The sequence below is a fragment of the Methylobacterium sp. WL69 genome (assembly GCF_008039485.1).
In the GTDB taxonomy this organism is placed as follows: domain Bacteria; phylum Pseudomonadota; class Alphaproteobacteria; order Rhizobiales; family Beijerinckiaceae; genus Methylobacterium.
This window is the reverse complement of sequence record NZ_VRUZ01000032.1, coordinates 1-43,639: the sequence shown is the minus strand read 5'-3', so window position 1 is coordinate 43,639 and position 43,639 is coordinate 1. Positions and strand designations below refer to the sequence as shown.

The 43,639-nt window shown below is 70.5% G+C and carries 38 protein-coding genes and 1 tRNA gene; 24 read left to right on the top strand and 15 right to left on the bottom strand.

The features are described 5' to 3' along the window. The 3 genes from FV218_RS11285 to FV218_RS11275 all read right to left on the bottom strand — a co-directional run. The coding region (locus FV218_RS11285) for a sugar phosphate nucleotidyltransferase (protein ID WP_246685077.1) at positions 1–290 on the bottom strand (290 nt) is incomplete at its 3' end. Positions 291–347: 57 nt separating this feature from the next. Next, a complete protein-coding gene (scpA, locus tag FV218_RS11280; protein WP_056086986.1) occupies positions 348–2,513 on the bottom strand; it encodes a methylmalonyl-CoA mutase in 2,166 nt (721 codons plus the stop codon). A gap of 179 nt (positions 2,514–2,692) precedes the next feature. Beyond that, on the bottom strand, positions 2,693–3,601 hold the full coding sequence (locus tag FV218_RS11275) for an N-formylglutamate amidohydrolase (protein WP_147709777.1): 909 nt from the start codon (positions 3,599–3,601) through the stop codon (positions 2,693–2,695). Between the two features lie 229 nt (positions 3,602–3,830). On the opposite strand from FV218_RS11275, the gene FV218_RS11270 reads away from it, so the two are divergent. The 4 genes from FV218_RS11270 to FV218_RS11255 all read left to right on the top strand — a co-directional run bounded on the left by FV218_RS11270 (position 3,831) and on the right by FV218_RS11255 (position 5,875). Then, complete coding sequence (locus FV218_RS11270; RefSeq protein ID WP_003603128.1) at positions 3,831–4,187, top strand: response regulator; 357 nt, start codon at positions 3,831–3,833, stop codon at positions 4,185–4,187. 92 nt (positions 4,188–4,279) lie between these two features. Then, positions 4,280–4,540: a glutaredoxin 3 gene (grxC, locus tag FV218_RS11265; RefSeq protein ID WP_056086981.1), complete on the top strand. Its 261-nt coding sequence runs from the start codon at positions 4,280–4,282 to the stop codon at positions 4,538–4,540. Further along, positions 4,537–5,385, top strand: coding sequence for a carbon-nitrogen hydrolase family protein (locus FV218_RS11260; RefSeq protein WP_281407813.1), 849 nt, complete (start codon positions 4,537–4,539; stop codon positions 5,383–5,385). The genes grxC and FV218_RS11260 overlap by 4 nt, the downstream gene beginning before the upstream one ends. Positions 5,386–5,404: 19 nt before the next feature. Then, positions 5,405–5,875, top strand: a complete 471-nt coding sequence (locus FV218_RS11255; protein ID WP_056086978.1) for a DUF1178 family protein — start codon at positions 5,405–5,407, stop codon at positions 5,873–5,875. A 5-nt stretch (positions 5,876–5,880) separates the two neighbouring features. Here FV218_RS11255 and FV218_RS11250 read toward each other — a convergent pair whose 3' ends face one another. Further along, on the bottom strand, positions 5,881–6,369 hold the full coding sequence (locus tag FV218_RS11250; RefSeq protein ID WP_056086975.1) for a disulfide bond formation protein B: 489 nt from the start codon (positions 6,367–6,369) through the stop codon (positions 5,881–5,883). Next, entirely contained in the window at positions 6,370–6,951 is a 582-nt protein-coding gene (locus tag FV218_RS11245) for a YqaA family protein (RefSeq protein WP_147709776.1), read from the bottom strand. Between the two features lie 138 nt (positions 6,952–7,089). Here FV218_RS11245 and FV218_RS11240 point away from each other — a divergent pair. Next, positions 7,090–7,174: transfer RNA gene (locus tag FV218_RS11240), tRNA-Leu, on the top strand. A 3-nt stretch (positions 7,175–7,177) separates the two neighbouring features. On the opposite strand, the gene FV218_RS11235 is transcribed toward FV218_RS11240, so the two are convergent. Both FV218_RS11235 and FV218_RS11230 read right to left on the bottom strand, forming a co-directional pair. Further along, positions 7,178–7,879 carry a glutamine amidotransferase gene (locus FV218_RS11235; protein WP_056086969.1) on the bottom strand — a complete coding sequence of 234 codons (702 nt, stop codon included), beginning with the start codon at positions 7,877–7,879 and terminating at the stop codon, positions 7,178–7,180. A gap of 38 nt (positions 7,880–7,917) precedes the next feature. Next, positions 7,918–9,078: a ceramide glucosyltransferase gene (locus FV218_RS11230; RefSeq protein ID WP_147709775.1), complete on the bottom strand. Its 1,161-nt coding sequence runs from the start codon at positions 9,076–9,078 to the stop codon at positions 7,918–7,920. 201 nt (positions 9,079–9,279) lie between these two features. Here FV218_RS11230 and FV218_RS11225 point away from each other — a divergent pair, with 201 nt between their 5' ends. Beyond that, the gene (locus FV218_RS11225; RefSeq protein ID WP_246685076.1) at positions 9,280–10,185 is read left to right on the top strand and encodes a histone deacetylase; all 906 of its coding nucleotides are present in this window, start codon (positions 9,280–9,282) and stop codon (positions 10,183–10,185) included. A 3-nt stretch (positions 10,186–10,188) separates the two neighbouring features. On the opposite strand, the gene FV218_RS11220 is transcribed toward FV218_RS11225, so the two are convergent. After that, complete coding sequence (locus FV218_RS11220; RefSeq protein ID WP_147709773.1) at positions 10,189–10,767, bottom strand: TetR/AcrR family transcriptional regulator; 579 nt, start codon at positions 10,765–10,767, stop codon at positions 10,189–10,191. A gap of 91 nt (positions 10,768–10,858) precedes the next feature. On the opposite strand from FV218_RS11220, the gene FV218_RS11215 reads away from it, so the two are divergent. From FV218_RS11215 to FV218_RS11205, 3 genes are read left to right on the top strand one after another with little or no spacing between them, the layout of a single operon-like run. Continuing rightward, positions 10,859–11,983, top strand: a complete 1,125-nt coding sequence (locus FV218_RS11215; RefSeq protein WP_147709772.1) for an efflux RND transporter periplasmic adaptor subunit — start codon at positions 10,859–10,861, stop codon at positions 11,981–11,983. Continuing rightward, positions 11,980–13,053, top strand: coding sequence for an efflux RND transporter periplasmic adaptor subunit (locus FV218_RS11210; RefSeq protein ID WP_147709771.1), 1,074 nt, complete (start codon positions 11,980–11,982; stop codon positions 13,051–13,053). The genes FV218_RS11215 and FV218_RS11210 overlap by 4 nt, the downstream gene beginning before the upstream one ends. Positions 13,054–13,078: 25 nt before the next feature. Next, positions 13,079–16,171, top strand: a complete 3,093-nt coding sequence (locus FV218_RS11205) for an efflux RND transporter permease subunit (RefSeq protein WP_147709770.1) — start codon at positions 13,079–13,081, stop codon at positions 16,169–16,171. A 13-nt stretch (positions 16,172–16,184) separates the two neighbouring features. Here FV218_RS11205 and tsaA read toward each other — a convergent pair whose 3' ends face one another. Next, positions 16,185–16,676, bottom strand: a complete 492-nt coding sequence (tsaA, locus tag FV218_RS11200) for a tRNA (N6-threonylcarbamoyladenosine(37)-N6)-methyltransferase TrmO (RefSeq protein WP_147709769.1) — start codon at positions 16,674–16,676, stop codon at positions 16,185–16,187. Positions 16,677–16,824: 148 nt separating this feature from the next. On the opposite strand from tsaA, the gene FV218_RS11195 reads away from it, so the two are divergent. Continuing rightward, positions 16,825–18,294, top strand: a complete 1,470-nt coding sequence (locus FV218_RS11195) for an AMP nucleosidase (RefSeq protein WP_210246116.1) — start codon at positions 16,825–16,827, stop codon at positions 18,292–18,294. 28 nt (positions 18,295–18,322) lie between these two features. Here the strand turns inward: FV218_RS11195 and FV218_RS11190 are convergent, their stop codons facing one another. Together FV218_RS11190 and FV218_RS11185 are read right to left on the bottom strand one after the other, a co-directional pair. Next, positions 18,323–20,854, bottom strand: a complete 2,532-nt coding sequence (locus FV218_RS11190; protein ID WP_147709767.1) for a PBP1A family penicillin-binding protein — start codon at positions 20,852–20,854, stop codon at positions 18,323–18,325. Between the two features lie 96 nt (positions 20,855–20,950). Then, complete coding sequence (locus FV218_RS11185; protein ID WP_187273027.1) at positions 20,951–22,114, bottom strand: lytic transglycosylase domain-containing protein; 1,164 nt, start codon at positions 22,112–22,114, stop codon at positions 20,951–20,953. 318 nt (positions 22,115–22,432) lie between these two features. Here FV218_RS11185 and FV218_RS11180 point away from each other — a divergent pair, with 318 nt between their 5' ends. The 14 genes from FV218_RS11180 to FV218_RS11115 all read left to right on the top strand — a co-directional run bounded on the left by FV218_RS11180 (position 22,433) and on the right by FV218_RS11115 (position 38,592). Next, complete coding sequence (locus FV218_RS11180; RefSeq protein ID WP_056086943.1) at positions 22,433–23,623, top strand: inositol-3-phosphate synthase; 1,191 nt, start codon at positions 22,433–22,435, stop codon at positions 23,621–23,623. Further along, positions 23,623–24,543 (top strand): hypothetical protein, encoded by a 921-nt coding sequence (locus FV218_RS11175; protein ID WP_147709766.1) that lies wholly within the window; start codon positions 23,623–23,625, stop codon positions 24,541–24,543. Before FV218_RS11180 ends, FV218_RS11175 begins: the two co-directional genes overlap by 1 nt. A 31-nt stretch (positions 24,544–24,574) precedes the next feature. Continuing rightward, positions 24,575–25,759, top strand: a complete 1,185-nt coding sequence (locus FV218_RS11170) for a class I SAM-dependent methyltransferase (RefSeq protein ID WP_147709765.1) — start codon at positions 24,575–24,577, stop codon at positions 25,757–25,759. Then, positions 25,759–26,760 (top strand): Gfo/Idh/MocA family oxidoreductase, encoded by a 1,002-nt coding sequence (locus FV218_RS11165; RefSeq protein ID WP_147709764.1) that lies wholly within the window; start codon positions 25,759–25,761, stop codon positions 26,758–26,760. The genes FV218_RS11170 and FV218_RS11165 overlap by 1 nt, the downstream gene beginning before the upstream one ends. 14 nt (positions 26,761–26,774) lie before the next feature. Beyond that, complete coding sequence (locus tag FV218_RS11160; protein ID WP_147709763.1) at positions 26,775–28,364, top strand: YcaO-like family protein; 1,590 nt, start codon at positions 26,775–26,777, stop codon at positions 28,362–28,364. Beyond that, a complete protein-coding gene (locus FV218_RS11155; RefSeq protein ID WP_147709762.1) occupies positions 28,361–29,206 on the top strand; it encodes a sugar phosphate isomerase/epimerase family protein in 846 nt (281 codons plus the stop codon). Before FV218_RS11160 ends, FV218_RS11155 begins: the two co-directional genes overlap by 4 nt. Continuing rightward, on the top strand, positions 29,203–30,426 hold the full coding sequence (locus tag FV218_RS11150) for a glycosyltransferase family 4 protein (RefSeq protein ID WP_147709761.1): 1,224 nt from the start codon (positions 29,203–29,205) through the stop codon (positions 30,424–30,426). Before FV218_RS11155 ends, FV218_RS11150 begins: the two co-directional genes overlap by 4 nt. Further along, a complete protein-coding gene (locus FV218_RS11145) occupies positions 30,426–31,190 on the top strand; it encodes a PIG-L family deacetylase (protein WP_187273026.1) in 765 nt (254 codons plus the stop codon). Before FV218_RS11150 ends, FV218_RS11145 begins: the two co-directional genes overlap by 1 nt. Continuing rightward, positions 31,180–31,782 (top strand): uracil-DNA glycosylase, encoded by a 603-nt coding sequence (locus FV218_RS11140; RefSeq protein WP_147709760.1) that lies wholly within the window; start codon positions 31,180–31,182, stop codon positions 31,780–31,782. The genes FV218_RS11145 and FV218_RS11140 overlap by 11 nt, the downstream gene beginning before the upstream one ends. Before the next feature lie 170 nt (positions 31,783–31,952). Further along, positions 31,953–33,005, top strand: coding sequence for a lysylphosphatidylglycerol synthase domain-containing protein (locus tag FV218_RS11135; protein ID WP_147709779.1), 1,053 nt, complete (start codon positions 31,953–31,955; stop codon positions 33,003–33,005). 31 nt (positions 33,006–33,036) lie between these two features. Beyond that, the gene (locus FV218_RS11130; protein WP_147709759.1) at positions 33,037–34,314 is read left to right on the top strand and encodes an ATP-binding protein; all 1,278 of its coding nucleotides are present in this window, start codon (positions 33,037–33,039) and stop codon (positions 34,312–34,314) included. 105 nt (positions 34,315–34,419) lie between these two features. After that, positions 34,420–36,888, top strand: a complete 2,469-nt coding sequence (locus tag FV218_RS11125) for a heavy metal translocating P-type ATPase (RefSeq protein WP_147709758.1) — start codon at positions 34,420–34,422, stop codon at positions 36,886–36,888. Beyond that, positions 36,885–37,340: a Cu(I)-responsive transcriptional regulator gene (cueR, locus tag FV218_RS11120; protein WP_147709757.1), complete on the top strand. Its 456-nt coding sequence runs from the start codon at positions 36,885–36,887 to the stop codon at positions 37,338–37,340. Before FV218_RS11125 ends, cueR begins: the two co-directional genes overlap by 4 nt. An 82-nt stretch (positions 37,341–37,422) precedes the next feature. Further along, the gene (locus FV218_RS11115; protein WP_147709756.1) at positions 37,423–38,592 is read left to right on the top strand and encodes a M20 aminoacylase family protein; all 1,170 of its coding nucleotides are present in this window, start codon (positions 37,423–37,425) and stop codon (positions 38,590–38,592) included. Between the two features lie 20 nt (positions 38,593–38,612). On the opposite strand, the gene truB is transcribed toward FV218_RS11115, so the two are convergent. The 4 genes from truB to infB all read right to left on the bottom strand — a co-directional run. After that, positions 38,613–39,656 carry a tRNA pseudouridine(55) synthase TruB gene (truB, locus tag FV218_RS11110; RefSeq protein WP_246685075.1) on the bottom strand — a complete coding sequence of 348 codons (1,044 nt, stop codon included), beginning with the start codon at positions 39,654–39,656 and terminating at the stop codon, positions 38,613–38,615. Between the two features lie 136 nt (positions 39,657–39,792). Next, positions 39,793–40,221, bottom strand: coding sequence for a 30S ribosome-binding factor RbfA (gene rbfA, locus FV218_RS11105; protein WP_056086901.1), 429 nt, complete (start codon positions 40,219–40,221; stop codon positions 39,793–39,795). Positions 40,222–40,402: 181 nt separating this feature from the next. After that, entirely contained in the window at positions 40,403–41,278 is an 876-nt protein-coding gene (locus FV218_RS11100) for a hypothetical protein (protein WP_147709755.1), read from the bottom strand. A 186-nt stretch (positions 41,279–41,464) separates the two neighbouring features. Continuing rightward, a partial coding sequence (infB, locus tag FV218_RS11095; RefSeq protein WP_147709754.1) for a translation initiation factor IF-2 occupies positions 41,465–43,639 on the bottom strand: 2,175 nt, incomplete at its 5' end.

Sequence of the window (43,639 nt, the reverse complement as noted above, 5' to 3'; positions counted from 1 at the left end):
GCGGCCGAATCCCGCCGCTCGGGTTCGAGCACGATGTCGGCGCCGACCCCGGCCTGGAGCAGCTGCTCGGCGACGATGAAGCGGGCCTCGCTGTTGCTGATGACCGTCGGGCGGCCGAACACCGCCGAATCGAGCACCCGGCGCGCCGTATCCTGAAAGGTGGAGGATTCGGCGTTCACCAGGGGGGTGAACTGCTTCGGCATGCTCTCGCGTGAGGCCGGCCAGAGGCGGGTTCCCGATCCGCCGCACAGGATCACGGGGTGGATCAGTTCAGGATGGGCCTGTGCCATGGTCGATCACTCACGCGAGGGGAGGGCCGTGGTCCAGCAGGGTCCGGGCCGCGTGGGTTACTCCGCCGCCTGGCGCGCGGCGTAGCCGAGGCGGTCGTTCAGCTCCTCGATGAGCTTGACCGCCGCCTCCGCGATCACCGTGCCGGGCGGGAAGATCGCCGAGGCGCCCGCCGCGTACAGGGCCGGGTAGTCGCCGGGCGGGATCACGCCGCCGATGACGATCATCACGTCTCCTCGCCCCTGCGCGGTGAGGGCGGCCTTGAGCTCCGGCACCAGGGTGAGGTGGCCGGCGGCCAGCGACGACACGCCGACGATGTGGACGTCGTTCTCCACCGCTTGGCGGGCGGCCTCGTCGGGCGTGGCGAAGAGCGGTCCGATATCCACGTCGAAGCCGAGGTCGGCGAAGGCCGAGGCGATAACCTTCTGCCCGCGGTCGTGCCCGTCCTGTCCCATCTTGGCGACCAGGATGCGCGGGCGGCGCCCGTCGTTTTCCTCGAAGGCTTCCACGAGCTGACGGACCGTCTCGACTGCCGGCGACATGCCACCCACCTCCCGCTTGTAGACGCCCGAGATCGAGCGGATTTCGGCCCGATGCCGGCCCCAGGCCTTCTCCAGGGCGTCGGAGATCTCGCCGACCGTGGCCTTGGCCCGCGCCGCCTCGATGCCCAGGGCCAGGAGGTTGCCCTCCCCCTGCGCCGCCTTGGTGAGCGCGTCGAGGGCCGCATCGACGTCGGCCTGGTTGCGCTCGGCCCGCAGGCGCTTGAGCTTGTCGATCTGGAGCATGCGCACGTTGCCGTTGTCGACGCGCATGAGTTCGATGGCGCGGTCGTCGTCCGGCTTGAACTTGTTGACGCCGACGATGGTCTGGCGGCCGGAATCGATCCGGGCCTGGGCGCGCGCCGCCGCTTCCTCGATGCGCAGCTTCGGGATGCCGGCCTCGATGGCCTTCGCCATGCCGCCGAGCTCGTCGACTTCGCGCAGGTGTTCCCAGGCGCGGGCGACGATGTCCTGCGTCAGCTTCTCGACGTAGTACGAGCCGCCCCACGGATCGACCACGCGGGTGGTGCCGCTCTCCTGTTGGAGGAAGAGCTGGGTGTTGCGGGCGATGCGGGCCGAGAAGTCGGTGGGAAGCGCCAGGGCCTCGTCGAGGGCATTGGTGTGCAGCGACTGCGTGCCGCCCTGCGTCGCCGCCATCGCCTCGATGCAGGTGCGGGTGACGTTGTTGAACACGTCCTGGGCGGTCAGCGACCAGCCCGAGGTCTGGCTGTGGGTGCGCAGGGGCAGGGACTTGTCGCTCTTCGGCTCGAACTCCTTGACGAGCTTGGCCCAGATCAGGCGCGCGGCCCGCATCTTGGCGATCTCCATGAAGAAGTTCGTCGAGATTGCCCAGAAGAACGACAGGCGCGGGGCGAACTGGTCGATGGTCAGGCCGGCGGCGAGGCCCGCCTTGATGTACTCGACGCCGTCGGCGAGCGTGTAGGCGAGTTCCAGGTCGTTCGTCGCCCCGGCCTCCTGCATGTGGTAGCCGGAGATCGAGATCGAGTTGAACTTCGGCATGTTCTTCGAGGTGTAGGCGAAGATGTCACCGATGATCCGCATCGAACCCGCCGGGGGATAGATGTAGGTGTTGCGGACCATGAACTCCTTGAGGATGTCGTTCTGGATCGTGCCGGCCAGCTTCTCCGGCGGCACGCCCTGCTCCTCGGCCGCCACGATGTAGAGCGCCAAGATCGGCAGCACCGCGCCGTTCATGGTCATCGATACCGTCATCTCGTCGAGGGGGATGCCGGAGAACAGGGTCCGCATGTCGTAGATCGAGTCGATGGCGACGCCGGCCATGCCGACATCCCCCGACACGCGCGGGTGGTCGGAATCGTAGCCGCGGTGGGTGGCGAGGTCGAAGGCCACCGACAGGCCCTTCTGTCCGGCGGCGAGGTTGCGCCGGTAGAACGCGTTCGAATCCTCGGCCGTGGAGAACCCGGCATATTGGCGGATGGTCCAGGGCTGGGTGACGTACATGGTCGGGTACGGCCCGCGCAGGAACGGCGCCACGCCCGGGTAGGTGTTCAAGAACTCGATGCCCTCGCGGTCCTCGGGTCCGTAGACGCCTTTCACCGGAATGCCCTCGGGGGTCATCCAGGGCTCGCCCGCCGGCGGCACCGGGGCGGTGATGGCGTCGGCCGCGTAGGCGACGGTGGTGAAGTCGGGGATGCGGGAGGGCATGGATGCGTGCTCGTGCGACGGCCTGTTGGCCGGCATTATAGGTAAGCGCGTGGGCCGGGCTACTCCTAACCGCCGCCGGCGCCCGCCGGCATCACGAAAATTTCGTGCCGACCGGTCCAGCCTCAAAAATAGTTGACGGCCACCTCAGGCAATTTTGCCGCTCGGCCCACCGGCCGGCCTCATTCCGCCGCCATCCGGCACGGCGTCCAGTCCTCGATCTCGGCGGCCACCGCCGCCACCACGCCGCGCAGGTGCCAGACCAGCTCGGAAAAGCCGGGCCCGAGGGCGAGGCTCGACTCGTTCATGTAGAGGGCGCGGTTGATCTCGACCTGAAGGGCGTGGCGGCCGAGATTGGGCTCGCCGTAATGCTCGGTGATGAAGCCGCCCGCATAGGGTTTGTTGCGCAGGGTACGAAAGCCGCGTGCCCGCAGATGGTGTTCGAACGCTGCGATGAGCTCGGGCGCGCAGGCGGTGCCGAAGCGGTCGCCAAGGATGAAATCGGCGCGCGCGGCCTCGTCGCGTCCGAGGCTGGAGGACGGCATCGAGTGGCAATCGATGAGGATGGCGTGACCGAAATCGCGGGCCGTGCGCTGGATCAGGCCGCGCAGGGTGCGGTGATACGGCTTGTACAGGGTCTCGATGCGGGTGACCGCCTCCTCCACGGGCAGGCGCCCGCGATAGATCTCCTGCCCGTCCGCGACCACGCGCGGCACGGTACCGAGGCCGCCGGCCACCCGCATGGAGCGGGTGTTGGCGAAAGCCGGCAGGCGCCCGTCGAACATGCGCGGGTCGAGTTCGTAGGGCTCCCGGTTCACGTCGAGATAGGCGCGCGGGAAATGCGCGCACATCAGGGGGGCGCCGAGATCCACCACCGGCGCGAACAGCCGGTCGACATGGGCGTCCTCCGAGCGGCGCAGGGCCAGGGCGTCGAGGCGTGACGCCTCCACGAAGGCGCGCGGATAGACGGCGCCCGAATGGGGCGCATTGAAGACAAAGGGGAGGGTGTGCGCGTCCGGCTCGTCCACGCGGAAGGGCGGGTCGAACCAGGGCTGTCCCGGCGCATCCGGAGGGGCGGTCGACTCTGTCATCGCGGCGCGGGCGCCTCGGTCCGGGCGGGAAAACGCATGGGCCCACTGTGCGGTCCGGCGCGGGCCCTGTCTACCATGACGGTCGCCGTCACGGACCCGTCACGGTGCCGTCGCGCACGGCACAGCCGCCTCGGCCCGACCCCACCCTCCGCCGTTGGCAACGTTCTGTTTACCAAGCTGGTGCTTTGTGGAAAGAACACAGCGACTCAAGGGCACAAGGCAACGTTCGATGAAGATCCTCCTCGCGGAAGACGACAACGACATGCGCCGGTTCCTGGCCAAGGCGTTGCAGAACGCCGGCTACGACGTGCTCTCGTTCGACAACGGTCTCTCGGCCTACAACCGTCTGCGCGAGGAGCCGTTCGAACTCCTCCTGACCGATATCGTGATGCCCGAGATGGACGGCATCGAACTGGCGCGGCGTGCCACCGAACTCGATCCCGACATCAAGGTGATGTTCATCACGGGCTTCGCCGCCGTGGCCCTCAATCCGGATTCGAAGGCCCCGAAGGACGCCAAGGTCCTGTCGAAGCCGTTCCACCTGCGCGACCTCGTCAACGAGGTGGAGAAGCTGCTCGCGGCCTGAAAATCGCACCGTCCCCCGTGCCGAACGCCGCAGTAGGAAGAGTCTCCGAGCTCGCCTATAAGCGGCGTGGATTGCCTTGGGGCCTTTTCGACATGAAGCCGGTCACGATCTACACAACCGCCTGGTGCCCGTACTGCTCGGCGGCGAAAAGCCTCCTGCACGAGAAGGGCATCGCGTTCACGGAGATCGACGTCGAGAAGACGGCCGGCTCGCGGGCCGCCATGGTCCAACGGGCCGGCGGCCGCACCAGCGTGCCGCAGATCTTCGTCGGCGAAACCCATGTCGGCGGCTGTGACGACCTCTACGCCCTCAACGGCGCCGGCAAGCTCGAGCCGATGGTGGCCGCGTCGTGACGGAGGCCCCGCGCTTCGTCGCCGCCTGCGTGCAGATGCGCTCGGGCCGCGATCCCCTCGCCAACCGTGACGCCGCCGTTGCCCTCGTGCGCGAGGCGGCGGATGCCGGTGCGGATTACGTGCAGACCCCGGAGATGACCTCCCTGGTCGAGCGCGAGAAGGCGCGGCTCTTCGCCAACGTCACCGTACCGGACGAAGACCCGACCCTCGCGGCCCTGCGCGAGGTGGCGCGCGAGCGCGGTATCGTCGTCCAGATCGGGTCGCTCGCCGTGCGCAACGGCGACAAGATCGCCAACCGCGCCTTCCTCATCGATGCCGCGGGCGCCATCACGGCGTCCTACGACAAGGTCCATCTCTACGACGTCGACCTACCCAACGGCGAGCGCTGGCGTGAATCCGCCACCTATACGGGCGGCGCCTGCGCCGTGGTGGCGGACACGCCGTGGGCCCCCATCGGCGTGACCATCTGCTACGACATCCGCTTCCCGGCCCTGTTCCGGGCCCTGGCGGAGGCCGGTGCCACGGTCATCACCGCGCCAGCCTGCTTCACCCGGCAGACCGGCGAGGCGCATTGGCACGTGCTGCACCGGGCCCGCGCCATCGAGACCGGCTCGTTCATGATCTCGGCGGCGCAAGGGGGGCAGCACGAGGACGGGCGCGAGACCTACGGACACTCCCTGATCGTCGATCCGTGGGGCAAGGTTCTGGCCGATGCCGGCGGGAACCAGCCCGGAATCATCCTGGCCGAGATCGATCTCGCCCGCGTCACCGAGGCCCGCGCGCGGATTCCCGCGCTCCTGCACGCCCGGCCGTTCACCGTGGAGCGGATCGGGCGCCCGGCCTGATCACGCCCCGAGTGTCCGCATGATCCGCTACACCCTGGTCTGCGACGGCGGCCACGATTTCGAGAGCTGGTTTCCTTCGAGCGGATCCTACGACGACCAGGTGGCGCGCGGGCTCGTCGCCTGCCCGCTATGCGGATCCGCGCGGGTCGCCAAGGGCATGATGTCCCCCGCGGTGGCGCGCACCGACCGGGCGGCCCGCCTGCCCGTGACCGACGCGCCCGAGGCCGTGGCGCCGGCGCCCGCACCGGTGCCCCTGCTCTCGGAGCCCGAGCAGCGCGTGCGCGCTCTCATGCGCGCGGTCCGCGAACACGTGACGCGCACGGCCGACGATGTCGGGACCGCCTTTCCGGAGGAAGCGCGCCGCATGCATTACGGCGAGAGCCCGACACGCCCGATCTACGGGGAGGCCAGCCTCGCCGAGGCCCGCGCCCTCGTGGACGAGGGCATCGAGGTGGCGCCCCTGCCGCCGGCTCCCGACGACCGCCACTGACGGTCTCAGCGTTTTGCGGCGGCCGTGCCTGAAACCGACGCCAGAACGAAGGCCACGGCGGCGTTCCAGCCCGCGAGGGAGACGCCGAAGAGCCGCCATGCGGCGGTGGAGCAGTCGGCCACCCGCGTGGTTTCGAGGGTGGCGCGGAAGTCCGTGACCGTGGCGGGCGCGGCCCCGGTTCCCCCGCCGCAATCCGACGGGCCGGGCCAGAACGCCCACTCGGCGCCGGCGTGATAGACGCTCAGTCCGGTGCCATACAGGAGGCCGAGGGCCGCGAGTCCGAGGGCGAGGCGACTGAGGCGCTCGGGCAGGACCAGGGCGAGGAGCCCGAGGGGAATCGCGGCGTAGTACGGGATGCGTTCCGTGAGGCAGAGCTTGCACGGCACGTAGCCGAGCCCCCACTGGAAATAGAACGCCACCGCGAGAGTCGCCGCCGACCCGAGGACGAGGAACAGGGCGCTCCGGCGCAGCCGCAGCAGGGTCGCGTAATCCATCTACAGGAGCACCTTGAACAGGACGAAGCCGAGGATGATGACCGCGACCGCGATGGCCGCGACGACGTTGAGGTGGCGGTCGAGGACGCCTCGGATCTGAACGCCGTAGCGGCCGAGAAGTCCCGCCAGGAGGAAGAACCGCGCGCCCCGGGTGATCAGCGACAGGACGACGAACCAGAACAGGTCGTAATGGGCGAAGCCCGAGGTGATGGTCACGAGCTTGAACGGGATCGGGGTGAGGCCCTTCAGCAGGATCACCCAGTGGCCGTACTCGGCATAGGACGCCTGGAACGTCGCGGCCTTTTCCGACAGGCCGTAGACCCGGAACACCCATTGCCCCACGGAGTCGAACAGCAGCGCGCCGATGGCGTAGCCGAGCAGGCCGCCGGCCACCGAGGCCAGGGTGGTGATGAGCGCGTAGAACCACACCCGGTCGGGCCGGCTCACCGCCATGGGCACCATCATCACGTCGGGCGGCACCGGGAAGAACGAGCTTTCGGCGAACGACACGGCCCCCAGCGCCCAGGGCGCCGACGGCTTGCCGGCGAGCGCGAGGATCCATTCGTAGAGGCGGCGGATCATGGGATCATCTGCGTCCGGAGGGCGGAAAGCGGTGCCCTTTGAGCACAGCCGCGCGGGTGTGGCGAGCGGGGGCCGGAGGTGGCCGGGGAAAAATCACCCCTGGTCCGAATCACGAAGGTGTGCCATGAGGCGGGCGCTGCGGGCGTGGTGGAATTGGTAGACGCGCCGGACTCAAAATCCGGTTCCGCAAGGAGTGTCGGTTCGATTCCGACCGCCCGCACCACGCTCAATCGCCGTTCTCCAGAAACCGCCTGATCCAGCCGCCGAGGCGCGGCCCGTCGTTGGCGCGCCCGAGCGACGCGAGGGCGGCGGCGTGCGCTCCCGGTTCGTGCGGCACCGCCGGGCAATGGCCGGCGATGAGGGCCGTGGCGTAGTCCGCCTCGAATTCCGGATGGACCTGGAACGACAGCGCCCGCCGGTCGGAATAGCCGAGGATGCCGTGCGGCGTGAAGGCGTTGCCGGCCAGCGTCCGGGCGCCGGGCGGCGGATCGAGCACCTGATCCTGATGGATCGCCGGCACGGCGATCTCGGTGACGTCGTCCATCCACGGCGCGCGGGTCCGCACCGTGTAGGTCTGCAGGCCGAGGCCCCAACCCTTTTCGGATTTCGCCACCCGACCGCCGAAGGCCGCGGCCATGACCTGATGGCCGAAGCAGAGGCCGACCAGCGGCGTCTCCGGCGGTACCGCCCTGAGGAAATCCAGAAGGGCGGCGATCCAGGCCAGGGGCTCGTAGACGCCCGCGGGTGAGCCGGTGACGAGGTAGGCGTCCTCCGCCGTAGGGTCGACGGGCAGGATTCCGTCCGCCACCGCGTAGGTGGTGTAGGCGTGGCCGGGGCCGACGAGGTTCACCACCATGCGCCCGTAGGTGGGATAGCGGCCGCCGAGGCGCTCGGGCGGGTTGCCGGTCTCGAGGATGCCGATCTTCATAGGGCGCGGCTTACCAGGGCGCCGGCCGCCCCGGAAGCTCAGGCCGCCGTCGCGCGGGTGCGCAGGCGCGCCGGTGCCTTCGGGCGGATGTCCATGGCGTTGCCGCGCCAAAGGACGGCGCCCCGCATCCAGGCGCCGGCCCAGATCGCCGGGAACAGCGTGTCCCGCACGAGGAACGCCAGGAACAGCCGGGGGCCGCGATGCCACCCGGCCCGGATCGCGAGGGCGTATTCGGCCCCGTACCACAGGGCGGCCAGGGCACAGAGCCAGCCGGCCAGGGCCGGGGAGGGTGCCAGCACGAGGGCGAGGCCGAAGGGCAGAACCGGCCCGGTGCCGATCTCCGGCGCGAAGAAGGCCGGGAAGGTGACGCGGCGCAGGCGCGCCCAGCGCAGCTGCCTCGCCCAGACCTCGGCGAGGCCGCGCCGGCCGAGGGGCTGCTCGAACGGGCTCGCCACGAGGTGGACCCGGGCGCCGGCTGCCCGCACGAGCTTCGTCGCCGCCGCGTCCTCGGCGATCTCGGCGGCGAGCGCCCGGATACCGCCGCGCGCCTCCAGGAACGGCTTGTGCCACAGCATGCTCTTGCCCTGGGCGAAGCCGAGACCGACGGCCTCCCCGGCATATTGCCAGCGGGCCTGGAGGGTGTTGAGGAACGCGCACTCGATCTCGGCGAAGAAGCCGTCCGGCCGCGCCCCGATGGGCGTCGAGCAGACGAGGCCGGTGTCGTGACGCCACGCCGCCTGCAGGCGCTGGAGGTAGTCCGGAGGCATCAGCACGTTGGAATCGGCCAGCACCACCCAGTCGTGCCGCGCCGCCTCCCAGCCGCGCACGCAGTTGTTGAGCTTCGGGTTGTCGCTGATCCGCTCGTCACCGACGATGAGGCGCGACGGCACGCCGGGATGCGCCGCCATCAGGCGATGGAGCAGGGGGACGATGGGGTCGGCCCGGTCGGCGACGCAGAAGATGAGTTCGTAATCGGGGTGGTCGAGGCGAAAGCCGCGGGTGAGCATCTCTTCGCTGAAGGTCTCGAGGCCGCAGACCGGGCGCACCAGGGAGACCGGCGCCTTGTTCGGGAAGATGGAGGTGCCGCGCCGGCCGCCGAGGCGCAGGGCCGCCAGCCCGAGGCTTGCAAGATTGATCAGCGTCAGGGCGAGGCACAGGGTCAGGGCGAGGTCCATCCCGGTCCAGCCGTCGTCCATCATACCGAGGTCTCCCGCGCCGAGGCTGCCATCGTGCCGCGCCCAAGTCCTTGTGACGGGCCCAAGTCGTTGTGCCGCGCCCAAGTCGTTGGGACGGCCCTAACAGCCGCTTGGCTTCAATCGTATGACGGAGATCGTGCGGGGGTCGCACGGCGCGGAGGCATGGATGCGGGGGGCGGTCCCGGGAGCCGGGGAGACGGGGACGTGACGGTCCCGCCCATCGTCTACCATCCGGACTATCAGGCGACCCTGCCCGACGGGCATCGCTTCCCCATGGGCAAGTACCGGCGTCTCTCCGAGGTCCTCCTGGCGCGTGGACTGGCGCCGCAGGGCTTCGTGCGGCCGGAGCCGGCGGGCGTGGACCTCATCGCGGGGGTTCACGACCGGACTTACGTCGAATCCGTCCTCGCCCTGACCGTGCCGCGTGAGGTCGAGCGCGAGATCGGACTGCCCGTTGGGGCCAGCGTCGTCGCCCGTTCGCGGGCCTCCGTTGCCGGGACCCTGCTGGCGGCCCGCCTCGCCCTGGCGCACGGGCTCGCGGGGAGCTCCGCCGGGGGCAGCCACCACGCACGGCGCGGCGGCGGGGCCGGGTTCTGCATCTTCAACGATGTCGCCATCGCGGCCCGCACCCTGCACCGCGAGGGCACCATCGCCCGCGCCGTCGTCATCGATTGCGACGTGCACCAGGGCGACGGCACCGCCGACTGCCTGTCGGACTCGCCGGACCTGTTCACCTTCTCGCTCCACGCCGAGAAGAACTACCCGACCCGGAAGATCGCCGGCGACCGCGATGTCGGCCTGCCCGACGGCCTGGAGGATGCGGGCTACCTCGCCGCCCTGGAGGCCCATGTCGGGCCGCTCCTCGACGCCGTCGCGCCCGACCTCGTATTCTACAACGCCGGCGTCGACCCCCACCGCGACGACCGCCTCGGCCGCCTCGCCCTCACGGATGCGGGGCTGGCCGCCCGCGACCGCCATGTCGTGGCGGCGGCGCGATCGCGAAACATCCCCCTCGTGGCGGTGATCGGCGGCGGCTACGCCACGGATATCGATGCGCTGGCCGCCCGCCATGCCGGGGTGTTCGAGGCCATGGCGGCGGAGGCCGCCTGAGCCTCAGGCCTCGCCCGCGCCCTCTTTCGGAAGGTCCCGCGCGAACCGCTCCATGGCGTCGAATAAACGAGCCAGGTCCGCACCCTCGAGGGTGTGGAACCCGAGCGTCCGCGTCAGCAGCAGGCCCAGGGTCGCGAAGGTGAGCACCGCGCCCGCACCCGGGCAGCTCGCCACATCCTCCATCTGCGCCAGGCGCTGCTTGAGGAAGGCGTTGAAGCCCGCGAAAGCCTCCGGATTCTCCGCCGAGGCCAGCAGCAGGGCACGGGGAAACCCCTCCTCGTCGGCATAGACCTGGCGAACATGGGCGATGAGCGCGAGCGGCAGGGCGGCCGGACCGGGCCCCTGGGCCGCCTCGTGGGCCGCGATGCTGTCGCGGATGGTTGCGAGCTTGCGTTCCGCCAGGGCCTGGATCAGCGCGTCCTTCGAGCCGTAATGGTGCAGCACGCCGCCCTTGCTCAACCCCGCCTCCGCCGCCACCGCATCGATGGTCATCGTGCGCGTCCCGACCCGCCGGATCAGGCGCTCGGCCGCATCGAGGATGATCGTCGGGCGGTCTTCGCGCCGCGTGCGCGCCTTGGTCATCGCCTGCCTGCTAAAAACCGTCTGGACGGTCGGTAAGATAGCCGATAAGGATCGCTGCCGATAGGGTCGCAAGCGAGGCTGGCGATACGCGATGACGGGTCTTTACCACATTCGCCGCGCGGGCGGTGCGCTGGCTCTTGCGGCGTCGCTCTCCCTGGCCCCTGCCGGGGGATGGGCGGCGGAGAACGTCCGGCCCGGTGCGGAAAAGCCGCCCGAGCTCGCCCTGGTCCGCACGGTGGTGGCGCGCCGCACCACCATCAGCTCCGATCTCATCTTCACCGGGGACATCGAGGCACAGTCCCAGGTCAACGTGTCCTTCCGCACGGCCGGCAAGATCGCCGCGCGCCTCGTCGAGGTCGGTGATCACATCCGGGCCGATCAGGTTCTGGCGCGCCTCGACCCGCAGGAGCAGCGCGCCAACCTCGACAACGCCAAGGCGGCCCTGACCTCGGCCGAAGCCCTGCTGACCCAGGCCAAGGTCAGCTTCAAGCGCCAGGAAAGCCTAATGGCCGGCGGCTACACCACCCGGCCGAGCTACGACGATGCCGAGCAGCAGCTGCGCACCACGCAGGCGGCGGTGGAATCCGCCAAGGCGGCTCTCGGCACCGCGAAGGAGCAGTTCTCCTACACGGACCTCAAGGCGGGCGTGGACGGCATCGTCCTCAGCCGGACCTTCGAGGTCGGCCAGGTGGTTCAGGCCGGTCAGACCGTGATGGTCATGGCGCAGGACGGCCCGCGCGACGCGGTGTTCAACATCTTCGAGGCGGTGCTGGCGGCCCCCCCGGAAAGCGAGACCGTCGCGGTGGCCCTTCAGGCCGATCCCAAGGTGACGGCGGTCGGCCGCGTGCGCGAGATTTCGCCGAGTGTCGATTCCGCTTCCGGCACCGTGCGGGTGAAGGTCGGGCTCCAGGCGACGCCGCCGGGCATGTCCCTCGGCGCCGTGGTGATCGGCACCGGCAAGTTCCATGCGCGCGAGGCGATCGTCCTGCCCTGGTCGGCCCTCTATCGCTGGCAGGACGGTCCGGCGGTGTGGGTCCGCGATCCGCGGAGCGGCACCGTGGCGCCGCGGAAGGTCACCCTGGAGCGCTACGCTCCCGACACCATCGCCCTCGCGGGCGGCATCGAGCCCGGCGAGGAGGTGGTGATCGCCGGCATCCAGCTGCTCCGGCCCGGCCAGACCGTGGCCGTGGCCGAGACCCTCGGGATCGCACGATGAGCCGCCGGTCGATCTGCCTCATCGCTTCGGCGCTCGTCCTCACGGCCTGCAAGGCGGAGCAGGAGGCCGGCCCGGCTCCCGTCCGTCCCGTCCTGACCACGACGGCCAAGCCCGTCGCGACGGAGGTGTTCGGCCCCTTCGCCGGCTTCGTCGCGCCGCGCTACCAGTCGGAGATCGGCTTCCAGATCGCCGGGCGCATGGTCGCCCGCGACGTGACCGTGGGCGATGTGGTGAAGAAGGGGCAGCGCCTCGCCGCCCTCGACCCGGTGGTGCCGCGCTTCGCCCTGACCCGGGCGGAGGCGGATCTCGCCGACGCCGAGGCCCAGGCCGAGAATGCCGGCGCGACGGAGACCCGCCGCCGCAAGCTGCTCGCCGGCGGCAACGTCACCCAGGCCCAGCTCGACAGTGCCGTCGCCAGCCGCGACACCGCTCAGGCCCGCCTCGCCCAGGCCCAGTCCAGCCTCCAGAAGGCCCGCGACCAGATCGGCTACACCGAACTCCACGCCGATTTCGACGGCGTCGTCACCGTGCGCTCGGCCGAGGTCGGCCAGGTGCTCAGCGCCGGCCAGGCGGTGCTGACCCTGGCCCGTCCCGAGGAGCGGGAGGCGGTGGTCGATATCCCCGAGGACCTCGTCGGGGCCATGCCGAAGGACGCGGTGTTCACCGTCGCCCTGCAGAGCGCGCCGGATGTCACCGCCACCGCCAAGGTCCGCGAGACCGCGCCGTTCGCCGACCGGGTCACCCGGACCCGGCGCATCCGCATGACCCTGCTCGCCCCGTCCCCGGCCTTCCGCCTCGGCTCGACCCTCACGGTCTCCCTCTCGCGAACCGTCTCGCCCCGCTTCGTCCTGCCGGCGACCGCTGTCCTCAGCGCCGACGGCGGGGATTCGGTCTGGATCGTGGACGGGGACGGCAGGACGGTCGCCCGGCGCACCGTCACCGTGACGGGGCGGGATGCCAACCGCGCCACCGTGACTCAAGGCCTGGCCGCCGGCGACCGCGTGGTCGTGGCCGGCATCCATTCGCTCAGCGAAGGCCAGGCCGTGCGCCTGCCCGACGCAACGCCGTAACCCGGTCGGAAGCGAGACTGACCCCGTGAAGAACTTCAATCTGTCGGAATGGGCCCTGGAGCACCGCTCCTTCGTCTGGTTCCTCATGCTGATCTCGGTGATCGCCGGCGTGCTGGCCTACGAGAAGCTCGGTCGCGAGGAGGACCCGCCCTTCGCCATCAAGACCATGATCGTGCAGGCGCGCTGGCCCGGCGCCACCATCGGCGACACCCTCGATCAGGTCACCGAGCGCATCGAGAAGGAGTTGCAGCAGATCGACGCCGTCGATTTCAGCCGCTCCTACACCACGCCCGGCCAGGCCACGGTGTTCGTGCAGTTGCGCGAGACCACGCCGCCCAAGACCATTCCGGCGATCTTCTATCAGGTCCGCAAGCGCATCGGCGACATCCAGGGCACCTTCCCGCAGGGAATGCAGGGTCCGTTCTTCAACGACGAGTTCGGCGACGTGTTCGGCAACGTCTACGCCTTCACCGCCGATGGCGTCAGCATGCGCCAGCTGCGCGACTACGTGGAGCGCGTGCGCGCCGCCGTGAAGTCGGTCCCCAACGCCGGCAAGATGATCCTGCTCGGTGCCCAGGACGAGGTGATCTACCTCGACTTCTCCGTGCGCAAGCTCGCCGGGCTCGGCCTCGACATGAACTCGGTGATCAAGACCCTGCAGACGCAAAACGCCATCGCGCCGTCGGGCGTGATCCAGGCCGGGCCGGAGCGGGTCTCCGTGCGGGTCGGCGGCCAGTTCGTGTCCGAGGACAGCCTCCGGGCCATCAACCTGCGGGTCAACGACCGCTTCTTCCGCCTGTCCGATGTCGCCGAGATCTCGCGCGGCTTCACCGATCCGCCGACCGCCCTGTTCCGCTTCAACGGCGAGCCGGCCATTGGCCTCGCCATCGCCATGCAGCCGTCCGGCAACCTCCTCACCTTCGGTCACGACCTCAAGGCGCGGATGCGCACGCTCGAGGGGGAGTTGCCCGTGGGCGTCGGCATCCACCTCGTGTCGGATCAGCCCAGGATCGTCGAGGAGGCGGTGGGCGGCTTCACCAAGGCCCTGGTGGAGGCGGTGGTCATCGTGCTCGCCGTCAGCTTCGTCAGCCTCGGCTGGCGGGCCGGCCTCGTGGTCTCCCTGTCGATCCCCCTCGTGCTCGCCATCGTGTTCGTGGTGATGCAGGTGATGGGGGTCACCCTCCAGCGCATCTCGCTGGGCGCCCTCATCATCGCCCTCGGGCTGCTGGTAGACGACGCGATGATCACCGTCGAGATGATGGTCGCGCGCCTCGAGGTCGGCGACAGCCTCAAGAAGGCGGCGACCTTTGCCTACACCTCCACGGCCTTTCCGATGCTGACCGGCACCCTCGTGACCGTGGCGGGCTTCCTGCCCATCGGGTTCAACGGCTCCTCGGCGGGCGAGTACACCTACAGCCTGTTCGTGGTCATTGCCGCCTCGCTCCTCGTGTCGTGGGTGGTGGCGGTGCTGTTCGCGCCCCTCATCGGCGTGAAGCTCCTGCCCGCCAAGATGAAGCACAAGGACCACGACAGGCCCGGCCGCCTGATGCGGATGTTCACCGCGGGGCTGCTCGCCGCCATGCGCTGGCGCTGGACCACGGTGGCGGCCTGCATCGGTCTCCTGGCCGCGGCCATCGTCGGCATGGGCCACGTCCAGCAGCAGTTCTTCCCCGCCTCCGACCGGCCCGAACTCCTGGTCGATATGACCCTGCCGCAGAACGCCAGCATCGCCGAGACGAAGGCGCAGATGGACCGCTTCGAGGCGACCCTGAAGGGCGACCCCGAGATCGCGCGCTGGAGCTCCTATGTCGGCCAGGGCGCCGTGCGGTTCTACCTGCCCCTCGATCAGCAGCTCGGCAACGCCTTCTTCGGCCAGATCGTCATCGAGACCAAATCCATCGAGGCGCGCGAGCGCATGAAGGTGAAGCTCGAGGCGCTGGCCCGCGAACAGTTCGTGGGCACCGACTTCCTCATCCACTCCCTTGACCTCGGCCCGCCCGTGGGACGCCCGGTGCAGTACCGTCTCAGCGGTCCCGATCTCCAGGCCCTGCGCGGGCATGCCCTGGCGCTCGCCAACATCGTCGGCTCCAACGGCCACCTCAACGTGCCGACCTTCGACTGGAACGAGCCCGGCAAGGTGCTGAAAGTGGACATCATCCAGGACAAGGCCCGCCAGCTCGGGGTCACGTCCGAGGACATCGCCGGGCTCCTCAACGGCATCGTCGGCGGCCGGGCGATCACGCAGGTGCGCGATTCGATCTACCTCGTCGATGTGGTCGGCCGTGCCCAGGCGGTGGAGCGCAACTCCCTCGACACCCTCCAGACCCTGCAGATCCCGCTGGCCAATGGCAGCGTGGTGCCGCTGCTCGCCTTCGCCACCATCGGGTACGAACTGGAACAGCCCATCGTCTGGCGCCGCGACCGCCTGCCGACCATCACGGTCCGCGCCTCGATCGCGGACGGGACCCAGCCGCAGACCGTGGTGACCGAGCTCGACAAGGACATCACCGCTTTCTCGAAGTCGCTCCCCGACGGCTACACCCTCGCGGTGGGCGGCGCCGTGGAGGAGAGCGCCAAGGGCCAGGGCCCCATCGCGGCCGTGGCACCCGTGATGCTGCTCACCATGGCGGTGTTCCTGATGATCCAGCTCCAGAGCTTCCAGAAGCTTTTCCTGGTCGCGAGCGTGGCGCCCCTCGGGATCATCGGCGTCGCGGCGGCCCTGCTCCTGTTCGACAAGCCCATGGGGTTCGTGGCGATCCTCGGCGTGCTCGCCCTCATCGGCATCATCGTGCGCAACTCCGTGATCCTCGTGACCCAGATCGACGAGTACGAGCGCGACGGGCTGGCCCCCTGGGACGCCGTGGTGGATGCCACCTGCCACCGCATGCGGCCGATCCTGCTCACGGCGGCGGCGGCGAGCTTCGGCCTCGTCCCCATCGCCCGCGAGGTGTTCTGGGGTCCGATGGCCTACGCGATGATCGGCGGTATCCTGGCCGCCACCTTCCTGACCCTGTTCTTCCTGCCGGCCCTCTATGTCGGCTGGTACCGGATCAAGGCGCCGCCGAAGGGCACGCCGCGCCGGACCCATGGCGCCGACGGGCGGGTCCATGTTGCTTGACCACTTGGCCTGATCATTCGGCCCCGGCGCGCGCCACCGCCGCGTCGGGGCGCGAATCCGTCGAGGCGTAGTACGGCTTGATGTCGAGGAGCGGCGTGCCGTCGCGGCAATCGAGGCCGCGCACCCGGACGCCGGTGCCGTCGATCCCGAGGTTCTCCACCACCGACAGGGCGATGGGGTTGGGCCGCGCCGGCGAGCGCAGGGAGAAGGTGCCCCGGCTGCCGTCGGCGTGGCGCGGGCGCTGGCGGATGATGTCGCGCGCGGCTTCGTCCATCCAGTAGAGCACGATGAGGTGGCTCGCGCCCGAGAGGTTCTGCAGGCCGGGCGCATAGACCGGATCGAGCACCAGGGTGCAGACCGCGTCGGTCTGAAGGCCGTTCTTCGGGCAGTCCCAGCGCCCGGGCCACGGCGTGCGGATGCGGCCGATGAAGTACACGCCCGCGTCATGGGCCTCGGGCAGCGCGATGGTCTCTTCGCCGGGGCGGCGTTCGACGGTCTGGTTCATCATGTGGAACTCCGGCTGAGAGCGGCATGTCGGATGCTTCGTTAGCCCGCCGCAAGCCCTGCCGGTCGCGTCGCACGGGGCGGCGGTGTACAGCCCGATGCGAAGGGTTCAGCGAGGAGACACCGTGATCCGCGACGAATTGCGACCGATGGAATCCGTTTCCGATCCCGAGACCGCCGTGGACCGGCTCGCCGCCCTGCACGCCGGGGCCACGGATGCGCTCCAGACGGCCCTCGCCCGCTACCTCGCCGGCGGCCCGGCCCCCGACGCGACGGAGCGGCTTCAGTTCCGCTACCCCGAGCTGCGCATCACCTATCAGCCCTCGGGGCCGATGCCGCGGGTGGCGCGCGCCACGGCAAAGTTCCAGGCGCCGGGCGCCTACGCCACCACGGTGACGCAGCCCGGCCATTTTCGCGGATATCTCCTCGAACAGCTGACGCCCCTCGTGCGCGATTACGGGGCGAGCCTCGAAGTCGGCCTGAGCGCCCAGGAAATCCCGTATCCCTACGTCATCGAGCCGGGCCTCGACCTCGGGCGCGGCGGCGTGACCCCGCGCGATCTCGCCACCTACTTTCCCGTGCCCCTGCTCTCGGTGGTGGGCGACGAGATCGCCGACGGCCTGTGGCAGGATGCACCCGACGCGCCCCGGCCGCTGGCCCTGTTCGACGCGATCCGGGTCGACTACTCCCTGCGCCGCCTCGTCCACTACACCGGCTGCGACTGGCGCGATGTGCAGCCGTGGATCCTGCTGACCAACTACCACCGCTACGTCGACGGCTTCATCCGGCACGGGCTGGAGCGGCTGGCGCGGGGCGAGGACGGGTTCGAGCGGATGATCCTGCCGGGCGGCATCTCGGTGTCGCGGGCGGAAGCGGCCTCCGTCGATCCCGCCGCCCTCATCGCCGCCTCGCCCTGGCACAAGTACCAGATGCCGGCCTACCACCTCGTGGCGCGCGGCCCCGACGGGACCATGCAGGGCACGACCCTGGTCAATATCGGCGTCGGCCCCTCGAACGCGAAGACCATCACCGACCACCTCGCGGTCCTGCGTCCGCATTGCTGGCTCATGGTCGGCCATTGCGGCGGCTTGCGCCAGTCGCAGACCATCGGCGACTACGTCCTCGCCCACGGCTATCTGCGCCGGGACCGCATCCTCGACGAACTCGTGCCGCCGGACGTGCCGGTGCCGGCGCTCGCGGAAGTCCAGCTCGCCCTCCAGGCGGCGGCCGCCAGCGTCACCGGAGAGGCGAGCGACGCCCTCAAACGCCGCCTGCGCACCGGCACCGTAGTGACCTACGACGATCGGAACTGGGAGCTGCGCTTTTCCCAGGAGCGGCGGCGGATCAACCTCTCCCGCGCCATCGGCGTCGACATGGAGAGCGGCACCATCGCGGCCCAGGGCTACCGCCTGCGGGTGCCCTACGGCACCCTGCTGTGCGTCTCCGACAAGCCGCTCCACGGCGAGATCAAGCTGCCGGGCGCGGCCAACGCCTTCTACGAGCGGGCCGTCGCCGAGCACCTGCTCATCGGCCTGTCGGCCCTCGATATCCTGCGGGCCGACCGTCACGGATTGCATTCGCGCAAGTTGCGAAGCTTCGACGAGCCGCCGTTCCGATAGGAGGCCCGTCCCACGAGCCTCCGCCGCCTCAGCGCTCCCGCCGCCACAACCCGGCGCGTTCGGAGCGGGCCTGCTCCTCGGCGGCCAGCAGATCGGCCGGGGCATCCTCCGACGCCCGGGCGCCGCCCGCCGCGAGGATGAGGGAGGCCAGATCGTCGCCGTCGATCTGGCAGCGCAGGGGGCCGGCCTCGGCGCCCGCCGCGGCCGTGCAGGCGACCTCGCGGCGGCGCAGGTACCGGGCGAGCTGCCGGGCCAGCGCCCCGCCCTCGCCGTCGACGCCGAGGAGCCGCACCGTGCGACCCCGGAAGGCGAGGGTTCCGGTATCGACAACCTCGGGCACGCCGCGGATGGCCGCTCCCGCGGCGGCGGGCGCCACGTCCCGGGCCGGAGCCGGCTCGGCCCGGGCGGCGGAGGGGCGTTTGCGGCCGCGCGCCATCTGCGCGGCGGCGCGCTGCACGAAGTCCCGGAACAGGGCGGCCGGGATGTCGCCGCCCCCGACCCGGTTCATGGACGAATTGTCGTCGTTGCCGACCCACACGCCCACGACGAGGTCCGGCGTCATCCCGACGAACCAGGCATCGCGATAATCCTGCGTCGTGCCGGTCTTGCCGCCCACCGGCATCCCCGACACCCGCGCGCCCTTCCCGGTGCCGCCATCGACCACGGCCTGGAGGGAATCGAGCATCATCGCCCGCGCCTCCGTCGGCAGGGCCGTGCCGGAGCGGGTTTCGGGGCGCAGATAGAGCGGCTGCGGCGCGCCGCCCCGGATGGCATGGACGCTGTGGGCGTCGACGGGGACGGCCCCGGCCAGGACGCCCGCATAGGCGCGGGTCATCTCCAGCAGGGTCACCTCGGCCGAACCGAGGGCGAGACTCGGCACGTTGGGCAGCTCGGAGGCGACGCCGAGGCGACGGGCCGTGGCGATGACGGCCGGAATGCCGATCTCGTCGGCGAGCTGCGCCGCCACGGTGTTCACCGACTGGGCGAAGGCCGAGCGCAGGGGCATGGCGCCCTTGAACCGCCCGGTGGAGTTCTGCGGCTCCCAGTCCCCGATCTGCACGGGGCGATCCACCAGTACGGTCTCGGTCGAGAACCCGTTCTCGTAGGCCGTGAGATACACGAAAAGCTTGAACAGGGAACCGGCCTGGCGCTTGGCCTGGGTGGCGCGGTTGAACTGGCTGTCCTCGTAGTCGCGTCCGCCCACCATGGCGAGGACGGCGCCCTCCTTGTTCATCACCACCATGGCCGCCTGGGAGGCCTTCTTCTTGGCCCCTTCCGCGTCCATCCGCCGGGCGACGACGCCCTCGGCCAGACTTTGGAGGTCGAGGTTCAGGGTGGTGCGAACCGTGACGTCTCCGGTGGTGTCGGCCAGGCGCTTGGCCTCGCCCGAGACCATGTCGAGGAAGTAGTTCGTGCCCGGCGGGGTCTCGGGCGGCGTGCGCAGGGTGATGGTCTGGGCGCGGGCCTTGTCGGCCTCGGCCGCCGTGATGGCTGCCGTCTCCACCATGGTCTGGAGCACCACGTCGGCCCGCTCCTTGGCGCCGCCGAAATTGCGGGTGGGGGCGAGCTGGGAGGGCGCGCGCACGAGGCCGGCCAGCATCGCGGCTTCCGGCAATGTCAGGGCCTTGGCGCCCTTGCCGAAGTAGCGCCGGGCGGCGGCGTCGAGGCCGTAGGCGCCGGCTCCGAAATAGGCGGTGTTGAGGTAGCCGAGCAGGATGTCGTCCTTCGACATGGTCGCCTCGACGCGCAGCGCCAGGAACGCTTCCTGAATCTTGCGCCGCAGGGTCTTCTCCTGCGTCAGGGAGGTGAGGCGGACATATTGCTGCGTGATGGTCGAGCCGCCCTCGCGCACGCCGCCCCCCGACGTATTGCGCCACATCGCCCGCAGGAGCCCGCGCGGATCGACGCCCCAATGGGACCGGAAGCGCCGGTCCTCGATGGCGATGATGGCCTGCGCCATGTGCGGCGGGAGGTCGGCCGCGACGAGCTTCTGGCCCTGGAACGCGCCGCGGGTGGCGAAGACCTGGCCGTCATCGGCCTCCACGGTGAGGGCCCGCTGGCCCGCCTCCGGCACCACTCCGCCCAGCGGCGGAAGGGTGACGAAGCTGTAGAGGACGAGGCCCGCGAGCAGGGTTACGGGCAGGGCGACGAGCGCGAGGACGGCCAGGAGGATCGGCCGCCGACTCAGGCGTCCGGCCCGACCCGCGCGCGGGACGGCGGCGGCCGTCGAGGGAGCTGGGGCCGTGTCGGCGGACACCGCCGCGGTACCCGCACCGGGTCGCCGGGCGGATCTCAGGCGGCCGGCCAGGCGGGTGAAGGCTTGGCCCGAGGCGCGCGCGGCACCGGCGGCGCCACGTCCGCCCGTGCGGGCCGCACTCCCCAAGAGGACACCGAGCTGTCGCCCGAGGGTGCGGGCCGCCGCCGCCGCTTCGCGGGCCGCGGCACGGGCCTGGGCGGCCTCGTTCTCGGCGGACGCACCCTTGCCAGACGTAAACTTGCCGGGGGCGTCCTGCGGCGAAGTCCCATCGGGATGCGGACGTTCGGGATCGACGGAGCTCATGGGGTCACTCGACGGTCGTCGGCACCCACGGGGGCGGGGCCGTCGCGTGTCCCGGTTCTAGACTGAATTTTTCCCGGGCGGCTACGCTCCCGCGATTCAGTCGGCCGCCGTCGCCTCGGTCACCCGGACGCGATGGATGGGCGCCGCTTCTCCGGCCTCGGCCTCCAGGGTCGGGAGCTCGACCTTGACCTCGGGGGCGGCCAGCGCCGCCACGCCCTCGTACCGGTCGAGGCGGCGGTCGATCATGCCACCGATCTTTTCGCGGACCTCGGCCACCGTGAGACTGCGCCGGCCCTTGCCGGCTTTCTCGGTGAACAGACTGCGATTGGCCCGCGCGGCCGCCTTGAACACCTGCTTGGCCACCTGGCCGGGCTTCTCCGCGTTGAGGGCGAGGAAGCGTCCGGCGCTCGCCGTGCCGAGGAAATGCGCGAAGTAGAGCTCGGCCGTGGTGAGATCGCGGCCGATGCGCTGCTCGATCCGGCCGCGGTCGCGCTTGATGAGTTCACCCGCCATCAGGGCGGCGGTGTAGGGGTCCTGGCGCAGGCGCAGGACACGGGTGCGCAGGGCGTCGTCCGCGATGGTGATGGCGCCGCCGCGTCCGGTGACGGCGGCGGCCTCGCCCTCGAGACCATGGCGGGCGCCGTAGGTCCGGATCAGTTCGAGCCAGGTGCCCGATAGGAACTGGAACAGGCCCTCGGCGGAGGATGTGGCGGCCTTCACCGTGGTGGAGAAGCTCGATTCCTTGTCGGCGAGCGCCATCATGTAGACCGGATCGACGCCGGTCTCGCTGGAGGCGCGCAGGATGGTGTCCACGATCTCGCGGGGGACTTCCATGGCGCCGAAACGCAGGCGTTCGGTTCCGGCGGCATCGCGGATCGGGGCGAGCCCCGCGAGATCCTCGGCGATCAGGACCGCAGTCGCAGGTTCCTGCTCAACGATGGGAACCCCGGTCCATTCGCCGGCGTTCTGAGATTGCACGGTGTGCGCCAGGGCTTGCGCCTGCGCGCTGAGGGCCCGCTCGTCGATCCGGGCATGCGCGGCTGCGGCGGGTGCCAGGGCGTTCTGCGGCAGGGCCGCTCCGAGGGCGAGCCCGGTCACGAGGGTGACGAGGGCTCTGCGTCCAGCTTTGGCGAGGGTCCGGCGCGCGCGGCGCTCGGTCCGTGGCAGCCAGGCCACGGAGGAATCTGCGTTGAAGGTCTCGTTGGGCACGAGACGGCTCACGTCGTCGGCGCGGGGCGCCGGCTCCGGGAAAACCCCCATCCTTGATCCTTGTTCGTGCCGCTGCCTTCGTGGGCGCGGCTTCGATGTGTTCAGCGCGGCGATGTCTCGCCGCCGGCTGTGACCAGAATGGGACAGCGCCGTGATTCAACCGTGGCACGCTTAACGGACGGTTAAGGCTCTGTTTTCACGAAGTTTTAACGAAACGTTCGGCGTCCGTTCAGATGAACCGCGTCAAAAAAGCGTCTCCCGCTGGACTTGGAATGACGCGCGAGCGGTCCAGTTAGCTAAGGCCCGAGGGAATGCTCCGATGTGTGGAGCGACGATCCCCGTGGACCCAATGAAGGAAGCCTTTTTCCAATGAGCATGCAGACCGGTCGCCGAGTCGGCGTTGCGTTCGTTGGCATGGGTGGCGCCGTCGCCACCACCGCCATCGCAGGCATCGAGATGATCAAATCCGGATCGAACCGCCTCGACGGGTTGCCCCTCGCCGGTCTTTCCGTCGCCGGCCTGGCCGATTACAAGGATCTTGTCTTCGCCGGTTGGGATCTGAACGACGACGACCTCGCCTCCGCGGCGACGGGGCACGGCGTGCTCACGGCGCAGGACATCGAGAACGGCGCTCAGGTGCTCAAGGGCATCAAGCCGTGGCCGGCGGTGGGCAGCGCCAAGTTCTGCAAGAACATCGAAGGCGTGAACCGCATCGTGGCGGCCGATCACCGCGAGGCGGTCTCGGTCATCGCCAACGATCTGCGGCGGTTCAAGGCCGAGAGCAATCTCGACGATGTGGTGGTGATCAACCTCGCCTCGACGGAGCGCTGGCCCGATCTCACGGCCGCGACCCTGAACTCGCCGGAAGCCTTCGAGAAGGGCCTCGATTCCAGCGACGAGTCCATCAGCCCGGCGATGCTCTACGCCTACGCGGCCATCAAGAGCGGCGTGCCCTACGCCAACTTCACCCCGAGCGTCGCCGCCGACGTGCCGGCGCTGCTGGAGATGGCCAAGGACCTCAACGTCCCGGTCGCCGGGAAGGACGGCAAGACCGGCCAGACCATGATGAAGACGGTGCTGGCCCCCGCCCTCAAGGCCCGCGCCCTCCACGTCGACGGCTGGTTCTCGACGAACATCCTCGGCAACCGCGACGGCCTCGCCCTCAACGACAAGGACTCGCTCCAGTCCAAGCTCAACACCAAGGGCACGGTGCTGGATTCGATCCTCGGCTATCCCGTCGAGGACCACCTGGTCCACATCCACTATTACCGCCCGCGCGGCGACGACAAGGAAGCCTGGGACAACATCGACGTCACCGGCTTCCTCGGTCAGCGCATGCAGATCAAGGTCAACTTCCTCTGCAAGGACTCGATCCTGGCGGCCCCCCTCGTCATCGAGATCGCCCGCGTCCTCGATCTCGCCAAGACGCGCGGCGACGGTGGCGTGCAGGAGCAGCTCTCGTCGTTCTTCAAGGCACCCATGGTCAAGAACGGTCGCGGCCCCGAGCACGATTTCGGCAAGCAGCAGACCATGCTCCTCGACTGGCTCGGCGTGAACTGATGTCGGCTTCCTCGGAGGGCGGCGCGGCCGCCCCCCTCGCCCTGCGCCCGCTCCTGGTCGAACTCAACGACCTGAAGCGGGTCCATTCGGCCGGGCGTCTCGGCTCCATCGCCGAGCGCCTGTTCGCGCAGGGCTGGGGTGCCCTCACGGGCGGCGCGGCGGCGGAGGATGTCGCCCTCGACATCACCGCCAAGGCGCTCGCCGCCGCGCGGCTCTGCGACCTCGACGCGGCGTTCCTCGCCGCCGCCGGACTCGAACACCAGGCGGCGTCCGACGTACTTGTCGCCGGATTCGATGCCGTCACCGATGCCGTCGATCCGGCCCTGCGCGACCGGTTGCGGGCGCGCCTGCACGGGACCAGCAGCGCTCTGCCGGGATCGCTTCCGGCCTTCGTCTCCGCCCTGGCGCATCAGCCCCGCGCCGGGGTCACCTGTCCGGGCAAGCCCCGCATCCTGCTGGAGCCGCCAGAGAATCACGCCGAGCATTGCCTGATGGTGGCGGTGTACGGCGTCGTCCTGAGCCCATTCTACCGGGCCGACCCGACCCTGGTGTTCCTGGCCGCCATGAGCCACCATTTCCACAACGCCGCGATGCCCGATGCCGGCTTCACCGGCGAAATGCTGCTTGGCGACCATCTCGGGCCGATCATGGCCCGCACCAATCAGTGGGCGCTCGATGAACTCGATCCGCCCCTGCGCGAGACCGTCCAGCGCGCCCGCGCCGTCCTGCCCGACGATGCGACGGCGGAGGGCCGAGCCTTCCATGCCGCCGATTGCATCGACCGTGTCCTCCAGATCGCCCAGCACCTGCGTGCGGCCGGCCTGACCATGGCGATCGTCCTCGACGACATGGAACTCGTCCATGCCGGCCCGGTGAAGGGGTTTCATGATCGTGTCCTGACGGACATGCATATCCCGTGATCCACAGGTTCGATCACGCGGACACGGTGCCATGATTCCCTTCGCACTCCACTCGCCCGAGACCGGCGAGCCCTTGAAGGCCGACACGCCCCATTCCCTGCGCGAAGCGGGGACGGGGGCCCGCTGGCCCGTCATCGACGGCATTCCCTATCTTCGGACGAACCGCGCCGAGCTCGTCACGCGGACCCTCAAGCTCCTTGATGCGGGCGAGGCGGGCCTCGCCCTGGAAGGCTTGCTCGCCGATCAGGACGATTGGTGGACCGGTCCGCCGGCCGATACCCTCGACCTGCACGAACTCGTGCGTGAGCGGGCCAAGTTCAGCCTGCGCGATGCCGTGCGCCTCCTCGGCTGGGGGCGCGTCGGCGATTATTTCGTCCATCGTTGGAGCGATCCGACCTACCTCGCCGGTCTCGCCCTCCTGGAGGCGCACTGGAACGACCCCGTCTGCGTGTTCGAGTTCGCCTGCGGCATCGGCCACTACCTGCGCGATTTCTCCATGCGGGGCCTCAAGGTCTCCGGCGCCGATGTGGTCTTCGCCAAGCTCTGGGTCGCCCGGCACTGGGTGGTGGGGGCGGACGTCCAGCTCATCTGCTTCGACGCCGGTTCGCCCCACTGGCCGATTCCCGGTGCACCCGTCGATCTCGTGGTCTGCAACGACGCCTTCTATTTCCTCGACGGCAAGGCCGAGGTGCTCGACAACCTGCGCCAGAATGCCGGCGACGACGGTTGGCTCGTGCTGAGCCACATCCACAACAGCGGGAGGCCGGGCTTTTCCGCCGGCCGGGCCGTCTCGGCGGGCGAGATCGAGGAGCTGTTTCCCGACGGCCTCGTCTACGACGACGCCGACCTCACCCGCGCCCTCGTCGAGGCACGGGCGCCGTCACCGCGCGCACCCAGCGAACTCACCGAGGTCGAAGCCTTCTCCGTCGTCGCCGGTCCCGGCATGCGCCCGGCGCCGCGGGCCATCGTCGATGGCATCACCCTGCCGCGCGTGGGCGCATCGTTGCGCCTCAACCCTCTCTACGTGCCCGATCCCGCCGGCGGCTACGTCATCGCGTGGCCGTCCGAGCGCTACGAAGCCGAGTATTCCGGTCGCGCGACCTATCCAATGCACTCCGACGGACCCGAAACCCTCGACTGGCGCGGCGGCCTCGACACGCCTGAAGCGGACCGCATTCGAACCCGCGAATACGTCGATCTGCCGGAGCGCTGGTGATGGATTCCGTCGCCTGGGGCATCGTCGGCTTCGGCTGGGTGGCACGCGACTACATGGCGCCGGGCATCCGCGCGGCCGGCCACCGCCTCGTCGCCGTGGTCGATCCGGGCGCGGAGTCGCGGGCGGCCGCCGAAGCGCTGGGAGCCCGCGCCTACGCCGATCTCGCCGATCTGGTGGCCGATCGGGAGGTCGAGGCGGTCTACGTCGCCACCCCGAACCATCTCCACCGCGAGGCCATCGAGGCCCTGGCGGGGTCCGGCAAGGCGATCCTGTGCGAGAAGCCGATGGCGGCGAGCCTCAGTGATGCCGAAGCCATGGCGGCGGCGGTCGGCGCACAGGGCACGTTCTACGGCACCGCCTTCGATCAGCGCCATCACCCCGCCCATCGGGCGATGCGCGATTGGATCGCGCAAGACCGGCTCGGTACCGTCACCACCGTGCGGATCGTCTATGCCTGCTGGCTGCCGCGGGCCTGGACCTCGGTGGTGGGCCAGGACAACTGGCGCATCGATCCGAAGAAGGCCGGCGGCGGCGCCCTGATGGATCTCGCGCCCCACGGCCTCGATCTCGTGGATTTCCTCGTCGGCGAGTCCATCGTCGACCTCGCGGCCCTCACCCAGGCCCGGGCGCAGGATTACGCCGTCGACGACGGCGCGCTCCTCATCGGCCGCACGGAATCCGGCGTGCTGGCCAACCTGCACGTGGCCTACAATTGCCCCGATGCCCTGCCGCGCCGGCGCTTGGAAGTGACGGGGACCGGGGGGCAACTCACGGCCATCGACACCATGGGGCAGGTGGCGGGCGGCAGCCTCACGTTCATCGACGGGTCAACCGGCCTGTCCGAGGGTGTCGCCTTCGACGGCGCGGCCTCGCCCTTCCTCGAACAGGTGCGGGCCTTCGGCTCCGCCCTGCGGCGTCCCGCGGAGCGGGAGGCCTACAGCGCGACCCGCGACCTGCACACCATGCGGCTTCTGGCGCGCGCCTACGACGCCCTGGCCTGAGAACGGATCATCACGTGAGCGAACACGATCAGGACGCCAGAGCCCGCAATCCGCGCGTGAAGGCTCCGCGCGCCTACACCTACGGTGCCAGGCGCCGGATCGAGGGCTTGCCCGCGTCGCTGCCCGAACCCGTGCGCGCCTATCTCGACATCCTGCCGGAGGGGCGGATCGTCGGGTTTCCCCTGGCGCCCCTCGATCGCACCGGCATCCCGGTCTGGTTCGTGTCCCTGTTCCTCGACGACCCGTTCTTCATCGGTGCCATGCCGAGCGGCATCGGCTACGGTGCCACGGACGACGAAGCCCTGATCGGCGCCGTGGCGGAGATCGCCGAAAATCTGATGCCGTCGCTGGCCGTCATGCCCCGCAAGAAGGAGCGCGGCAGCTACGACGACCTGGTGAAGGTGTTCGGCGCCGGCTCCGTCGCCGATCCGCTCACCCTGTGCCTGCCGGCCGGCAGCCCCATCGGCCGGGGCTCGGTGCTCGAATGGACCCCCGCCAGCCGCGCCCGCACGGGCGAGACCGTGCTGATGCCCCTCGACATCGCCGCGACGGACTATTTCGAGCTGTCGGAGGGCTACAAGCCCTTCACCAACCTCATCACCAACGGCCTCGGTGCCGGACCCGACACCGCGTTCGCCCTCGGTCACGGCCTCCTCGAACTCCTGCAGCGCGACGGCAACGGCCTGCTGTTCCGGGCCCTCGACCAGGGTGTGATGCTCGACCTGTCGGAGGGGCTCGGTCCCGAGACCCGGGGCATGCTCGACCGTCTGGAGGCCCTCGGCATCAAGGCCCTGCCGAAATTCGCCACCGACCAGTTCGGCCTCACCAACATCTACGTGGTCGGCCACGACACCAACCTCGCCGAGGCACCCGTGCCCATCGCCCTGTCGGCCTGCGGCGAGGCCTGCGACCCGGACCGCGAGCGCGCCCTGCGCAAGGCGCTGCTCGAGTTCCAGGCGGCGCGCGTGCGCAAGGCCTTCGGCCATGGCCCCCTGTCCTTCGCCGAGCGCGTCACCCCGCCGGGCTACGTCCAGGCCTTCATCGACAAGGCCCTGCCGAGCCTCGACCTCGAAGAGAGCCGGGCCCTGAAGGCCATGCTCGAATGGATCGTCCTGCCGCCCGAGGATCTGGCCGCGACCCTGCGCGACACGGTCTATTCCGAGCGCGGCACCAAGAAGTTTTCGGATCTGCCGACGACGGCCGCCCCCGACGGGCATGCCCGCGGCCGCATCGCCCGCGACCGCCTGGAAGACGCGGGCTTCGATGTCCTCTACGTCGATTGCGCCCCGCCCGGCGGCTCGGTCGGCGTGGTCAAGGCCATCGTGCCGGGCCTCGAGGTCGAGACCATGAGCTACCACCGCATCGGCGAGCGCAACACGCAAAAGCTCATCGAACGCGACCATCCGCTGATCCGGTTCGGAGACGCGAGCGAGACCCTGCGGCCCGTGCGCCTGACCCTCGAGGCCCTGGAGCGCTTCGGCGGGCAGCCCCTGTTCGACACGGCGCTGGCCGACCGGATCGTCGGGTCGCACTACCCCCTCTATCGCGAACCGGAATCGCACCACGCGCCGTTCCGCTTGGCCCAGCAGGGGACGGGCGAATGAGCCTGCGCTTTGCCTACAACACCAACGGCACCGCCAACCATCGCCTTGCCGACGCCGTCGATCTCATCGCCGAGGCCGGCTACCAGGGCGTCGCCCTCACCCTCGACATCCACCACCTCGACCCCTTCGCCGAGCATTGGGTGCAGGACGCGCAGGCCCTGTCGAGCCGGCTCCAGCGCCTCGGCCTCGGCGTGGTGATCGAGACCGGCGCCCGCTTCCTCCTCGACCCGAAGGCCAAGCACGAGCCGACCCTGGTGAGCAGCGATGCCGCCGGCCGTGCCCGCCGCGTCGGTTTCCTGAAGCGCGCCATCGAGATCGGGGACATCCTCCACGCCGAGGCGGTCTCGTTCTGGGCCGGCGTGCCGAAGCCCGGCATCGACCATGCGGAAGCCCGGCACTGGCTGAACGAGGGCCTCGTCGCGGTGACCGAGTACGCCCGCGCCAAGGGCGTGGTGCCGTGCCTGGAGCCCGAACCCGGCATGCTGATCGAGACCCTCGACGACTTCGCCGCCCTGTCCGTCGACGGATTGCACCTCGCCCTCGACACCGGCCACTGCCTCGTCACCGGCGAGCGCGATCCGGCCGTGGCGGTGGCCGAGTTCAAGGACCGCATCGGCACGGTGGCCATCGAGGACATGAAGCGCGGCGAGCACGTCCACCTGCCCTTCGGCGAGGGCGACATGGACATGCCGGGCGTCCTCGATGCCCTGGACGCCGTCGGCTTCCAGAAACTCGTCTGCGTCGAACTCTCCCGCGAGAGCCACAGGGCCGACGTGATGGTCCCGGCCTCCCTCCAATTCCTTCGCGATTGCCGCAAGCACAAGGCGGAGCCGGTGCATTGAGAATCTGCTTCGTCAGCCGGCGCTACTTCCCGGCCATCTCGGGCATGAGCGTCTACGCTCAGAACCTCCTGCGCGAACTCGTCGGCGCCGGCCACGACGTCACGATGATCAGCCAGTATCGCGGCGACGCCTTCGGCACCCGCGTCTACGGCGGCGGGCCGCCCCCGGCCGTGCCCGGCGTCCGTGTCATCGGCCTCGAACAGATCGGCGAGCAGACGGACGGTGATTTCGAGCGCGACATCGACACCATGGTGGCGACCATCCGGGCCGAGCACGCGAGGCAACCCTTCGACATCCTGCACGCGCAGTACGGTTACCCGACCGGCTGGGCGACGCTGCTGGTGGCCAAGGAGATCGGCGTGCCGACGGTGGTGTCGATCCAGGGCGGGGACGGCCACTGGGTCGGCTCGTGCTGCGAGACCCACCGCGTCGCCATGTGCGAGGTTCTGGCCCATGCCAACGCCCTCCTCATCGGCGGCGCGTCTTTTGTAGGCGAGGTCTGCGATCGCCTCGGCTCCGACCCGGACCGCTTCACCATCGTGCCGGGCGCCGTCGACACCGGCCGCTTCACGCCGGGACCCGGCGACCATGCCGGCCCCGTGCGCCTGTTCTACCACGGCCGCGTCGACCGCCGGAAAGGTGTGCTCGATTTCATCGACGCCCTCGGGCTCATGCGCGCGGGGGGCGTGCCGTTCGAAGCCGTCATTTCGGGGATCGGTCCGGACGTCGACTCGTCCAAGGCCCGCGCCGCCGAACTGAACTTTTCGGAGGCCGAGATCCGCTTCACCGGCTACGCCGATTACGACACCGTGCCGGACCTGTACCGCCAGGCCGACGTGTTCGTGTCGCCGACCTACGCCGAGGGGTTCTCCAACACCATCCTGGAGGCCATGGCGGCGGGTCTCGCCGTGGTCTCGACCCATTCGGTCGGCGTCTCCGATTGCCTGCGCGACGGCGAGAACGGCCTCATGGTTCAGCCCGGCGACGTGCCGGCCCTGGCGCAGGCCCTGACCCGCGTGATCGAGGACGACGGCTTGCGCGCCCGCCTCGCCCGCGACGGCCTCGAGGAATGCCGTCGGGTCTATTCCTGGGGGGCCGTGGGACGCCAGATCATGGAGGTCTATGCGGCCGTGGCGGATTCAAAGCCGGCGACGGAATTTTCTGGCGATCTGCCGCACGATCCGACCTGCCGTTTCCGCGCCGAGCCGCATTTGCTCTGATGCCGGCCGCCCTCGCCCTCTCGCCGCACCTCGACGACGCCGCCTTTTCCTGCGGCGGCACCCTCGCCCTCCTGGCGCGGGCGGGCTGGCGCGTCACCATGGCGACGCTGTTCACCGGCTCGGTGTCCGATCCGACCGGCTTCGCCCTGGCCTGCCAGACCGACAAGGGCCTCGGACCGGAGGTCGATTACATGGCCCTGCGCCGGGACGAGGACAGGGACGCCGCCCAGGCCCTCGGCATCGGTCCGCCGCGGCACCTGCCGTTCCGCGAGGCACCCCACCGGGGCTATGCCAGCGCACCTGAACTCTTCGCCGAGGTCAGGTCCGACGACGGCATCGTTCCCGATCTGACGCGGGCCCTGGCCGACCTCATCGCCGAGACGGCACCCGACCTGATCCTCGCGCCTCAGGCCGTCGGCGGCCATGTCGATCACATCCAGGCCGTGCGCGCCTTGCGGGACCTCGCGCCCGACACGCCTGTCCTGTGGTGGCGCGACTTCCCCTACACGGTTCGGGACGTCACGCCGCGCGAGCCCCTGCGCGACGGGTTCAGCGCGCTTCCCACGCTCGCCGTCGTCTTCGACGCCGAGGCACAGGCCGCCAAGCGTGCGGCCTGTGCGGCCTATGCGAGCCAGATCGGCTTCCAGTTCGGTGGGGCCGACAACCTCGCCGCGCAGCTGGCGCGGGAGGGCGGCGTCGAGCGCTTCCGCCGCGCCGGCGCCCTGCCGCCCGGTCTCGCGCGCCTCCTCGGCGATGCCGGATAGGCCAAAAAGCCTCGGCGACCCCGCCCGCCTCGCCGCGCGCCGCGCGCTCCTGGCGGGCGCGCATCTGGCGCCGATCCGCGCCCTGGCCCGCCGCATCGCGGCCGAGCGCGACGCGGCCGTGCCCGAGCCCGATCCCCTGGATGGCGGCGCCGACGCACGGCTCCTGCTGCTGCTGGAGACGCCGGGCCCCCGGGGCAGCGGTTTCGTCTCGCGCGACAACCCCACGGGCACGGCCGCCAACCTGTTCCGGTTCTTGTCCGAGGCCGGGATCGCGCGGGCCGACACCCTGATCTGGAACGCCGTCCCGTGGGTGATCCACGCGCCCGATGCCCTCAACCGCGCCCCCCGCCGTTCCGAGGTTGCCGCCGCGGCCCCTTATCTCGAACCTTTGATCGCCTGCCTGCCGCGCCTCGCCGTCGTGGTTCTCGCCGGCCGCGTCGCCGGCCTGAGCCGCCCCGCCCTCGCGACCCTGCGCCCCGGCGTGCCGGCGATCGCGGTGCCGCATCCGAGCCCGACCTACGTCTGCACATCGCCGAACGTCGCGATGCGCATACGCGACGGCTTCACTCAGGCGGCCACATTCCTCGCCTGACGATACCTCGACACCCCGCCCGGCCCACGGGCAAGATCGGCCCGTCGCTGGCAATTGCCGGCCGATGCCCCTAAATGCGGGCGACGGGCCGCGGTCCGGCACAAGCCCGGGACACCCATGCCGCCGTCGAGGTCGAGCGGGGCCGCCCGGCGGAGGCGGACGCCGACACGATGAACTTTGCGGGACAGCACAAGGACCTCGGCCGGGCCGAGGCGATCGACGCCGATGCGCCGACCGTCGCGCCGGGCGAGCCCGTGGCCGATCCCAAGCCGAAGCGCTCGATGAAGGGTCGCTACGCCTGGATCGGCACCATCGCCAGCATCGTGATCTTCGCCGTCTCCGTCTTCGTCCTGTGGCGGCTCGTCGAGACCGTCACCTGGGCCGAACTCCACGCCGCCTTCACGGCGGCGACGCCAGGACAGCTCGGCCTCGCCTTCCTGTTCGTGGCCGTCAGCTACCTGTTCCTCACCTGCTACGACGCCCTCGCGCTGCGCCAGCTCCAGATCACGGTGCCGTACCGGACCACGGCACTTGCCTCGTTCACGAGCTACGCCGTGAGCTTCACCCTCGGCTTCCCCCTTCTGACGGCGGGCACCATCCGCTACTGGATCTATTCCGGCCGGGGCCTGAGTGCGGCCAAGATCGCGGCCCTCACGGTGATTGCGGGCTTCACCTTCTGGCTCGGCATGGGGGTGGTGCTGGGGTTGAGCCTCATCGCCGAGGCCGGGCAGCTCGCCGGGCTCACCTTCACCAGCATCCGCCTCAACCAGGGCGTCGGCCTCGCCGCACTTCTCTCCGTGGTCGCCTACCTCGCCTGGGTCTCGCTCAAGCGCCGCAGCGTGCGCGTGAAGGGCTGGCGCCTCGAACTGCCGGGCGCTTCCGTGTCCCTCAGCCAGATGGTGGTGGGCATCGGCGACGTATGCGCCGCCGCCGCCACCCTCTACGTCCTGCTTCCGGCCGGGACCTCCATCGGCTTCACCACCTTCGTGGCGATCTACGTGCTGGCGGCCATGCTCGGCATCGCCTCGAACGCGCCGGGCGGCCTCGGGGTGTTCGAGGCGACGATCCTGCTGGCCCTCTCCAGCCTGCCCCGCGATCAGGTGCTGGGCTCCCTGCTGCTGTTCCGGGTCTGCTACTATCTCGTGCCGTTCGTCATCGCCCTGTTGATGTTGGGCGGTTACGAGGTCCTCAGGCGCGCCCGGCGCCGGGCCGAAGGGACGTAACGCCGCCGGAAGGATGGCGCTGGGGAGCAGTATGGCACGAGGTGCGCGTCGATCCGCCTGGACCGCCGCCGCGTGCGCGAGCGTCACCTTCGGCCTGGTCGCCTGGGCACGCGGCGCCCTCGACGCGCCGTGGATCGCGGCGTCGGTCGTCGCCCTCGTCGTCGGCGGCCTCGTCGGCAGCCTGTTCCGGACGCGCATCCAGGTGACGCCGGAGGCGGCGGCCCGGACCCGGCACTCCGTCGCCGAGGCGCTGCTGGCCAACATTCCCGATCCCGTGATCCTGGTCGACCGCCGCGCCGTGGTCATCGAGGTCAACCCGGCCGCGCGCGCCCTCCTACCGGCCCTGAAGCTGCGCCACCCGCTCTCGTTCGCCCTGCGCGCGCCCGACGTCCTCGACGGAATCGAGGAGGTGCTGCGCACGGGCGCCCCCCTGAAGACCCTCTACACCACCCGCGTGCCGACGGAGCGCGCCTTCGAGGTGCAGATCGGCGCCCTGCCCATGCCGGACGGTCCGGCGGGCGGACAGCCCAACGTCGTCCTGTTCCTGCGCGACCTCACCTCCGCCCGGCGCCTCGAGGCCATGCGGGTCGATTTCGTCGCCAATGCCAGCCACGAGCTGCGCACGCCGCTCGCGTCCCTCCTCGGGTTCATCGAGACCCTGCAGGGGCCGGCCCGCAACGACGCGCCGGCGCGCGAGCGCTTCCTGGCCATCATGAAGACTCAGGCGCATCGCATGACGCGCCTCATCGACGATCTCCTGTCCCTGTCCCGCATCGAACTGCGCGAGCACGTGGCCCCGACGAAGCCCGTGGATCTCGCCGGCATCGCCCGCCAGATGGTGAACACCCAGGAGCCCCTGGCCCGCGAGCGCGGCGTCGAACTGACCCTGGAGGCGGAAGGCGTCCACCGCCTGCCGGGCGAGCGCGACGAACTCCTGCGCGTGGTCGAGAACCTCGTCGAGAACGCGGTGAAGTACGGCGCCAGCGGCGGTCGGGTCGTGGTCTCCGTCGAGCGGGACGAGATGCCGCCGCGGCGCGCCCGCATCGTGCTGTCCGTGCGCGACGAGGGCCCCGGCATCGCGCCCGAGCACATTCCCCGCCTGACGGAGCGGTTCTACCGCGTCGACGTCGCCTCGAGCCGGGATCAGGGCGGCACGGGCCTCGGCCTCGCCATCGTCAAGCACATCGTCAACCGCCATCGCGGCCGCCTCGTCATCGAGAGCGCGCCGGGCGCCGGCACCACCGTGCGGGCGTTCTTTCCCGAATTCGTCGCCGAGGCCGGAACGGCGTCCGGTTCCGAGGCGGGTTAGCAACCCCACGACGCATCGCGGAGAACCGCGCACGGCGCGGGGCTGGCCTGTCGAACCCGTGGCGGCCCTTGACCTTCCCACCGTGGGAAGCCCCACATCGGGGGAATGACACCGTCTCCCGCTTCCCCCTCCCGCCGCCTCGACCTGCCCGTCACCGGCCTGTCCTGCGCGTCCTGCGTCGGCCGGGTCGAGCGTGCCCTGGCGGCCCTGCCGGGCGCCTCGGAGGTCGCCGTCAACCTCGCCACCGGCCGGGCGAGCCTGCACCTCGCCGGAGCCGACGCCGATGCGGCCGTGGCCGCCATCGTCCGAGCCGGCTACGCCGTCCCCGAGGCGACGACGGTGGTCGAGGTCGGCGGCCTGTCCTGCGCGTCCTGCGTCGGCCGGGCGGAGCGGGCCCTGGCCAGTGTCCCGGGCGTGACCGCGGCCTCCGTCAACCTCGCGACCGGCCGGGCCACCGTGCGTCACGCCGAGGGGGCGGTCGCCTTCGAGAACTTGGCGGAGGCCGTGCGCCGGGCCGGCTACGAGCCTGCGCCGGTGTCCGGCGGTGCCGCCCCCGAACGCGGCGAGCGCTGGGCGGCGGAGAGCGTCACCGTGCGGCGCGACCTCGTCGCCGCGTCCGTCCTGTCGGCCCCCATCGTGGTGATCGACATGGGCGGCCACCTCGTCCCCGGCCTCGCTGGCGTCGTCGGCGGAGCCGGGTTCGCCTGGGTCCAGGCCGCCCTGGCGACCCTGGTCCTGGCCGGTCCCGGTCGCCGGTTCTTCGGCCACGGCATCCCGGCCCTCGCGCGCGGCCGCCCCGACATGAACGCCCTCGTCGCCCTCGGGGCGGGGGCCGCCTACCTGTACTCCCTGGTCTCGGTCTTCGCGCCGGACCGGCTGCCGCCCGGTACCGCGCATCTCTATTTCGAGGCAGCGGTCCTCATCGTCACCCTCATCCTGCTCGGCCGCACCCTGGAGGCGCGGGCCAAGGGCCGCACGGGCGCCGCCATCGCGCGCCTCGTCGGATTGGCGCCGGCCACCGCCCGCGTGATCCGGAACGGCGCGGAAGTGTCCGTGGCTCAGGCGGAGCTGCGGCTCGGCGACGTGGTCCGCGTGCGGCCCGGCGAGCGCGTCGCCGCGGACGGCACCGTCGTCGCGGGGACGACCTACGTCGACGAGAGCATGGTGACGGGCGAGGCCGTACCGGTGTCCAAGGGCACCGGCGCCACGGTCATTGGCGGAACCCTCAACACCACCGGCAGCATCGACCTCGCCGTCGGCGCCGTCGGCGCCGAGACGGCCCTGGCGCGGATCGTCGCCATGGTCGAGGCGGCGCAGGGCGCCAAGCTGCCGATCCAGGGCCTAGTGGATCGAATCACCGCCTGGTTCGTCCCCGCCGTGATGGCGGCGTCCGCGCTCACCTTCCTCGCATGGCTCGTCCTTGGCCCGAGCCCGGCCCTGGGATTCGCCCTCGTCAACGCCATCGCGGTGCTGATCATCGCCTGCCCGTGCGCCATGGGACTGGCGACCCCGACCTCGATCATGGTCGGCACCGGTCGGGCGGCGGAACGCGGCGTGCTGTTCCGCAACGGCGCCGCCCTGCAGGCCCTGCGCGACGTCCGCACGGTCGCTCTCGACAAGACCGGTACACTGACGGAGGGCCGGCCGCGCCTGACCGACCTGCATCCGGCGCCGGGGTTCTCGGCCGACGAGGTCCTGGTCCTGGCGGCCGCCCTCGAATCGCGCTCCGAGCACCCCATCGCGCGGGCCATCGTGGCGGCGGCCGAGGCGCGGGGGCTCGGCCTCGGAGCGGTGACGGGGTTCGAGGCCGTTCCGGGGTTCGGGATCGCCGGCCGCGTCGGCGGACGTGCGGTGGCCGTGGGCGCCGCCCGCCACATGGCGCGTCTCGGTATCGCCACCGGGGACTTGGCCACCGGGGACTTGGCTACACGGGCGGCGTCCCTCGACGCGGAGGGGCGCAGCCCCCTCTACGTTGCCGTCGACGGGCGCCTCGCCGCCCTCCTCGCCGTGGCCGACCCGATCAAGCCCGGTGCCGTCGAAGCCGTGGCCGCGCTGAAGGCGCGCGGATTGACCGTCGCCATGGTGACGGGGGACGCGCGCGGCACCGCCGAGAGCGTGGCCCGGTCGCTGGGGATCGGGACGGTGTTCGCGGAGGTGCTGCCCGGCGGCAAGGTCGAGGCCGTGCGCGACTTGCGGGCGCGCCACGGCGCCGTCGCCTTCGTCGGCGACGGCATCAACGACGCGCCGGCCCTGGCCGAAGCCGAGGTCGGCATCGCCATCGGCACGGGCACGGACATCGCCGTCGAGAGCGCCGACGTGGTGCTGATGTCGGGCGCCCTGGAGGGCCTCGTCACGGCCCTCGGCCTGTCGCGGGCGGTGATGCGCAACATCCGCCAGAATCTGTTCTGGGCGTTTGCCTACAACGTCGCCCTGATCCCCGTGGCGGCGGGGGCCCTCCACGCGTTCGGCGGGCCGCTGCTGTCGCCGGTCCTGGCGGCCGGCGCCATGGCCCTGTCGAGCGTCTTCGTCCTCGCCAACGCCCTGCGCCTGCGCTGGGCAGGGGGGGAGTCGTGACCACTGCGCCCGTGACCATCGGCGAGGCGGCGCGCGTCACGGGCGTCTCGGCCAAGATGATCCGCTACTACGAGGAGACCGGCCTCGTCGCGCCCGCCGCCCGCACGCCGGGCGGCTACCGCCTCTACGGGCCCTCCGATCTCCATGCCCTGCGTTTCATTCGCCGGTCCCGCGACCTCGGCTTCTCCGTCGAGGACATCCGGACGCTCCTCGCCCTGTGGCGCGACCGCGGGCGGGCGAGCGCCGAGGTGAAGGCCGTGGCCCTGGAACATGTCGCGGACCTGCGCCGGCGCATCGCCGCCCTGGAGGGGATGACCCGCACGTTGAGCCGGCTCGCCGAGACCTGCGGTGGGAACGCGCACCCCGATTGTCCGATCCTGGACGATCTCGCGGGCGACGATCAGCCGACCGCCGCGAGTCCGAACCGCGGATTCAGGCTGGCGCGGCATTGACCCCGCGTGTGGCCCCTTGTTTGCTGGATCGACGCCCAACGACGCCCGTCCTGAGAGTTCTTAGCTCTCGAAAGTCAGTCCCATGCCCGTCCTCGACCGGATCGCAGCCCTGGCGCCGGAGATCACCGCCTGGCGCCACGATCTCCATGCCCATCCGGAACTGCAATACGACGTCCATCGCACCGCCGGTTTCGTCGCCGACAAGCTCAGGGCCTTCGGTTGCGACGAGGTCGTCACCGGCATCGGCCGCACCGGCGTCGTCGGGGTGATCCGGGGGCGGGCGCACGGCTCGAATCGGGCCATCGGTCTGCGTGCCGACATGGACGCCCTGCCGATCCAGGAAGTGCGCGACCTGCCCTACCGCTCGACGAACCCCGGGAAGATGCATGCCTGCGGCCACGATGGCCATACGGCGATGCTGCTCGGCGCGGCGCGCTATCTCACCGAGACCCGGGAGTTCGACGGCACGGCGGTGATGATCTTTCAGCCGGCGGAGGAGGGCGGCGGCGGCGGCGAGGCCATGGTTCGTGACGGGCTCATGGAGCGTTTCGGCATCGACACCGTCTACGGCCTGCACAACATTCCGGGCCTGGCCCTCGGACACTTCGCCATCCGGCCCGGCCCGATCATGGCCTCCACCGACCGCTTCACCATCACGGTGGAGGGCAAGGGCGGCCACGCCGCCCAGCCGCACGCCGCCATCGACAGCGTGCTGGTGGCGAGCCACATCGTCGTCGCCCTGCAATCCGTCGTCGCGCGCTCCGTCGATCCCCTCGACAGCGCCGTGGTTTCCGTCTGCACCCTGGAAGCCGGCGAGACCTTCAACGTGCTGCCGCAATGCGTCACCCTGCGCGGGACCATGCGGGCCCTGTCGAAGCCGGTGCGGACCCTGGTCCAGGGTCGGATCGAAGGGATCGTCGGCAACGTCGCCGCCGCCTTCGGCGCGCGCGGGACCATCGTGTTCGGCAGCGGCTATCCGGTGACCGAGAACCACCCGGTGGAGACGGACTTCATCGCCGACGTGGCCGCCGGGCTCGTCGGCGAGGCGCAGGTCGACCGCGCCGTGGCGCCGATGATGGCGGCGGAGGATTTCTCCTACATGCTCGCCCACCGCCCCGGCGCCTACATCTTCCTCGGCAACGGCGACAGCGCCGGCCTGCACCACCCGGACTACGACTTCTGCGATGCGGCGGCGCCCTATGGAGCGTCGCTCTGGGCCCGCGTCATCGAGACCGGGCTGCCCCTGCGCTAGGGCGCCCGGTTCGGGTTCGATCAGCCGCGCTGGGGGGTGGTGCCGCCGAGGTGGAACACCCGGTGCGGCACGAGTTCGCCGCGCTCGACATCGCCCACCGCCACGAGGATGCCGCCGCAGGTGGCGAAGGCCTTTCCCTCGACGGGGGCGTCGCGTCCGCGCAGGATCACCGGCTGGCCGCGCATGAGGCGAAGCGCCATGTCGCGCGAGACCGGCACGGACGGAACGGCATCGAGCGCCGTCTCGACGGGATGCAGGTGCGGGCCGTTCCCGTCGGGGCCGGCCTCTTCCAGGGTGGCGACGACGCAGGATTCGGCCTCGGCGAAGGGGCCGACGCGGGTGCGGCGCAGGGCCGAGACGTGGCCGTAGCAGCCGAGCATCCGCCCGAGGTCGCGGGCGAGCGCCCGGACATAGGTGCCCTTGCCGCACTGGGCCTCGATCACCGTGCGCTGGCCGTCATGCTCCACCACGGCGAGGTGGTCGATCTGGACGGGACGCGCCACGAGCACCACCTCCTCGCCGTCGCGGGCGAGGTCGTAGGCGCGCTCCCCGGCGATCTTGATGGCCGAGTAGCGCGGCGGCACCTGCTCGATGGCGCCGACGAAGTTCGGCAACGCGGCCTCCACGGCCCCGCGTTCGGGGCGCGCATCGCTGGTGGCGACGGGCCGCCCCTCGGCGTCGTCCGTGTCCGTCTCGATGCCCCAGGTCACCGTGAAGACGTAGGCCTTGCGGCCGTCCATCACGAACGGCACCGTCTTGGTCGCCTCGCCGAGGGCGATGGGAAGAATCCCCGATGCCAGGGGGTCGAGGGTCCCGGCATGGCCCGCCTTCTTGGCGTTGAAGGCCCGCTTTACCACGGCCACCGCATGGGTCGAGGTCATGCCGACGCCCTTGTCGAGGATCACCCAGCCATTGACGTCGCGGCGCTTGGGCCGGTCGGGGCGCGGACCGCCGCGCGGCGGGCGACGACCTTCGGCGGGACGGGTGTCCGCGGCCGTGTCGTCCACACCTTGGGACGCCGGGGCGACCTCATCGGGGGATTCGATGATCGTGTCGTTGGTCATGCTGTCCTCGGTCGAGGGACGGGGCGCGCGCGGGCCAGGGCCGTCCGGTCTTGGTATCTGGAAAAGATGGCACGGGAAGGCCCGGCGTTCCTCGGGGACGCCCGGCATTCCGCCTGGCGGGGACGGCGAAGGGGCCTCAGGCCGCCTCGGGGTCCGAATCGTCCCCGTCGGACTTCTGCGATTCGAGGTCGCGCCGGACCTTGTCGGTGCGCAGGATGGCGTCGATCCGGTCGGCCTCGTCGAAGGTCTCGTCGCGCAGGAAGCGCAGGTCGGGCGCGAACTTGAGGTTCACCCGGCGGGCGACTTCCTGGCGCAACGCCTTCTTGTTGCGCTCCAGGGCGGCGATCACCGGCGCCTCGTTCTGGCCGCCGAGCGGCATGATGTAGGCCGTGGCGAGCTTGAGGTCCGTCGACATGCGGACCTCCGGCACGGTGATGACGTGCGCGCTCAGCACCGGGTCCTGGATATCGCCGCGCTGCAGCACCTCCGCGATGGCGTGGCGGATGAGCTCGGCCACCCGCTGCTGGCGCTGCGTCGGTCCGGTCGGGGTCTGTCTCTGGGCCATGAACGGTTCTGATCGTCTTGTCGAAACGGCCGGATGGCGGCCGGACCCGGGTCGGCCGACCGCTTGACGGCGGGGCATCGCGGGGTGGCCGCCAGCGGAGCGTCGCTGATACGGAGCATCGGTGCGCCGCCGTATGGATACGGAAGCCGGGCAGACCGAAGCGGGTGTCGAAGGCGCTGTCTTAACGCAAATACTCGTTCTGGATATAGGCCTGTTGCGCACGTTTCGCCGTGGCCGGAGTGCGGGCCGGGTGATCGTGGATGTGCGCGGCGAACATCCGGTCGATCCACTGGGCGTTCTTGAAGATGCGCTTCGAGCGCAGGAGGTTGAACGGTGCGATCTTGCGCAGCGGGTGTGCGGCGTTGAACTCGGCCACCGCCAGGAGTTCGCCGTTCCACGGGTTGCAGCCGTCCATGGCGACGTCGTCGAGGTAGACGGGGACGATGGGCAGGTACTGGTCGGGCGCGCCGTCGAGGATCGGCAGGGTCCGGACGGTGGACGAGTAATAGTCCACGTCCACGGCGACGAAGCCGATGGGGGCGTCCGGTCCCACGCTCGCGATATAGCCCGGGATCGTTTCGGAAACGTCGCCGATGAGAAGGCGGCATCGCGCCGGCAGGGAGCGGCGTAGGGCCTCGAAATCCATCGGATAATCGCCCTCCTGGAAATACTCGGGCAGGTCGCGGTGGTCCACGGCCGGGGGCATGCCGGTGCCGGTGTCGAAGCCGACGACGTCGATGGCGACGCCGGTGGCGGCTTCCGTGTGCGCGGCGAGCTCGCACATGTTGAGGAGGCCGGCCCCCGTGGCGACGCCGAACTCGAGGACGGCGATCCGCTTGAGACCGAGCTTCCGTGCGGATTCCGCGGCGAACAGGATCGGGTAGGCGTATTGCTGGCGCACCACGAGGTCGAAGGCGACCTTCGCCGGGTAGCTGCCGAACAGGGCGACGCCCGCCGAGATGACGTTGAGGTGCAGGGGCTCGGTCAGCCGCTCGACGAAGATCTTCCGGTACTTTCCGTCTTTCAGCGCCCGCCGCAGGGCGTAGGATTGCAGCATCGAAGGCTCCGCCGAACCCGGGGGTGGTTCGCTCTTTCGCACATTAGCCCAGCACGGGATGTCCGTCCGTCCGGCAAGCTTCCGAAACCGGGGAAACTCTCCCTTAATCTTAATCGCCGCGTCCAACGAAAAAGGGCCGCAACGCGAGGCTGCGGCCCTTGATCAAACCGTGTGCGTCGCCGCTCCTCAGAGCGTGCGGCGGATTTCCTCGACCCGGTAACACTCGATGGTGTCGCCGGCCCGCATGTCCTGGAAGTTCTCGAAGGACATGCCGCACTCGTAGCCGGAGATGACCTCCTTGGCGTCGTCCTTGAGGCGCTTGAGCTGCGAGAGCTTGCCCTCGTGGATGACCACGCTGTCGCGGATGAGGCGAACGTGGGCGCCGCGCTGGACGACACCGTCGGTGACGCGGCAACCGGCGATCTTGCCGACCTTCGACACGTCGAAGATCTGCAGGATCTGGGCTTCGCCGAGGCGCTCCTCGCGGAGCGTCGGCGGCAGCATGCCCGACAGGGTCGCTTTGATGTCGTCCACGAGGTCGTAGATGATGTTGTAGTAGCGGATCTCGACGCCCTTGTTCTCGGCCGACTCGCGCGCTTCCTTGTGGGCCCGCACGTTGAAGCCGATGACGACGGCCTTGGAGGCCTCCGCCAGGGTGATGTCCGACTCGGTGATGCCGCCCACGCCTGCGAGCAGGATGCGCGCCGACACCTCGTCGTTGCCGAGCTTCTCCAGGGCGCCGTTGATGGCCTCCACCGAACCCTGCACGTCGCCCTTGACGACGAGTGCCAGTTCCTTGCGGCCGGCGCCTTCCTTGAGGTCGCGCATCATGTCGACGAGCGAACGGTTGGCTCCACCCGTGCGGGCGGCGATGCGCTCGCGCTTCTGACGGGCACGATACTCCGTGACCTCGCGGGCACGGGCCTCGTTCGGCACCACCGCGACGCGGTCGCCCGCATCCGGCGTGCCGTTGAAGCCGAGCACCTCCACCGGGACCGAAGGCCCGGCGTAGGGAACGTTCTCGCCCTTGTCGTCGATGAGGGCGCGGACGCGGCCCCACTCGGCGCCGGCCACCACGATGTCGCCGGTGAACAGGGTGCCGCGCTGGACGAGCACGGTGGCGACGGGGCCGCGACCGCGATCGAGCTTGGCTTCGATGACCGTGCCCTCGCCGTCGCGCGCCTCGTTGGCACGCAGGTTCAGGATTTCGGCCTGGAGCTGCAGGCCCTCGAGAAGGTCCGGTAGACCGTCGCCGGTCTTGGCCGAAACCTCGAACTCGAGGGTCTCGCCGCCCATGGACTCCACCTGGATGTCGTGCTGCAGCAGTTCGGTGCGGACCCGCTGCGGGTTCGCGTCGGGCTTGTCGATCTTGTTGATCGCCACGATGAGCGGCACGCCGGCCGCCTTGGCGTGGGAGATCGCCTCCACCGTCTGGGGCATGACGCCGTCATCGGCCGCCACCACGAGCACGACGACGTCCGTCACCTTGGCGCCACGGGCACGCATGGAGGTGAAGGCCGCGTGGCCGGGGGTGTCGATGAAGGTGACCATGTCGCCCGAAGGCGTGGCCACCTGATAGGCGCCGATGTGCTGGGTGATGCCGCCGGCCTCGCCCGAGACCACCGTGGTCTTGCGGATGGCGTCGAGCAGCGAGGTCTTGCCGTGATCGACGTGACCCATGATGGTGACGACGGGGGGACGGGGATCGAGATCCTCCTCCAGGTCCGGCTCGTCGCTGAACAGGCCTTCCTCGACGTCCGACTCCGCGACGCGGCGCACGGTGTGGCCGAGTTCCTCGGCGATGAGCTGCGCGGAATCCGAATCGATCACATCGGTGATCTTGTGGATCTCGCCTTGCTTCATGAGCAGCCGGATCACGTCCACCGCCCGCTCCGACATGCGGTTGGCGAGTTCCTGGATCGTGATCGTCTCCGGGATCGTCACCTCACGCGAGAGCTTCTCTTTCTGCTCGACGTGACGGTTGCCGCTCATGCGCTGCTGGCGACGGCGGAACGAGGCGACGGAGCGCGTGCGCTCGTCCTCGCCCGAGGTCGCCGTGGCGATGGTGAGGCGTCCACGGTTGCGGTCGCCGCCCGGCTGCTTCGGGGTCTTGGGCGGCGTGATGATCTTGAGCGGCATGCCGGGGCGGCGGATCACGCGCTTCTGCTCGTTCTCCTCCTCGGCGGCCTGGGGACGGCCCGGTGTGCGGGCCGTGGTGGCGGTACCGGCCGGACGTGCGGCGGTGGCCGTCGTCGGCGTGGTCGGCTCCGGCTCGGGGGCCGGGGCGGGGCGCGCCATGAAGTTGAGATCGCGCGGCTTGCGAACGTCGGCCGTGATCGTCTTGCGCGGCTCCGAAGAGGC

Excerpts from the sequence above, each read along its gene's own strand:
- scpA (WP_056086986.1), bottom strand. The coding sequence starts at position 2,513 with ATGCCCTCCCGCATCCCCGACTTCACCACCGTCGCCTACGCGGCCGAC.
- FV218_RS11275 (WP_147709777.1), bottom strand. The coding sequence starts at position 3,601 with ATGACAGAGTCGACCGCCCCTCCGGATGCGCCGGGACAGCCCTGGTTC.
- FV218_RS11270 (WP_003603128.1), top strand. The coding sequence starts at position 3,831 with ATGAAGATCCTCCTCGCGGAAGACGACAACGACATGCGCCGGTTCCTG.
- grxC (WP_056086981.1), top strand. The coding sequence starts at position 4,280 with ATGAAGCCGGTCACGATCTACACAACCGCCTGGTGCCCGTACTGCTCG.
- FV218_RS11255 (WP_056086978.1), top strand. The coding sequence starts at position 5,405 with ATGATCCGCTACACCCTGGTCTGCGACGGCGGCCACGATTTCGAGAGC.
- FV218_RS11250 (WP_056086975.1), bottom strand. The coding sequence starts at position 6,369 with ATGGATTACGCGACCCTGCTGCGGCTGCGCCGGAGCGCCCTGTTCCTC.
- FV218_RS11245 (WP_147709776.1), bottom strand. The coding sequence starts at position 6,951 with ATGATCCGCCGCCTCTACGAATGGATCCTCGCGCTCGCCGGCAAGCCG.
- FV218_RS11235 (WP_056086969.1), bottom strand. The coding sequence starts at position 7,879 with ATGAAGATCGGCATCCTCGAGACCGGCAACCCGCCCGAGCGCCTCGGC.
- FV218_RS11230 (WP_147709775.1), bottom strand. The coding sequence starts at position 9,078 with ATGATGGACGACGGCTGGACCGGGATGGACCTCGCCCTGACCCTGTGC.
- FV218_RS11220 (WP_147709773.1), bottom strand. The coding sequence starts at position 10,767 with ATGACCAAGGCGCGCACGCGGCGCGAAGACCGCCCGACGATCATCCTC.
- FV218_RS11215 (WP_147709772.1), top strand. The coding sequence starts at position 10,859 with ATGACGGGTCTTTACCACATTCGCCGCGCGGGCGGTGCGCTGGCTCTT.
- FV218_RS11210 (WP_147709771.1), top strand. The coding sequence starts at position 11,980 with ATGAGCCGCCGGTCGATCTGCCTCATCGCTTCGGCGCTCGTCCTCACG.
- tsaA (WP_147709769.1), bottom strand. The coding sequence starts at position 16,676 with ATGAACCAGACCGTCGAACGCCGCCCCGGCGAAGAGACCATCGCGCTG.
- FV218_RS11195 (WP_210246116.1), top strand. The coding sequence starts at position 16,825 with ATGGAATCCGTTTCCGATCCCGAGACCGCCGTGGACCGGCTCGCCGCC.
- FV218_RS11190 (WP_147709767.1), bottom strand. The coding sequence starts at position 20,854 with ATGAGCTCCGTCGATCCCGAACGTCCGCATCCCGATGGGACTTCGCCG.
- FV218_RS11185 (WP_187273027.1), bottom strand. The coding sequence starts at position 22,114 with ATGGGGGTTTTCCCGGAGCCGGCGCCCCGCGCCGACGACGTGAGCCGT.
- FV218_RS11180 (WP_056086943.1), top strand. The coding sequence starts at position 22,433 with ATGAGCATGCAGACCGGTCGCCGAGTCGGCGTTGCGTTCGTTGGCATG.
- FV218_RS11175 (WP_147709766.1), top strand. The coding sequence starts at position 23,623 with ATGTCGGCTTCCTCGGAGGGCGGCGCGGCCGCCCCCCTCGCCCTGCGC.
- FV218_RS11170 (WP_147709765.1), top strand. The coding sequence starts at position 24,575 with ATGATTCCCTTCGCACTCCACTCGCCCGAGACCGGCGAGCCCTTGAAG.
- FV218_RS11165 (WP_147709764.1), top strand. The coding sequence starts at position 25,759 with ATGGATTCCGTCGCCTGGGGCATCGTCGGCTTCGGCTGGGTGGCACGC.
- FV218_RS11155 (WP_147709762.1), top strand. The coding sequence starts at position 28,361 with ATGAGCCTGCGCTTTGCCTACAACACCAACGGCACCGCCAACCATCGC.
- FV218_RS11145 (WP_187273026.1), top strand. The coding sequence starts at position 30,426 with ATGCCGGCCGCCCTCGCCCTCTCGCCGCACCTCGACGACGCCGCCTTT.
- FV218_RS11140 (WP_147709760.1), top strand. The coding sequence starts at position 31,180 with ATGCCGGATAGGCCAAAAAGCCTCGGCGACCCCGCCCGCCTCGCCGCG.
- FV218_RS11135 (WP_147709779.1), top strand. The coding sequence starts at position 31,953 with ATGAACTTTGCGGGACAGCACAAGGACCTCGGCCGGGCCGAGGCGATC.
- FV218_RS11130 (WP_147709759.1), top strand. The coding sequence starts at position 33,037 with ATGGCACGAGGTGCGCGTCGATCCGCCTGGACCGCCGCCGCGTGCGCG.
- FV218_RS11125 (WP_147709758.1), top strand. The coding sequence starts at position 34,420 with ATGACACCGTCTCCCGCTTCCCCCTCCCGCCGCCTCGACCTGCCCGTC.
- FV218_RS11115 (WP_147709756.1), top strand. The coding sequence starts at position 37,423 with ATGCCCGTCCTCGACCGGATCGCAGCCCTGGCGCCGGAGATCACCGCC.
- truB (WP_246685075.1), bottom strand. The coding sequence starts at position 39,656 with ATGACCAACGACACGATCATCGAATCCCCCGATGAGGTCGCCCCGGCG.
- rbfA (WP_056086901.1), bottom strand. The coding sequence starts at position 40,221 with ATGGCCCAGAGACAGACCCCGACCGGACCGACGCAGCGCCAGCAGCGG.
- FV218_RS11100 (WP_147709755.1), bottom strand. The coding sequence starts at position 41,278 with ATGCTGCAATCCTACGCCCTGCGGCGGGCGCTGAAAGACGGAAAGTAC.